Origin of the sequence: Xanthomonas sp. 4461 (genome assembly GCF_024806475.1) — a bacterium.
Taxonomy (GTDB): Bacteria; Pseudomonadota; Gammaproteobacteria; order Xanthomonadales; family Xanthomonadaceae; genus Xanthomonas; species Xanthomonas arboricola_F.
Window position 1 is genome coordinate 460,245 of sequence record NZ_JANTYV010000001.1, and the last position, 57,671, is coordinate 517,915.

General features: G+C 66.6%; 46 protein-coding genes and 1 other RNA gene (2 of these 47 cut by a window edge). 20 read left to right on the forward strand and 27 right to left on the reverse strand.

Going from position 1 to position 57,671, the window contains the following annotated elements; genetic code table 11:
- Nucleotides 1-135, reverse strand: the start of a protein-coding gene (locus tag FHY19_RS01865; protein ID WP_259151298.1) for a DUF4870 domain-containing protein. The gene continues 255 nt to the left of window position 1, outside the view; only the first 135 of its 390 coding nucleotides appear in the window; its start codon is at nucleotides 133-135; its stop codon lies off the left edge, out of view.
- A gap of 336 nt (nucleotides 136-471) precedes the next feature.
- Complete coding sequence (gene pmbA, locus FHY19_RS01870) at nucleotides 472-1,839, reverse strand: metalloprotease PmbA (RefSeq protein WP_259161093.1); 1,368 nt, start codon at nucleotides 1,837-1,839, stop codon at nucleotides 472-474.
- Between the two features lie 198 nt (nucleotides 1,840-2,037).
- On the opposite strand from pmbA, the gene yjgA reads away from it, so the two are divergent.
- Nucleotides 2,038-2,619, forward strand: coding sequence for a ribosome biogenesis factor YjgA (gene yjgA, locus FHY19_RS01875; RefSeq protein WP_259161095.1), 582 nt, complete (start codon nucleotides 2,038-2,040; stop codon nucleotides 2,617-2,619).
- A 256-nt stretch (nucleotides 2,620-2,875) separates the two neighbouring features.
- Here the strand turns inward: yjgA and tldD are convergent, their stop codons facing one another.
- Nucleotides 2,876-4,321: a metalloprotease TldD gene (tldD, locus tag FHY19_RS01880; protein ID WP_259161097.1), complete on the reverse strand. Its 1,446-nt coding sequence runs from the start codon at nucleotides 4,319-4,321 to the stop codon at nucleotides 2,876-2,878.
- A 99-nt stretch (nucleotides 4,322-4,420) separates the two neighbouring features.
- Between tldD and FHY19_RS01885 the strand changes: the two genes are divergently transcribed.
- Entirely contained in the window at nucleotides 4,421-5,176 is a 756-nt protein-coding gene (locus tag FHY19_RS01885; protein WP_259161099.1) for a DUF6065 family protein, read from the forward strand.
- Nucleotides 5,177-5,181: 5 nt separating this feature from the next.
- Here FHY19_RS01885 and FHY19_RS01890 read toward each other — a convergent pair whose 3' ends face one another.
- From FHY19_RS01890 to FHY19_RS01900, 3 genes are all read right to left on the reverse strand, one after another.
- Nucleotides 5,182-9,087 (reverse strand): YhdP family protein, encoded by a 3,906-nt coding sequence (locus tag FHY19_RS01890; protein WP_259161102.1) that lies wholly within the window; start codon nucleotides 9,085-9,087, stop codon nucleotides 5,182-5,184.
- Between the two features lie 169 nt (nucleotides 9,088-9,256).
- Nucleotides 9,257-10,756: a ribonuclease G gene (rng, locus tag FHY19_RS01895; RefSeq protein ID WP_046963876.1), complete on the reverse strand. Its 1,500-nt coding sequence runs from the start codon at nucleotides 10,754-10,756 to the stop codon at nucleotides 9,257-9,259.
- Nucleotides 10,756-11,328, reverse strand: a complete 573-nt coding sequence (locus tag FHY19_RS01900; RefSeq protein ID WP_259161103.1) for a Maf-like protein — start codon at nucleotides 11,326-11,328, stop codon at nucleotides 10,756-10,758. Before FHY19_RS01900 ends, rng begins: the two co-directional genes overlap by 1 nt.
- A 131-nt stretch (nucleotides 11,329-11,459) precedes the next feature.
- On the opposite strand from FHY19_RS01900, the gene FHY19_RS01905 reads away from it, so the two are divergent.
- The 3 genes from FHY19_RS01905 to FHY19_RS01915 all read left to right on the forward strand — a co-directional run bounded on the left by FHY19_RS01905 (nucleotide 11,460) and on the right by FHY19_RS01915 (nucleotide 16,601).
- Complete coding sequence (locus FHY19_RS01905) at nucleotides 11,460-12,197, forward strand: SIMPL domain-containing protein (protein WP_259161105.1); 738 nt, start codon at nucleotides 11,460-11,462, stop codon at nucleotides 12,195-12,197.
- 315 nt (nucleotides 12,198-12,512) lie between these two features.
- Entirely contained in the window at nucleotides 12,513-15,623 is a 3,111-nt protein-coding gene (locus tag FHY19_RS01910; protein ID WP_259161107.1) for a TonB-dependent receptor, read from the forward strand.
- 306 nt (nucleotides 15,624-15,929) lie between these two features.
- Entirely contained in the window at nucleotides 15,930-16,601 is a 672-nt protein-coding gene (locus FHY19_RS01915) for an energy transducer TonB (protein ID WP_259161109.1), read from the forward strand.
- 433 nt (nucleotides 16,602-17,034) lie between these two features.
- Here the strand turns inward: FHY19_RS01915 and rlmH are convergent, their stop codons facing one another.
- A complete protein-coding gene (rlmH, locus tag FHY19_RS01920; RefSeq protein ID WP_055849938.1) occupies nucleotides 17,035-17,505 on the reverse strand; it encodes a 23S rRNA (pseudouridine(1915)-N(3))-methyltransferase RlmH in 471 nt (156 codons plus the stop codon).
- Between the two features lie 121 nt (nucleotides 17,506-17,626).
- Here rlmH and FHY19_RS01925 point away from each other — a divergent pair, with 121 nt between their 5' ends.
- On the forward strand, nucleotides 17,627-19,162 hold the full coding sequence (locus FHY19_RS01925; protein WP_259161110.1) for an alkaline phosphatase PhoX: 1,536 nt from the start codon (nucleotides 17,627-17,629) through the stop codon (nucleotides 19,160-19,162).
- A 91-nt stretch (nucleotides 19,163-19,253) separates the two neighbouring features.
- Here the strand turns inward: FHY19_RS01925 and rsfS are convergent, their stop codons facing one another.
- From rsfS to FHY19_RS01955, 6 genes are all read right to left on the reverse strand, one after another.
- The gene (gene rsfS / locus FHY19_RS01930) at nucleotides 19,254-19,667 is read right to left on the reverse strand and encodes a ribosome silencing factor (RefSeq protein WP_259151331.1); all 414 of its coding nucleotides are present in this window, start codon (nucleotides 19,665-19,667) and stop codon (nucleotides 19,254-19,256) included.
- 56 nt (nucleotides 19,668-19,723) lie between these two features.
- Nucleotides 19,724-20,605: a nicotinate-nucleotide adenylyltransferase gene (nadD, locus tag FHY19_RS01935; protein WP_259161111.1), complete on the reverse strand. Its 882-nt coding sequence runs from the start codon at nucleotides 20,603-20,605 to the stop codon at nucleotides 19,724-19,726.
- Entirely contained in the window at nucleotides 20,602-21,630 is a 1,029-nt protein-coding gene (holA, locus tag FHY19_RS01940) for a DNA polymerase III subunit delta (protein ID WP_046963866.1), read from the reverse strand. Before holA ends, nadD begins: the two co-directional genes overlap by 4 nt.
- 185 nt (nucleotides 21,631-21,815) lie before the next feature.
- Nucleotides 21,816-22,457: an LPS assembly lipoprotein LptE gene (gene lptE / locus FHY19_RS01945; RefSeq protein ID WP_259151336.1), complete on the reverse strand. Its 642-nt coding sequence runs from the start codon at nucleotides 22,455-22,457 to the stop codon at nucleotides 21,816-21,818.
- Between the two features lie 401 nt (nucleotides 22,458-22,858).
- Nucleotides 22,859-25,501, reverse strand: a complete 2,643-nt coding sequence (leuS, locus tag FHY19_RS01950) for a leucine--tRNA ligase (protein ID WP_259161113.1) — start codon at nucleotides 25,499-25,501, stop codon at nucleotides 22,859-22,861.
- A gap of 72 nt (nucleotides 25,502-25,573) precedes the next feature.
- On the reverse strand, nucleotides 25,574-26,185 hold the full coding sequence (locus FHY19_RS01955; protein WP_259151341.1) for a DUF998 domain-containing protein: 612 nt from the start codon (nucleotides 26,183-26,185) through the stop codon (nucleotides 25,574-25,576).
- Between the two features lie 159 nt (nucleotides 26,186-26,344).
- On the opposite strand from FHY19_RS01955, the gene trxA reads away from it, so the two are divergent.
- The 3 genes from trxA (at nucleotide 26,345) to FHY19_RS01970 (ending at nucleotide 29,330) form a co-directional block, all read left to right on the forward strand.
- Nucleotides 26,345-27,205 (forward strand): thioredoxin, encoded by an 861-nt coding sequence (gene trxA / locus FHY19_RS01960; protein ID WP_259161117.1) that lies wholly within the window; start codon nucleotides 26,345-26,347, stop codon nucleotides 27,203-27,205.
- 532 nt (nucleotides 27,206-27,737) lie between these two features.
- Nucleotides 27,738-28,187, forward strand: a complete 450-nt coding sequence (locus FHY19_RS01965; RefSeq protein WP_259161118.1) for a DUF4442 domain-containing protein — start codon at nucleotides 27,738-27,740, stop codon at nucleotides 28,185-28,187.
- 171 nt (nucleotides 28,188-28,358) lie between these two features.
- Nucleotides 28,359-29,330, forward strand: a complete 972-nt coding sequence (locus FHY19_RS01970; protein WP_259152486.1) for a peptidylprolyl isomerase — start codon at nucleotides 28,359-28,361, stop codon at nucleotides 29,328-29,330.
- A 203-nt stretch (nucleotides 29,331-29,533) separates the two neighbouring features.
- On the opposite strand, the gene FHY19_RS01975 is transcribed toward FHY19_RS01970, so the two are convergent.
- Entirely contained in the window at nucleotides 29,534-30,421 is an 888-nt protein-coding gene (locus FHY19_RS01975) for a DMT family transporter (protein WP_259161120.1), read from the reverse strand.
- Nucleotides 30,422-30,591: 170 nt separating this feature from the next.
- On the opposite strand from FHY19_RS01975, the gene FHY19_RS01980 reads away from it, so the two are divergent.
- The 4 genes from FHY19_RS01980 (at nucleotide 30,592) to FHY19_RS01995 (ending at nucleotide 34,034) form a co-directional block, all read left to right on the forward strand.
- Complete coding sequence (locus FHY19_RS01980) at nucleotides 30,592-31,527, forward strand: LysR substrate-binding domain-containing protein (RefSeq protein ID WP_259151351.1); 936 nt, start codon at nucleotides 30,592-30,594, stop codon at nucleotides 31,525-31,527.
- A gap of 353 nt (nucleotides 31,528-31,880) precedes the next feature.
- A complete protein-coding gene (locus tag FHY19_RS01985; protein WP_024939743.1) occupies nucleotides 31,881-32,195 on the forward strand; it encodes a metalloregulator ArsR/SmtB family transcription factor in 315 nt (104 codons plus the stop codon).
- 30 nt (nucleotides 32,196-32,225) lie between these two features.
- Nucleotides 32,226-33,659, forward strand: coding sequence for a DUF2867 domain-containing protein (locus FHY19_RS01990; RefSeq protein WP_259161122.1), 1,434 nt, complete (start codon nucleotides 32,226-32,228; stop codon nucleotides 33,657-33,659).
- A gap of 81 nt (nucleotides 33,660-33,740) precedes the next feature.
- Nucleotides 33,741-34,034 (forward strand): hypothetical protein, encoded by a 294-nt coding sequence (locus FHY19_RS01995; RefSeq protein ID WP_005994696.1) that lies wholly within the window; start codon nucleotides 33,741-33,743, stop codon nucleotides 34,032-34,034.
- A gap of 190 nt (nucleotides 34,035-34,224) precedes the next feature.
- Here the strand turns inward: FHY19_RS01995 and FHY19_RS02000 are convergent, their stop codons facing one another.
- Together FHY19_RS02000 and FHY19_RS02005 are read right to left on the reverse strand one after the other, a co-directional pair.
- The gene (locus FHY19_RS02000) at nucleotides 34,225-35,031 is read right to left on the reverse strand and encodes a DUF4349 domain-containing protein (protein ID WP_259161123.1); all 807 of its coding nucleotides are present in this window, start codon (nucleotides 35,029-35,031) and stop codon (nucleotides 34,225-34,227) included.
- On the reverse strand, nucleotides 35,028-35,384 hold the full coding sequence (locus tag FHY19_RS02005; protein WP_259151381.1) for a GFA family protein: 357 nt from the start codon (nucleotides 35,382-35,384) through the stop codon (nucleotides 35,028-35,030). Before FHY19_RS02005 ends, FHY19_RS02000 begins: the two co-directional genes overlap by 4 nt.
- Nucleotides 35,385-35,619: 235 nt before the next feature.
- On the opposite strand from FHY19_RS02005, the gene FHY19_RS02010 reads away from it, so the two are divergent.
- Nucleotides 35,620-37,428 carry a DUF885 domain-containing protein gene (locus FHY19_RS02010; RefSeq protein WP_259161124.1) on the forward strand — a complete coding sequence of 603 codons (1,809 nt, stop codon included), beginning with the start codon at nucleotides 35,620-35,622 and terminating at the stop codon, nucleotides 37,426-37,428.
- 236 nt (nucleotides 37,429-37,664) lie between these two features.
- Here FHY19_RS02010 and FHY19_RS02015 read toward each other — a convergent pair whose 3' ends face one another.
- From FHY19_RS02015 to FHY19_RS02040, 6 genes are all read right to left on the reverse strand, one after another.
- Nucleotides 37,665-39,497, reverse strand: coding sequence for an ABC transporter ATP-binding protein (locus tag FHY19_RS02015; RefSeq protein WP_259163841.1), 1,833 nt, complete (start codon nucleotides 39,495-39,497; stop codon nucleotides 37,665-37,667).
- A gap of 191 nt (nucleotides 39,498-39,688) precedes the next feature.
- Complete coding sequence (locus tag FHY19_RS02020) at nucleotides 39,689-40,285, reverse strand: plasmid pRiA4b ORF-3 family protein (protein WP_259161125.1); 597 nt, start codon at nucleotides 40,283-40,285, stop codon at nucleotides 39,689-39,691.
- Between the two features lie 218 nt (nucleotides 40,286-40,503).
- Nucleotides 40,504-43,575: an efflux RND transporter permease subunit gene (locus tag FHY19_RS02025; RefSeq protein WP_259161126.1), complete on the reverse strand. Its 3,072-nt coding sequence runs from the start codon at nucleotides 43,573-43,575 to the stop codon at nucleotides 40,504-40,506.
- A complete protein-coding gene (locus FHY19_RS02030; RefSeq protein WP_259161127.1) occupies nucleotides 43,572-44,675 on the reverse strand; it encodes an efflux RND transporter periplasmic adaptor subunit in 1,104 nt (367 codons plus the stop codon). Before FHY19_RS02030 ends, FHY19_RS02025 begins: the two co-directional genes overlap by 4 nt.
- Nucleotides 44,676-44,700: 25 nt before the next feature.
- The gene (locus FHY19_RS02035; protein ID WP_326521101.1) at nucleotides 44,701-45,537 is read right to left on the reverse strand and encodes a MipA/OmpV family protein; all 837 of its coding nucleotides are present in this window, start codon (nucleotides 45,535-45,537) and stop codon (nucleotides 44,701-44,703) included.
- An 11-nt stretch (nucleotides 45,538-45,548) separates the two neighbouring features.
- Complete coding sequence (locus FHY19_RS02040; protein ID WP_259161129.1) at nucleotides 45,549-47,009, reverse strand: efflux transporter outer membrane subunit; 1,461 nt, start codon at nucleotides 47,007-47,009, stop codon at nucleotides 45,549-45,551.
- A 105-nt stretch (nucleotides 47,010-47,114) separates the two neighbouring features.
- Between FHY19_RS02040 and FHY19_RS02045 the strand changes: the two genes are divergently transcribed.
- Together FHY19_RS02045 and FHY19_RS02050 are read left to right on the forward strand one after the other, a co-directional pair.
- On the forward strand, nucleotides 47,115-47,804 hold the full coding sequence (locus FHY19_RS02045) for a response regulator (protein ID WP_259151393.1): 690 nt from the start codon (nucleotides 47,115-47,117) through the stop codon (nucleotides 47,802-47,804).
- On the forward strand, nucleotides 47,801-48,994 hold the full coding sequence (locus tag FHY19_RS02050) for an ATP-binding protein (RefSeq protein WP_259161131.1): 1,194 nt from the start codon (nucleotides 47,801-47,803) through the stop codon (nucleotides 48,992-48,994). The genes FHY19_RS02045 and FHY19_RS02050 overlap by 4 nt, the downstream gene beginning before the upstream one ends.
- A gap of 61 nt (nucleotides 48,995-49,055) precedes the next feature.
- On the opposite strand, the gene FHY19_RS02055 is transcribed toward FHY19_RS02050, so the two are convergent.
- Both FHY19_RS02055 and FHY19_RS02060 read right to left on the reverse strand, forming a co-directional pair.
- On the reverse strand, nucleotides 49,056-50,321 hold the full coding sequence (locus FHY19_RS02055) for a cation:proton antiporter (RefSeq protein WP_259161133.1): 1,266 nt from the start codon (nucleotides 50,319-50,321) through the stop codon (nucleotides 49,056-49,058).
- Nucleotides 50,322-50,552: 231 nt separating this feature from the next.
- Nucleotides 50,553-51,014: an Lrp/AsnC family transcriptional regulator gene (locus FHY19_RS02060; protein WP_259151399.1), complete on the reverse strand. Its 462-nt coding sequence runs from the start codon at nucleotides 51,012-51,014 to the stop codon at nucleotides 50,553-50,555.
- A 240-nt stretch (nucleotides 51,015-51,254) separates the two neighbouring features.
- On the opposite strand from FHY19_RS02060, the gene panB reads away from it, so the two are divergent.
- The gene (gene panB / locus FHY19_RS02065) at nucleotides 51,255-52,112 is read left to right on the forward strand and encodes a 3-methyl-2-oxobutanoate hydroxymethyltransferase (RefSeq protein WP_259151400.1); all 858 of its coding nucleotides are present in this window, start codon (nucleotides 51,255-51,257) and stop codon (nucleotides 52,110-52,112) included.
- Between the two features lie 104 nt (nucleotides 52,113-52,216).
- On the opposite strand, the gene FHY19_RS02070 is transcribed toward panB, so the two are convergent.
- Together FHY19_RS02070 and rraA are read right to left on the reverse strand one after the other, a co-directional pair.
- On the reverse strand, nucleotides 52,217-53,791 hold the full coding sequence (locus tag FHY19_RS02070; RefSeq protein ID WP_259161136.1) for a serine hydrolase: 1,575 nt from the start codon (nucleotides 53,789-53,791) through the stop codon (nucleotides 52,217-52,219).
- A 22-nt stretch (nucleotides 53,792-53,813) separates the two neighbouring features.
- The gene (rraA, locus tag FHY19_RS02075; RefSeq protein ID WP_259163850.1) at nucleotides 53,814-54,308 is read right to left on the reverse strand and encodes a ribonuclease E activity regulator RraA; all 495 of its coding nucleotides are present in this window, start codon (nucleotides 54,306-54,308) and stop codon (nucleotides 53,814-53,816) included.
- Nucleotides 54,309-54,497: 189 nt separating this feature from the next.
- Between rraA and FHY19_RS02080 the strand changes: the two genes are divergently transcribed.
- From FHY19_RS02080 to FHY19_RS02090, 3 genes are all read left to right on the forward strand, one after another.
- The gene (locus FHY19_RS02080; RefSeq protein ID WP_259161138.1) at nucleotides 54,498-55,331 is read left to right on the forward strand and encodes a DUF72 domain-containing protein; all 834 of its coding nucleotides are present in this window, start codon (nucleotides 54,498-54,500) and stop codon (nucleotides 55,329-55,331) included.
- A gap of 115 nt (nucleotides 55,332-55,446) precedes the next feature.
- A non-coding RNA gene (locus FHY19_RS02085) (sX9 sRNA) lies at nucleotides 55,447-55,523 on the forward strand.
- Nucleotides 55,524-55,569: 46 nt separating this feature from the next.
- A complete protein-coding gene (locus FHY19_RS02090; protein WP_259161140.1) occupies nucleotides 55,570-56,517 on the forward strand; it encodes a DMT family transporter in 948 nt (315 codons plus the stop codon).
- 402 nt (nucleotides 56,518-56,919) lie between these two features.
- Here FHY19_RS02090 and FHY19_RS02095 read toward each other — a convergent pair whose 3' ends face one another.
- Nucleotides 56,920-57,671, reverse strand: the 3' portion of a protein-coding gene (locus FHY19_RS02095) for a sensor domain-containing diguanylate cyclase (RefSeq protein WP_259161141.1). The gene runs 319 nt beyond the window's last position; the window shows 752 of its 1,071 coding nt (coding positions 320-1,071); its start codon lies off the right edge, out of view; the stop codon is at nucleotides 56,920-56,922.

The following is a 57,671-nucleotide window of genomic DNA, read 5'->3' on the forward strand; positions in this document are numbered from 1 at the left end:
GATCACCAGCGCGCCGACGAAGTAGGTCAGGATGCCCAGCAGATGTGCGGCCAGCGCCAGGGTGCGCTCCTCCGACGGCGTGCTGGTGCCGACCGGCGGCGGTGGCGGCGCGGCATGTGTCTCGAATTCGCTCATCTGTCTCCCCAAACATGATTGTGGTGCGGCGGACTATAACAACGATTCAGCCAGCCACCAGTGCGGGAAGACATGGTCTGGTTTTGCTCACCTGGCAGGAGCGATATCACGCACGCTGCGTGGATGCGATGCCGCCAGCGATAGCGCTGCCGCATGGCGCAAGCGGCGCCGGGCCAAGCTCCTTGTTGCTGCGCGCCGGGAAGGTCCACCCCGTGCGCCTTTGGCGGGGAATCGAGACAGCACACACGCAGGCCACCCGCAGGGCCAGCGCTGCGACAGGCCCCGGCCCGGCCCACCGACCATGCCCGTCAAACATGGCCGGCCTCAGCCGTCCCCTCAACTATCGCCGGCCACGGTCATCCGATTGACCAGCACCGAGCCGATCTTGACGTGCGAGCGTGGGTCGACATCGCTGCCCACCGCTTCGATGCCGGCAAACATGTCGCGCAGGTTGCCGGCGATGGTCAGGCCGTCGACCGGATAGGCGATGACGCCGTTCTCGATCCAGAAGCCGCCGGCGCCGCGCGAATAATCGCCGGTCACCGGGTTGACGCCGTTGCCCATCAGCTCGGTGACCAACAGGCCGCGCGACATGCCGGCGATCAGCGACGCCAGGTCGCCGGCATTGGCGATGACCTGCAGGTTGTGCACACCGCCGGCATTGGCGGTGGTCTGCAGGCCCAGCTTGCGTGCCGAGTAGCTGCCCAGCACATAGCGCTGCAGCACGCCGTCGGTGATCAGGGCCGAGCGCCGTGTCGCCACGCCTTCGCCGTCGAAGGCGGCCGAGCGCAACCCGCGGCGCAGATGCGGCAGTTCTTCGATGTTGAACCAGTCCGGGAACAGCCTGGTGCCGACGCTGTCGAGCAGGAAGCTGGCGCGGCGATACAGCGCGCCACCGGAAACCGCACCGAGCAGATGGCCGACCAGCGAGCGCGCCACTTCCGGCGCGAACAGCACCGGCAGCTGGCCGGTGGGCAGCGAGCGAGGCGCCAGGCGCGCCAGGGTGCGCTCGGCGGCATGCCGACCGATCGCATCCGGCGCTTCCAGGTCTTCGCGCGCCAGTGCGCTGCTGTACCAGCCATCGCGCTGCATGCCATCGCCCTGCCCGGCGATCAGCGCGCAGCTGATCGAGTGGTGGGTGCCGCGCTCGCGTCCGATGAACCCGTGCGAATTGGCGTACACCGACAGGCTGAGCCCGGTGCTGGCCGAGGCGCCATCGGAATTGCTGATGCGTGCATCGGCATCCCTGCCGGCGGCCTCGCAGGCCAGCGCCAGGTCCACCGCGGTGTCGGCGTCCAGCGCCCACGGGTGCCAGCTGTCCAGATCGGGGAAGTCATGCGCCATCAACTCCCGGTCGGCCAGGCCGGAGGCCGCATCGTCTTCGGTATAGCGCGCAATCGCGCAGGCCTGGGCCACGGTGGACTCCAGGCTGGCGTCCTGCAGGTCGGCGGTGCTGGCACTACCCTTGCGCTTGCCGAAGTACACCGTCACCGCGATGCCGCGGTCGCGGGTGGACTCGACCGTTTCCACATCGCCCAGGCGCACGTTGACGTCCAGGCCGCGCTCTTCGCTGCAACTCACTTCGGCCTGGGTGGCGCCGGCCGCGCGGGCGCGCTCGAGCAGGCGTTGCGAGATATCGGTCAGCGCATCCAGACGCTGCAGGCTGTCGTCGGTGACACGGGTTTCGGAGGAGAGTGCGTTCAATGCTTTATCCTTTGGATGCGGATCCGTCCGCGAAAGCCCGGCCATCGTGGCCGGACTGTCTGAATTTGGATGCGGATCCTCCGCAGAAAGCTCGGCCATCCCTGGCCGCAGTGTCTGAATTTGGTGCGGAGTCTTCCGCCGGAGTCCGGCCGTTCACGGCCGGAAATTTAACTAACCAAGTTTCGGGATGTAGTGGCAATGCGCGGACGCGATGAAGAGACCGGTGAATTTCGTGGCGCCAGCCGCAGCCAGCAACGGCGCGAGGCGCTGGAAATTTTCGACCTGGGCGAAAAGCTGGTGGCGCTCACCCCGGCGCAGCTGGCCAAGCTGCCGGTGCCCGAGTCGTTGATCCCGCATATCGAAGAGAGCAAGCGCATCACCTCGCACATCGCGCACAAGCGGCAGCTGGCGTTTCTGGCCAAGCACATGCGCCGCGAGGACGATGAAACGCTGGCTGCCATCCGCGACGCGCTGGATGCCAACAGCGACACCGCGCGCCGTGAAGTGGCGGCGATCCATCGCGTCGAGCGCTGGCGCGAGCGCCTGCTCGCCGAAGGCGACGTGGCGCTGGCCGAGTTGCTGGAAGCCTACCCGGCCGCCGATCGCCAGCAACTGCGCCAGCTGGTGCGCAACGCGATCCACGAACGCGCCAAGAACAAACCGCCGCGCGCCTACCGCGAGCTGTTCCAGGTGCTGCGCGAGCTGTCTCAGGAGCAGGGATTGGGGAGTGGGGATTCGGGATTGGAAGAAGACGACCGGAATCTGGAAGACGACGAATAGGGCCTGGCGGCCGCGATCGCGGAGCCGCTCAACGAGCGCCTCCGCCGCAGCCAAACTGGGCAGCATGCGTCCAACATCTGCAACCTGGGCAGGCGACACCTGAGCGCCGAGAACGCTGCGCGCCTCTCCTGCTGCGCTTCCCGATGCCCTGATCCCGATTCCCGGTATCAAGACCGACGCGGCGCAAGCCTCTGACACGCGATAGCCCGCTCCTGCCGTTGCGACTCCCCAATCCCGATTCCCGAATCCCCGCATCTCAGGCCTGCGTTCCGCCAACCGTGATGCCGTCGATCAGCAACGATGGCTGGCCCACGCCGACCGGCACGCTCTGCCCGTCCTTGCCGCACACGCCCACGCCTTCGTCCAGCGCCAGGTCGTTGCCGATCATGCGCACCTTCTGCATGGTTTCCGGGCCGTTGCCGATCAGCGTGGCGCCCTTGACCGGCGCGGTGACCTTGCCGTCCTCGATCAGGTAGGCCTCGGTGGCCGAGAACACGTACTTGCCGCTGGTGATGTCGACCTGGCCGCCGCCGAAGTTCACTGCGTAAATGCCCTTCTTGACCGAGCGGATCATCTCTTCCGGGTCGTGCTGGCCGGCGCGCATGTAGGTGTTGGTCATGCGCGGCATGGTCAGGTGCGCAAACGACTCGCGCCGGCCGTTGCCGGTAGGCGCCACGCCCATCAGGCGCGCGTTGTGGCTGTCCTGCATGTAGCCCACCAGCACGCCGTCTTCGATCAGCGTGGTGCACTGCGTCGGCGTGCCTTCGTCGTCGATATTGAGCGAGCCGCGACGTCCGTCCAGGGTGCCGTCGTCGACGATGGTCACGCCCGGCGAAGCGACGCGTTCGCCCATGCGCCCGGCGTAGACGCTGGTGCCCTTGCGATTGAAGTCGCCTTCCAGCCCGTGGCCGACCGCTTCGTGCAGCAATACGCCGGGCCAGCCCGGCCCGAGCACCACCGGCATCACGCCGGCCGGCGCGGGAATCGCCTCCAGGTTGACCAGCGCCTGACGCAGCGCTTCGCGGGCGAAGCCTTCCGGGCGGCCGTCGGCGAACAGTTCGGCATAGCCGTAACGGCCGCCGCCGCCGGAATAGCCGGATTCGCGCCGCCCACCCTGCTCGACGATCACCTGCACGTTCAGGCGCACCAGCGGGCGCACGTCGGCGGCCAGCACGCCGTCGCTGCGCGCGATCAGCACCGTATCCACCCCGCCGGACAGGCTCACCATCACCTGCTTGACGCGCGGGTCGGCGGCGCGCACGTACTGGTCGATACGGCGCAGCAACTCGACCTTGGTGGCGCTGTCCATGTCGTCGATCGGGTCGGTGGCCGGATACAGCGCGCGGCCGTTGCCGCGCACCAGCGCGCGGCTGGATTGCGCGCCGCCGTCGCGCGAGATCGCACGCGCCGACTGCGCCGCTTCCAGCAAGGTATCGCGCTGGATATCGTCGGAATACGCAAAACCGGTCTTCTCGCCGGCGATCGCACGCACGCCCACGCCTTGTTCGATGGAATGCGCACCGTCCTTGACGATGCCGTCTTCCACGCTCCAGCTCTCGCGTCGCGAATGCTGGAAATACAGATCGCCGAAGTCGATGCCGGGGCCCAGCAGGGCGCCGAAGGTGCGGTCCAGATGGCCGGCATCCAGGCCGGAGGGGAGCAGCAGCCGGGTTTCGGCCAGAGTGAGAGCGTTATCGGTCATGCGGTCAGGATGGGGCCCGCGCGCCGGGGAGACAAGTCGTCCGGCTGAACATGGGCGCGGCTATCATCGCCGGCTCGCTCTTCCAATCACTGCCTGCGCATGAAGCTCATCGCCCACGTTCTGGATGGCCACACGCTGGACATCCGCCCTGCCCCGCATGCGCGCGACTGGATGGACGCCACCGATCAACGCTATGCATACCGCTGCCTGCCACTGGCGATCGCGAACGCGCATGGCTGGGAGCTGCTGTGCCAGTCCGGTTTCGAGGCCAGTTGGGATGGGCGCGATGGGCTGGATGCACTCCGGATCGTTGCCGATGAAGGCAGCGTGGCGCCGGCGATCAGCCACTTCGGCTACGGCGTGCTGACCTTTCATGTGCCCTGCCTGTTTCGCACCGACGCAGGCGTCGACCTGTTCGTCACCGGCCCGTTGAACCGGCCCAAGGACGGCATCGGCGCGTTGAGCGGCCTGGTGGAAACCGACTGGAGCCCATACACCTTCACCATGAACTGGCGCTTCACCCGACCTGGCCAGGTGCGCTTCGACGCGGGCGAGCCGTTCTGCCATCTGTTCCCGCTGCAGCGGCAGCTGATCGAACAGGTGCAGCCGCGGTGGATGCCGCTCTCCGAGGCGCCGGAACTGGCGCAGCAGCACGCCGACTGGACCCGCAGCCGCACGCGCTTTCTGGATGAGCTGCCGGATACGCAATCGGCCGCGGCGCGCGAGAAATGGCAGCGGGGGTATTTCCGCGGCGTGGCCGGACCGGAGCAGACGGTGGTACCGGGCCATCGCGCGCGGCTACGGCTGCCGATGTTCAGGCGTGCCGGCAGCGACGACGACGCTGCAGCCGACTGAGTCCCTCAGCGCGGCGGCGCGGCGGGCTTGCCAGCTGGCACAGGTTTGCTCGGCGCACGCTCGCGCGCTTCGCGCTCGACCACGTCCACCTGCGGGTCCTTCCATGGCCCGGTGACGTGGTAGGTCTTGGCGCCGATCGCGCCCAGCGGCTTGCCGAGCACGGCGTTGGCGGCCGCGCCCACCGCCGCACCCACCGGCCCGCCGGCCACTGCACCGACCACGGTCAGCAGGTTGCCGGCCTTGGGGTTCACATCCACGGTCTGGTCGAAGGTCTGCGCGCGCAGATCGGTCTGGCCGCGGATGGCGATCTCGGCCGCGGGGCCTGCGATGCGGATGGCGTCGGTGCGCGCAAAACCGTCGCCGAAGCGCACCTCCCCGTCCAGCGTGTTGAAGGCCAGGCCCTTGGAGAAGAAATCGCGGAAGTCGAACATCAGCCGGCGCGGCAACTGCGCCACGCTGAGCAGGCCCAGCACGCGGCCGGCACCCGGATCCACTTCCAGCAGCTGGCCGTTGCGGACATCCACCTTCAGGTTGCCGTCCAGCGAGCCGAGCGCAAAGCCGGTCGGCGACCCCTGCCAGCCGGCGTTGAGTTCCAGTTGGCCTTCGCCGCCACGCAACTGGCCGCCCAGGGTGAGGTTCTGCAGCAGGTTGCCGAGGTTGCGGCTATCCACACGTGCCGACAGCCGCGTGCTGGCAGCATCGCCCTTGCCGCGCCAGGCGCCAGTCAGGCCGATGCTCTGGTCGTCCGAGCGCAGCTGCAGCTGATCCACCTGCATGCCGTCGGTGAGCCGGCTACTGCGCAGGATCGCCGCACCCAGGGTCATCTTGCCCACGCGCAGGTCGTCGATATCCAGCGCCAGCGGCGGGATCGAGACCGGGTCGAACTCGGCGACCGCGCGGCGTGCCGGTTCCGGCAGGGCACCGGCCAGCGGGTCGCCGGGCTCGGGGGCCGCAGGCTCGGGCGCATCGGCCACCGGCTGCCAGCGCACGGTGCTGAGCTTGCCCTGCACGATGCCGCCGTCGGCGTTGGGCACGGTGAGTTGGCCGGCCAGCGAGGGACCATCCAACGTGACCGCCACCGCATCGCGGGTCGGGCGCAGCCGCAGCCGGGTCTGCGGAAACACGCCGCCGATCATCAGCAGCCTATCCGCCTGCACGTCCACCTGTTGCAGCGGTACAGCATCCTTCCTGGGCGTGGCCGGCTGGCCCGGCAGCGGTGGCATGTCCGCATCGCTGCTGCCGCGCGCCAGGCTGATCCAGTCGATCGCGTCCAGCGAGGCGGTACGGCCGGTCACCACCAGTCCGTTGGCCGGCGGACGCTCGGTCACCGTGTCGGTGCCCATCACCACGCGCACGCCGGTCTGGTCGCCCTGGCTGCTGGCCTTGAGCGCCACCAGCTTGCCGAAGGCCACATCGATATCGCCATCGCCGACCGGCAGGGCCAGCTTGACCTGCGTGTCCAGCGGTTGGGAGGCGGCCTTGTCCAGCGGCGCGGGCAGGTCCAGCGTGGTGCCCACCAGCTCCGAGCGCAGCGTCAGCAGCGCCTGCGCATCGGCCTGCCCCGGCGTCGGCAGCGGCACATCCACGCCCACCTGCCATGGCGCGCTGCCATGCACGTAGGGGCGCAGCCACTCCATCTGCGGGGCGCGGTCGAACAATTCCTTGACATCCACGGTGGCGCCAAAGCGCGCCTCGAAGGCCTGCTTGGGGTCCTGCACAAAGCCACCGGCACGCAGCGCCAACTCGCCGGTGCGGCCCTGGTGCTGCACGCTCAGATGCTCGGCCGCAAATCCGCTGTCGCGATACTCGGCCTGCCCGCTGACCTGGTCGAAGGCCAGATTCCAGCGCGCGTCGGCCAACTTGGCGCCCTGCAACGCCACCGTGCCCTGCAGATGGCCACCCACGCCGTTGGTGCGCAACGGGCGCAGCAAATCGAAGCGCACCGTCGCCGGGCCGGACACGCTGAGGTTGCGCAAGGTATCGCCATAACGTTGCTCCAGCGGGCTCTTGCGCAACATGCCCAGCAGTTGCGCCGCATCGGCCTGGGTGGAAGCGCGCACATACAGCTCGGAGGTCTTGAAGCTGGGAATGCCGGCGTCCAGCTGCGCGATCGGGGTGCCGGCCAGATCGCCGCTGCCCTGCAACGAAAATCCATTGCCGACGAAGCGCAGATCGGCCTGCACCTGGTCCATCGCCGGCCAGTCCGGACTGAAGCGAATCGTGCCCTCGCGGATCTGCCCGAACGCCTCGAAGCGCCCGTCGTTGTCGTCGAACGGCCACTGGTCCAGATCGCCGCTGACCAGGCCGGTGCCACCGGTGATCACGCCGCCGGCCACGGCCATGTCCAGCCAGTCGATGGCCGCCTTGCTCATCTTGGAGCGGATCCAGAACTTGCGCGCCACCGGCAACGCCACATCGTCCAGTTGCGCGGCCAGTTGCATGCGCGGACGGCTGCCATCGTTCTGGAACCACAGCCCGCCGCGCACGTTGGCGCCATAGTCCCTGGCCTGCACGCGCAGGGCCGGGGTGGCGACCTGCCAGCCCGCACCTTCGCGCCAGCCGACGATCCTGCCGGCCAGTTGAATCTCATGCACCACGCCAAAGCCGGTGGGCCAGTCGAAGCGCACCATGGCGTCCGGCGCGGTTTCCAGCTCGCCGCCCTGTGCGTCGCCGTCGATGCGGCCGCGCAAACCGCTGATTCCGGGCGAATTGCCCACCGGCAGGAAACCGAGTTCTTCGATCTGCCCCTGCGCACGCACGGCGCCACCCTGCTCGCCGGCGATCTGAAGATCGGCCACACGCAGCTGCGGTTTGGACAGGGTCAACCAGCGGCGCAGCGCAGGCGACAGTTGATCGCTCAATGCGGCAGCGGCAATCAAGCCGGAGACTTCGCCCTGCCTGGCAACCACCGCATAGTGCCGCCCGCCGGCGATGCTCAGCCCGTCCAGATGCTGCAGCGCGGCCGCCTGGCCCAGCCGCAGCACCGGTGCATCCAGCCGCCAGCCGCCGTCGATGGTGTGCCAGCGCGCACGTGCCTGCAGGCGCTCCCAGCGCAGCGTGCGGCGCGCGGTTTCGTCCGGCAACGGCGCGCCGGACAGCGCAATCTGGGTGAGATCGGCATCGACGGTGACCCCAGTGATACGGCGGGCACGCAGCTGCGCCCAGGCCTGCAGGCGCCCACCGCCACCGTCCACGCGCATGCCGCCCACCTGCAGCAGCGACGCCCATGCGACCAGATCGGCCGGATCGGCCTGCGCATAGGCACTGCCGTCGCCGCTGTCGCGGTCGAATTCCAGGACTGCGGTCAGCGGGGCACGCTTGAGATCGATCCAGCTACGGCTGCCCACCTTGACCGTCGAGCCGCTCACGCGCAGACGCAGGTCGATCCGCGGCAAGGCGGTGTCCAGGCCGATCGATGGCGCGTTCACCTTCAGCCGCGCCTCGGCCAGCTGGATCTCGCCAAGCCGACGCAATGCCTCCAGCGGGTCGGAACGCTTCCCGCTCGGCAGGCCCTGCACAGACCACACGCCGTCGTCGCTGCGTTGCAGGGTCAGCGCCAACCCGCGCAGGCGCACCTCGGTCAACGAATGCCCGGGCAACAAGCCGGCGTACATCGCCAGCAGTACCTCCGCCTGGCCCACACGCACCTCGCCATGCGGGCCGATCCGCAAACCGTCCAGCCGCAGCAGCGGGCCACGCCGGGTCCACTCGGTGTCCAGACGATCGAAGGCGATCGGCTGCCCGGCGCGCTGACTCAACCAGTCGGCGATCTGCTGCGGGTGCTCCTCGGCCAACGGCAATGCCTGGCTCGCCGCGCCCACCAGCAACGCGACCGCCACCACCGCGAGCGCGCAGGCAGTGATCGCATAGCGGCGGAACAGGCGCAGACGGCGGCGCAGCGGGGTGGGCATTAACGGCGGGGAATGGTGAATAGGGAATAGGGAATCGCAGGAGCACAAACCGCGCCGCGCACACGATCATCCATCCGCGCGCGCCGCCATTCTAAATATGTCACCGGCACCTCGCAGAGCGCCTTTCGCTCCACCCCCATTCCCGATTCCCGACTCTCCATTCCCGGCCTCACAGCAGCACCACGTCGAACTGCTCCTGCAGATACTGATCGTCGGACTGGAAACGGATGCTCTTGCCCAGGAATTCTTCCAGCTCGGCCACCGCTGCGGATTCTTCGTCGGTGATGCGTGCGACCACCTTGGATGAGGCGATCACCAGCAGCCTTGCGGCATCGAACTGGCGCACTGCACGGGTGATCTCGCGGAAGATTTCGTAGGTCACCGTTTCTGCGGTCTTGATGGTGCCGCGCCCGCCGCACTGGCCGCAGGTTTCCGACAGCTGCCGCTCCAGGCTCTCGACGGTGCGCTTGCGGGTCATTTCCACCAGGCCCAGCGGCGAGAACTCGTACACCGTGGTCTTGGCGTGGTCGCGTGCCAGCGCCTTTTCCAGGGTGCGCAGCACCTGGCGACGGTGCTCGGGATCGTCCATGTCGATGAAGTCGATGATGATGATCCCGCCCAGGTTGCGCAGCCGCAGCTGCCGCGCCACCGCCTGCGCCGCCTCCAGGTTGGTGCGGAACACGGTTTCTTCGAGATTGCGCTGGCCGACGAACGAACCGGTGTTGACGTCGATGGTGGTCATCGCTTCGGTCTGGTCGATCACCAGATAGCCGCCGGACTTGAGCGGTACCTGCTTGTTCAAGGCGCGGCCGATCTCGTCCTCGACCCCGTACAGGTCGAAGATCGGCCGGTCGCCGGTGTACAGCTCCAGCCGCTCGGCCAGCACCGGCATGTACTTGGCCACGAAGGCCTGCAGTTGCACGAAGGTTTCGTTGGAGTCGACCTTGACCTTTTCCACGTCCTTGCGGATCAGGTCGCGCACCGCCCGCAATGGCAGGCTCAGGTCCTCATAGATGATGCTGCACGGCGGCGCTTCGCGCCCGCGCCGCTCGACCACCGTCCACACCCGCGACAGATATGCGATGTCCTCGGCCAGCGCCTCGGCTGGCTGGCCCTCGGCATTGGTGCGGATGATGTAGCCGAAGCCGCCGTGCTGGGCCGACACCTCGCTGACGATGGTCTTCAGGCGCAGCCGCTCGGCCTCGTCCTCGATCCGTGCCGACACCCCGACGATCTTGGACTGCGGCAGCAGCACCAGGTAGCGCGAGGGAATGCTGATCTGGGTCGTGAGCCGTGCGCCCTTGGTGCCGATCGGGTCCTTGACCACCTGCACCACGATGTCCTGCCCGTCGCGCAGCAGCTCCACGATCGGCACCGCTGCGGCCGGCGGCGGCGGGATCGGGGTTTCTTCGGTATCGACCACGCTGGCCGGTGCCGGTGCCGGGCGCACCACGTCGTTGGCGTGCAGGAATGCCGCACGCTCCAGCCCGACCTCGACGAATGCCGCCTGCATGCCGGGCATCACCCGCTGCACCTTGCCCTTGTAGATGTTGCCGACTACGCCCCGGCGCCAACCGCGCTCGATATGCAGCTCCTGCAGCATGCCGTTCTCGATCACCGCCACGCGGGTTTCGCGCGGGGTGACGTTGACCAAGATCTCTTCCGACATCAATGCGCTCCGAAGGCTGTGAGCAACTGCGAGGTGTGGTGCAGCGGCAATCCCATCACGCCGGAATAGCTGCCTGACAAATGGCTGATAAAACGTTCTGCGCGCCCCTGGATCGCATAGGCGCCGGCCTTGCCCATGGGCTCGCCACAGGCCGCATACGCGGCGATCTGCACCTCATCGAGCGTGTCGAAGGTCACCTCCGACACCACCACTACCTGCGCAGGGGCGCGCTGTGCGCAGACTAGAACCACCGCCGTGAGTACCTGGTGGGTGCGCCCGGACAACACGCGCAGCATCGCGATCGCGTCGTCGACATCGACCGGCTTGCCGAACACGCGCTCACCCAGCACCACTTCGGTATCGGAGCCCAGCACGATCGCATCGGGGTCGCGCGCCTGCACCTGCGCAAGGCCGGCATGCGCCTTGTCCAGCGCAACGCGCCGCACGTATTGTTCGGGCGATTCAGCGGGCGCGCGCAGCTCGGGCACATCCAGTTCCAGGATCTGGAATGGCACATCCAGGCGTTGCAGCAGTTCTTGTCGGCGTGGCGAACGGGAGGCGAGATAGAGCATCCGCCCAGCATACCTGTTGGCCGTGCTCGCCCGCTGACTTCGCACCCCGCGCGGCGGTTGCGCGGCAGCGTTCGACTCACAACATATTCATCCACCTCCCAACACGCTCGCAGCACAGACAAGGAGATCCCATGCGTACCACCTTCAAGCCGTTGTTGCTGGCCCTGTCCATCGCTGCCGGAACCGCCATGACCGCACACGCCCAATCCGCGTCCAACTACACCATCCCCAACGATGGCACCCTGCTCAACATCTCGGCCGAAGCCGAAGCCAAGCGCGTGCCGGATATCGCCACGTTGTCCGCAGGCGTGGTCACCCAGGCTGCCGACAGCAACTCCGCGATGCGCCAGAACGCCGAACAGATGAGCAAGGTCATGACGGCGGTAAAGGCCGCCGGCATCGCCGACAAGGACGTGCAGACCAGCGGCATCAATCTGAGCCCGCAGTACACCTATAAAGAAAACGAGGCGCCCAGGATCAACGGCTACCAGGCCAGCAACACGGTCAGCCTGAAGGTGCGCGACATCTCCAAGCTCGGCAAGGTGCTCGACACCCTGGTCGCGCAAGGCGCCAACGACATCAACGGCCCCAGCTTCTCGGTCGACCAGCCCGAGCCGGCCTACGACGAGGCCCGCGTGGCCGCACTGAAGAAAGCCCAGACCCGCGCCGACACCTATGCCAAGTCGCTGGGCCTGAAGGTGCGCCGCATCGTCAGCATCTCCGAAGGCCGCAGCGGCGGCGGCGTGATACGCCCGATGATGATGGCCGCCTCGATGCGCTCGGCCAAAGCCGAGATGGACACCCAGGTGGCGCCCGGCGAGAGCACGCTGTCGATCACGCTGGATGTGACCTTCGAACTGGGTCGCTGAAGAAGCAATCCCATTCCGCAGCTTGTCGCTCACTGCCCTCCCCGGAGGGCAGTGTCGTTTTCGCAGTCCCTTCGAAAGACGTGCTGCTTTGTCGTCTTCATGCGAACCATTAAGTTTCTTTTAAACCCTTAAAGACCGCCGGCTGGCAAGTGTCCAAAGTCACAGTGCTTGGACATGAATACGCGGATATGTGCATTTGTGCTTAAAAAAACATGAAATTTAGAGAAAACGTTCTTTAAGCAGCCTCTACAGCTCTCTAGCATCGGTTGTCAGCGCACCGTCATATTCGTGATGGCGCTCCTCTGGAGAGAGATGATGTCCGGCAACGTTGCTTCAAAGCGCACCTTCCATCCAGCGTCGCGGGCACGCTATGCCCGCATCAGCGTGCTTGCGCTCGCGCTGAGCGGCGCCGTCGGCGTGCTGGCCTCCGGCACTGCCGCCGCACAAAGCACGACTGCGGGGATTTACGGCAGTGCGCCCGCTGCCGCCGGTGCAACGGTCACGGCACAAAGCGATACCGGCTTTGCCCGGACCGCGATCGTCGATGCCAACGGGCGCTACGCGATCGGCAATCTTCCCGTCGGCACGTACACGGTCACCTTGCAACGCGACGGACAATCCGTAGAGACACGCAAGAACATCGCCCTGCGCGTCGGCGCAGGCACCGATGTGTCGTTCGGCGGCGCGGCCGCTGGCGACACCGCCACCCTGGGCACGATCACCGTGACCGGCCAGAACATTTCGCCGGTGGATGTGTCCGCCACCGCCTCGCGCACCGTGATTACCGCCGAGCAGTTGCAGCGTTTGCCGCTGGCGCGTTCGGGCGAGGCCATTGCGCTGTTGTCGCCCGGCGCTGTGCAAGGCAGCGGCTACTTTGCAAACGGAAATACCATCTCGTTCGGCGGTGCCGGCGTCACCGAAAACGCCTATTACCTCAACGGCTATCTCAGCTCCAATCCGCTTTCCAACATCGGTGGCGTCACCTTGCCGTTCGGCGCGATCGACCAGCAGGAAACCTATACCGGCGGCTACAGCGCCCGTTACGGGCGTTCGGCCGGCGGCGTACTCAGCCAGGTCGGCAAACGCGGCACCAACGAATGGCATTTCGGCGCGCAGACCCTGTGGCGCCCGAAGTCGCTCTCCAGCACGGACAAGAACGTGCTGTATCCCGACACTGCGCCGCCGGACGGGTACGAATATAGCGACCCCACCCTGCCCGGCACCCTGTACCGCAGCCGCAAGGACGACCGGTTCTGGAACACGGTCTACAGCGCCTATGCCGGCGGCCCGCTGATCGAGGACCGCCTGTTCGTGTTTGTGGCTGCAGAACAGGAACGCAGCGAAGGCGTTTCCACGGCGCGTCGGGACGACCCGGTCATCGGCCGCAACAACTACCGCATCGATGAACCCAAGGTCTACGCCAAGATCGACTGGAACATAAACGACAGCAACATCCTCGAACTGACGGGCGTCAAGAACAACTACCGCGAGGCCGGCAATTACACCGACTTCACCGGCTACTCCGGCGTCGACGGCGACGCCAACGGCGCATTCGCCGATACGGTCAAGGTCAACGACCGCTATTACATCGGCAAGTACACCAGCTACATCACCGACGATCTCACCTTGAGCGCCACCTACGGCAAGAGCCGTCAGACCGATTTCCGCAACAACCCCAGCACCGCACCGCTGCTGACCAACACCAATCTGCAGGACCCGGCCATCACCGGTGGCAGCGAGATCCGCAACAACCAGACCTCCAGCCAGGCGCGCGATGGCGAAAACAAGACGCGCGGTCTGCGCATCGACCTGGAATATGTGTTGGGCAGCCACACCCTCACTGCAGGTGTGGACAACATGTATTTCAATGCCAACAACGAAGGCGTCATCACCACCGGCCCGGGCTTCCGCTGGATCTATGGGCGCTCGTCGCGCCCCACCTCGCCAATCAGCGCTGCGCTGGGCGTGGGGCCGGCCGGTGGCAATGGCTACTACGCTTATCGAACGGTGTTCAATACCGCAACCAGCATGTCGGTCGAGCAAAAGGCCTACTTCCTCGAAGACAAATGGCAGGTCAACGACAAGCTGCTGCTGACGCTGGGTATCCGCAACGACAAGTTCACCAACTTCAACGACGCGGGTGCGCCTTACGTGACCAGTGGCGATCAGTGGGCACCGCGCCTGGGGCTGAGCTGGGACGTGTTCGGCGACTCCTCGCTCAAGGTCTACGGCAATGCCGGTCGCTACTACCTGGCGTTGCCTAACAGCGTGGCCATCCGTGGCGCATCGCCGTCCACGTTTACGCGCGAATACTTCACCTACACCGGCATCGATGCGCAGGGCAGCCCGACCGGGCTGACGCCGGTCGCGGTCGATCCATCCGCCGGATTCTCCTGCTCGGGCAACATCGTCTCCTCCAATCTGGAATGCGGTCAGGCACCGGATGCCGCCGGCATCGCCGCCACCGACCTGAAGTCGATGTACCAGGACGAGTTCATGCTCGGCTTCGACAAGACCCTGGGCGAGAGTTGGGTCACCGGTGCCAAGGCGACCTACCGCACGCTCGGCGCCACCATCGACGACGTCTGCGATGCCGACCGGATGCGCACCAAACTGACTGCATCGGGTATCGACCCGAGCACCGTCAACGTGCCCGGCTGCATCATCTTCAACCCCGGCGAAACCAACTCCTTCAGTCTGGCCAACCTCAATGGCTCCGGCCGCACCTCGGTGTCGATGTCGCCCTCGGACTGGGGCTTCGACAAGGAGGCCAAGCGCACCTATCTGGCAGTGGACCTGTTCCTGCAGCATCCATTCGATGGCAAATGGGAAGGCCGCATCGATTACACCTGGTCGCGCAACTTCGGCAATACCGAGGGCCAGGTTAAATCCGATATCGGCCAGACCGATGTCTCCAAGACCCAGGACTGGGATGCCGCTGCGCTGATGTGGTACGCAGGTGGCTACCTGGCCAACGATCGTCGCCATCAGATCAAGATCTACGGCTCTTACCAGATCGCACCGGAATGGCTGATTGCAGGCAATATCCGCGTGCTGTCCGGCACACCGAAGTCCTGCCTGGGCTATGTCAGCATCAACGGCATCAGCGAAGATTCCGATGCCGGCGACCCGGTGGGCTATGGCTCCTCCTACCACACCTGCAACGGCCAGCCATCGCGTCCCGGCGATGCCGGCCGGTTGCCGTGGACCAAGATCGTCGACCTGGGCCTGACCTATCGCCCGGCGTTCGCTGGCAACAAGCTCGCCATGACCCTGCAGGCCTTCAACATCTTCAACGAGCGCAAGCCGCTGCAGGTGGATTCGACCTGGGAAGACGACACCTTCACCCTGTCGAACACCTACAACATGGGCAGGTTCTTCACTCAGCCGCGCTATGCCATGTTCTCGGTGTCGTACGACTACTGACGCACTCTCCCGTCAGCGTCGTTTCCCCAGCCCCGCAAAACGGGCTGGGCTTTTCTACTGCAAACGCCCAGCTCCGGCTGGGCGTTTGCTTACGAGTATTCCTGTCTGTTTGCGCCTTGAAGCCGGCCAGCGATCGATATCGACATGATCGCGGAATCACTCCGGCATCCTTCGCGATGCGCAACGCCCTTCGCAGACACGCGCCGCGCTTGTGCAGCCGCGCGCGCTGAGGTAAACCTACGCTACCGGATGGTGTAGTGCGTCCGGGCCGCGCTGGTCCTTTCCGCAGTTCCGTTCTGGAGGTGGATGATGGTTCGCACGCAATCGCAGGTTTCTTCCCGTCCCTTTGGCATCGATACCTCACGCGTGCTGGCGATCAGCACGGCCGTGGCGCTGCATTTGCTGGCCGGCGGCTTGTTGCTGATCCCGCTATCGCACCGGGCGATTCCGCAACCGCCACCCGAGCCGCGCTGGGTCATGCCGATCACCATACCGACCGCACCGCCGCCGCCCTTGGTCCCGGTCGATGTGAAGTTCAAGCCGCAGACGCATACACCACCGAAGACCGTACCGGTCGCGGTCCCGGTGCCGACCCCTCTCATCGACCATACCCCGGTGCTGGATAGCGCAACGGTTGCCCTACCGGCAGCCAACACCGCGATGGACAGCGCGCCCACCATCGCTGCGCCCAGTGGGCCGATCGAGGCAGGCCAGCTGCAGTATCTGAGCTCGCCCGCACCGAGTTACCCGGCGGCGGCATTGCGTGCGGGGCAACAAGGCACGGTGCTGCTGCGCGTGCTGGTCGGTACCGATGGACGCCCGGCCGAAGTCAGCGTGCAGACCAGCAGCGGGCATCGCGCGCTCGATCTGGCCGCACGCAGCCAGGTGCTGCGCAGCTGGCGCTTTCAGCCGGCGATGCAGAACGGCCAGGCGGTACAGGCCTACGGCCTGGTGCCGGTGAGCTTTTCGTTGAATTGAATGGCGACCCGATGCGGCGGCCTGCAACTGCCGCCGCCGCATCGATACGACCGCCCACACGCGAACGAAAACTGCCGGCCATGCCGCTACGCACGAGCGCGTTCGGGTTGGCAGGCAGATCCAACATCGCCGCGGCGTCCGTCGATAGACGCATCCGCCATCGATCGCCGGTAACGGCACATCGCGTCAGCAGGCGCTGGACATACCGCACGCGCTTGCAACCTGGAACGCTCATGACGCGCCGGCCCCGTCATCAGGGAGGCGCAGCCGGTGTTCGGAATCGGCATGCGCCATTCGCACCGTGGTCGGTCCGCGCCATCCAGACACACCTGGCGACTGCTCGCCAGGTCGTGTTGGCTACCCGGTTGCGTCCCTGGTGACGTACGGCGACCACCGCAGCTTGCTGCGGGATCAGCACGACCTGCGCGCCTTGCTATGCGCGGTGATACGGATGATTGGCCAGCATCGCCGCAGCGCGGTACAGCTGCTCGGCCACGATCAGCCGCACCAGCATGTGCGGCAAGGTGAGCGGGCCGATCGACCAACTTTCATTGGCGTTTTTCAGTACCTCGGCGGCATGGCCTTCCGGGCCGCCGATCAGGAAGGCCAGATCGCGCCCCTGCCCGCGCCAGTGCTCCATGCGCTGGGCAAGCTGCTCCGAACTCAGCGGCCGGCCTGGCACATCCAGTGCCACTACATGCGCGTTCTTGGGGAGCGCGGCGATGACGCGGCGGCCTTCGTCGTCGATGGCGCGTTGCCCATCGCGGCCCTTGCCGCGCAGCCCGGGTTCGATTTCGACCAGCTCCAGCGGCATCCAGTGCGACAGACGTTTTTGATATTCGGCAAAACCTTGCGCCACCCAGGCCGGTGCGCGCTCGCCGGTGGCGATGAGTCGGCATTTCATCGGCACATGATATCCGCGTCACAGCCTGCGCAGTCCGTGACGATTTGTCGTTGCGTGTCATGGCGTGGTTACAGCCGGCAATTAGTGTCGCCCGACCACCCAGCCAAGCAGGAGTCGTTCGATGCCGATTTTCGATCCCGCCCGCCGCCAGGTCCTCAAGGGCAGCGCCGCCGTCATGGCCGCCGGCGCCCTTGGCAGCTTGGGCGCCTTGCAGTCGCGCCAGGCCCAGGCCGCCACGTCTGCGTCGGTGCGCCTTGCACCGGTCCCCAGCCGCTACGGCCCGCTTGCACCGGTCGCCGACCAGAGCACCGGCTTGCCCTTGCTGCAGCTGCCGCGCGGCTTCAGCTACCGCTCGTTCGGCTGGAGCGGCGATCGCATGGACGATGGCCAGCCCTGCCCCGACCGTCACGACGGCATGGCCGTGGTCGGTCTGCGCCGTCCCGACTGGCGGCCGGGCAGCGACCCGCTGCGCGGCCTGGAGTACGTGTTGATCCGCAATCACGAGCGCGGCGCAGGCAGCCCGTTCCGCGCACCGGCGATGTACGACACCGGCATCGTCAGCGGCACCCAGTCCGCCGGCGGCGGCACCACCACGCTGAGTTACGGCCGCCGTGGCTGGGGCAGCCTGGAACCCAGCCTGGGCGGCACCCTGGTCAACTGCGCTGGCGGGCCGACTCCGTGGGGCAGCTGGCTGAGCTGCGAAGAGATCAAGACCAACGCGGTGTCCAGCACCGGCCGCAAGCACGGCTATGTGTTCGAAGTGGACCCGGACAGCCACCGCACCACCGGTCGTCCGCTGGTGGGTCTGGGCCGCTTCAGTCATGAGGCGGTGGCGATCGACCCGCGCACCGGCATCGTCTATCTCACCGAGGACGACCGCAACAAGGCCGGCCTGTATCGCTTCATTCCCAACGACCGCCGCGGCCGCAACGGCTCGCTGGAAAACGGCGGCCGCCTGCAGGCCGCGCGCGTGCGCGGACGTCGCAATGCCGACCTCACCGTGGCCAGCATCGGCCAGCAGTTCCAGCTGGAATGGGTGGATATCGAAGAGCCGGATCTGGACAGCATCGCCGCACCGGCCGGCTTTGCCGACATCGGCGCCAACGACACCTTGAGCGGACCGTTTGCACAGGCCTGGGCCGATGGCGCGCTGCGCATGAGCCGTGGCGAAGGCATCTGGTACAGCTACGGCAAACTCTTCATCGTCGATACCAGCACCGGCGTGGATGCGCAGGGCCGGCGCGGTTACGGCAATGGCGCAGTGTGGGTGCTGGACCTGTTCACCCAGCGCCTGAGTGCGCTGTTCGTCAGCGGCAATCAGCTGGCCGCGCACAATCCGGACAACGTCACCGTCAGCGCGCGCGGCGGCGTGGTGCTGTGCGAAGACGGCGGCGAAAGTCCGGACGAATACGGCCCCGGCGCGCGATTGCTCGGGCTGACCCGCGGGGGCGAATCGTTCTACCTGGCCAAGAACAACGTGCAGCTCACCTCGCAGCAGATCGCCGCTGCCGGCAAGACCATTGCCGAGGGCGACTATCGCGATACCGAGTTCTGCGGCGCCTGCTGGGACCCGCTGGCGCGTACCTTGTTCGTCAACATCCAGACCCCGGGGATCACCCTGGCCATCACCGGCCCGTGGGAGCGCGGGCCGCTTTAAGCCGCGCAGCGGTGAGCGACGGCAGACGCAAAAACGGCGCCCCAAGGGCGCCGTTCGTGTGTTGCGCAGTGCACACCGTGCAGTGCGTGACTCAGGGCTGCTCGTCGGCGTCGTCTTGGTCGGAGGGACGCTGGTCGCCCACCGTCCACAGGCGCTCCAGCGCGTAGAACTCGCGGACGCGCGGCAGCATCACGTGCACCACCACGTCGCCCAGGTCGACCAGCACCCATTCGGCTTCTCGCTCGCCTTCCACGCCCAGCGGCATCACGTCCAGGCGCTTGGCGAACTTGACCACTTCGTCGGCGATCGATTTGACGTGGCGGGTCGAGGTGCCAGAGACCACCACCATGTAATCGCAAACGCTGGACTTGCCGCGTACATCGATCTCGACCACGTCCTTGGCTTTCAGCTCTTCGACAGCCTCGCGCACGGTGGCCAACAGGGCCGGCACGGACGGCGGCGGATTCGGAATGGAGGTCTTGATGACTTGGGCTTGGCTGGTCAAAGCGGCAACTCGATGGAATTGGCGTGAATTATAGGCCGGTCCGGGCGGACGCGTGTTCAGCTAGCCGGGCGGGCGCAGCCGTACAGGCCTTCCCGGGCAATGAAGCTGGCCACTGCTGCCGGGACCAGCGCCTGCCAGGCGCCGCCGGCAGCGATCTGCGCGCGCACGGCGCTGGCCGATTCGCCGCGCATCGGGTGGTGCAATTGCCACAGCCGGCCGGCCGGCGCGGCGACCAACTCGTCGGCATTGGCAGACCAGCGGCCCTGCACAGCAGCGGCCAGTTGCGGCGCGTCGCGCAGGTCCAGGGACGTGCCGGGCCGCGCGGCGATGACGAAGTGCGCCAACTCGAACAGCGCCTCCCACTGGTGCCAGCGATGCAATTCGACGAAGGCGTCGGCACCCAGTAACCAGGCGATCGGCGTGGCGGGGCCAAGTGCCTGGCGCAGCTCGCGCAAGGTCTCCACGGTGTAGGACGGGGCCAGCTGTTGGCGGGCGCGCTGCAGCTCGCGGCGGTCTAACTGCAGCCCGGGTTGGCCGGCGAGCGCCAGCTCCAGCATCTGAGCACGCTGCGCGGCAGTGGCGCGGGGTGCGGCGCGATGCGGCGGATCGGCAGCCGGCACCAGGTGCACAAGCGCTGCGAGTTCGTCGCGCGCTGCGCAGGCGATGGCCAGGTGACCCAAGTGGATCGGATCGAAGGTGCCGCCGTAGTAGAGGTGGAGCCGGGAATCGATGTGGGATCGGGATTGGGGATGGGGGAGTGGGGAGTCGGAAAGAAGCGGGTCTGAAGCGGCGGCCTGAGCATCGGTGGCTGGTGACGTTGCAGCCACACCGGTGGGAGCTGCCGACTTTGCGCCTTGCCCTGCGGTGTCACTGGTTGCAGGCTCCCGCTCCCCGGCGCCGGTGCCTGGCTCAGCGGTTCCGGCCTGCTCCGCGCTCACGCCAGCAATCTCACCGCGCGTGCTTCGGCCACTGCGACCAGCAGGCGTTCCAGGCCGACCCAGGCATCGCCGTCGGCGCGGCCCTTGGCCATGCGGTCCACCAGGCCGGCTTCGGCGACGAAGCGTTCCCAGCGGCGCGGCTCGGGATGGCGCTGCAGCGCGCGCTTGAACGGGGCCTGGCGGGATTCCCAGATGCCCTGCGATTTCATTTCCGCAGCCAGGTTGCCCCCATTGGCCTGCACCTTGGCCAGGGCAGCAGTGCGCAGCAGTTCCTTGATCAGGATCGGCATCAACGCCGCCACCGCTTCGCCTTCGGCACGCAGTCCGGCCAGCATGCGGATCACCGCAGCGGCCTGACCGGAGAAGGTGGTTTCGGCCAGCCGGAACACGTCGTAGCGCGCGGCATCGGCCACCAGCGATTCCATCGCCTCCAGATCCAGCGTCTTGCCATCGGCCAGCAAGGCCAGCTTGTCGATCTCCTGCGCGGCGGCCAGCAGATTGCCTTCCACCCGCTCGGCCAGGCGCTGCACCGCGGCCGCATCGGCGCGCAGCCCCTGCGCGCGCAGGCGGCGCTCGATCCAGTCGGACAATTCGTGCGGCTTGATCGCCCAGGCCACGGCAATGGTGCCGATACGACCGATCGCCTCGGCCCACTTGCCCTGGTGCGCCTTGCTCCAGTCGTTGGCAGTGATCAGCAGCACCACGTCCGGCGGCGGGTTGGCGCAGAAGCGGGTGATGACCTCGGCGCCGTCCTTGCCCGGCTTGCCGCTGGGCAGGCGCACTTCCACCAGCCGGCGCGGGCTGAACAGGCTGGGCGCGTTGAAGCTGGCGTCGAGCTGGTTCCAGTCGAACTCGCGACCATCGGCATCGAATACCTCGCGCTCGCCGATGCCTTCGGCGCGCGCACGTGCACGCACCGCATCGGCCGCTTCGAGCACCCGCAAGGTTTCCGGGCCGGCGATCAGATAGGCCGGCTGCAACGGCTGGCTGGACTGGCCGGCCAGCTGTTCGGGGCGAAGTTCCATGACTACGGAAGTTCCATCACTACAAGGGCACGCGCGACTGAAGCGTCACGGACAAGACAGCGTCTGCAGCACTCGCCGGGGCATGGCGACCGCGCAGCAAGCGCACCATGCGCCTGGCGCAATCCAGTTCCGGACTCCGGGCGCGCTTGCCCGGCAGCTGCGCGGACGGGCTGATCACGACCCGCTCAGTTGTTCGACGAAGAGGCGGGCGGCAGCGACGCCGGCACGCTCGATTCCGGCGTCGACGGCTGCACGGGCGGCGTGGCGGCCGGCGGCAGCGGCGCGGTTGGCGTGCTTTCCAGGCTCTCGCCGCGCTGTACGCGCGCGCGCACCACGCTATCGATACGCCGCAGGATCGAGGCCGACATGTCCTTGCGCAACTCGTCGGCCAGGATCTCGCGCTCGGTCGCGGTACCGGTGGCATCCACCGGCGGCGACACGTAGTCGCGCGACAGCTCGATCACCTGCTGCGGCACCAGCACCGCCCCGTTGGCGGTGGTGACGGTAAAGATGGCGGCGTAGCGCAGGCTGTATTCCTGCGCACGTCCCTGGCTGTCGATGGCGATCGGCAGATCGCCCCAGCGCTCGGACAACACCTGCACCTGCGCAAAGCCGGTCTTGGCGTCTTCGTCGGCCAGCGTGGCACCGGCCGCCCTGAGGCCACGTCGCAGCAATTTGGCCAGTTCGCTGTACTGCACTGCGGACTGCACCTTCACCGCCGGGGTATCGGGTGGCAACGCAAGCGAATTGCGCAGGTGGAAGCCGCAGGCGGTGAGGCTGGAGACCAGCACGAGGGACGCAGCGAAAGCAGTAGGAAATCGAATCATGGGCACAGTCTGGATGAGCGCCCCGGCGGCGGCAACAGGCGGCTAGCCTGACGCAGCCCGCGTGAACGGGGCTTGATAGGCGCCGCGAAACCACCCGGCGCCCAGGAATGACAAACGCGTCGCCACGCGCCGGTGAAACGAATGACCACAACCCTCCCCCGACAATCTCACCTGCACGTCGCCAAGCGCGACTGAAATGCAGTACCGGGAACCATCACGTTGACTTTGGCCATGCGTCGCGACGCACCGGCGCCGTTGATCGCAGCGAACCGCTGCAGCGACCGGACCTGCGCAGCACCACGCGCCAGTGCGGCAGATTGCCAATACCGCCGCAGCAAGCTCGCACCGCGCCGCCACGCCGATCCGGGAACTGCCCGGATCGGCAATGGCAACCCGAGCGATCACCCCGCCACGATGTTCACGATCTTGCCCGGCACGATGATGATCTTGCGGATCGTCAGCCCATCCAGGAATTTCGCGGCATTGGGCTCGGCCTGGGCCAGCGCTTCGATCTGCTCGCGTGCCGCGTCCGCGGCCACCTCGATGGTGCCGCGCAGCTTGCCGTTGATCTGCACCGCCAGCGTCAGTGCATCGCGCACCAATGCGCTGGCGTCGACCTGCGGAAACGCAACGTCTTCCAGCAGCGTTTCGCCACGGCCCAGCACCTGCCACAAGGCGTGGCTGGCGTGCGGGGTGATCGGGTTGAGCAGCAGCACCATCGCTTCCAGCGCTTCCTGCCGCACCGCCCTGCCCTGGTCGCTGGCGTCGTCGAACTTGGCCAGCGCGTTGGACAACTCCATCACCGCGGCGATGGCGGTGTTGAAGCTGTGGCGGCGGCCATAGTCGTCGCTGACCTTGCCAATGGTTTCGTGGGTCTTGCGGCGGATCGCCTTCTGCTCGGCGCTCAGGCTGGCGGCGTCCAGCGCCGCTGCGCTGCCCTCGCCCACATGCTTGTGCACCTGCACCCACAGCCGGCGCATGAAGCGCGCCATGCCGTCCACGCCGGCTTCGTTCCACTCCAGCGATTGCTCGGGCGGCGCGGCGAACATCGAGAACAGCCGCACCGTGTCGGCGCCGTACTTGGCCACCATCGACTGCGGGTCCACGCCGTTGTTCTTGGACTTGGACATCTTCTCGGTGCCGCCGATGTGCACCGGCTGGCCGTCGGCAATCAGCACCGCACCGGTGACGCGGCCGCGCTCATCGCGCTGGATCTCGACGTCGGCCGGGTTGATCCAGTCCTTGCCGCCGTTGTCGGCGTCGCGGTAGAAGGTGTCGGCGATGACCATGCCCTGGGTGAGCAGGTTGGTCACCGGCTCGTCGCTGTCCACCAGCCGCGCGTCGCGCATGAGCTTGTGATAGAAGCGGAAGTACATCAGGTGCAGGATCGCGTGCTCGATGCCGCCCACGTACAGGTCGGCCGGCATCCAGTAATTGGCGCGGCGATCGACCATGTCGCGTGCGTTGGGGCTGGTGTAGCGCGCCACGTACCAGCTCGACTCCATGAAGGTGTCGAAGGTGTCGGTCTCGCGCTCGGCCGGGCCGCCGCAGTCCGGGCAGGTGGTCTGGCGCCAGGTGGGGTCGGTCTTAATCGGCGAACCGGTGCCGGCAAATTCCACGTTTTCCGGCAGCACCACCGGCAGCTGGTCTTCCGGCACCGGCACCGCGCCGCACTTGGCGCAATAGATCACCGGAATCGGGCAGCCCCAGTAGCGCTGGCGGCTCACGCCCCAGTCGCGCAGGCGGTAATTGATGCGGCGCTGGCCCTGGCCCTTGCGCTCGAAGCGCTCGGCCAGTGCCTCGAAGGCGCCGCCGAAATCCAGCCCGTCGAACTCGGCCGAATTGATCAGCTCCAGCGGGCGGCTCTTGTCGGTGTACCAGTCGCGCCACTGGGTGGCGTCCCAGGTCTGTTCGTCGTCGTTGCGCGGCTCGCGCAGCTTGACCACCTGCACGATCGGCAGGGCGTACTTGTTGGCGAACTCGAAATCGCGCTGGTCGTGGCCGGGCACCGCCATCACCGCGCCGGTGCCGTAGCCCATCAGCACGAAATTGGCGACCCACACCGGCACCTGTTCGCCGCTGATCGGATGCACCGCGGTCAGGCCGGTGGCCATGCCGCGTTTTTCCTGGGTTTCCAGCTCGGCTTCGGAGACGCCGCCGTGCTTGAGCGTTTCCAGCAGGGTGGCCAGCTCGGGATTGGATTTGGCCGCATGCAATGCCAGCGGATGCTCGGCGGCGATCGACACGAAGGTCACGCCCATCAGCGTGTCCGGGCGGGTGGTGAACACGCGCAACGGATCCAGCGCGGTGCCGTCGGTGTCGCGCACGTCGAACTGGATCTCCAGCCCTTCCGAGCGGCCGATCCAGTTGCGCTGCATGGTCTTGACCGAGTCCGGCCAGCCGTCCAGCTGGTCCAGGCCGTCGAGCAGTTCCTGCGCGTAATCGGTGATGCGCAGGAACCACTGCGGGATCTCGCGCTTTTCCACCAATGCGCCGGAGCGCCAGCCGCGGCCATCGATGACCTGCTCGTTGGCCAGCACGGTCTGATCGATCGGGTCCCAGTTCACCACCGCATTGCGGCGATAGGCCAGGCCCTTGCGCATCAACCGGGTGAACATGCGCTGCTCGTGCACGTAATAGTCCGGCGTGCAGGTGGCGAACTCGCGCGACCAGTCGATGGCGTAGCCCAGCGATTTCAGCTGGCCGCGCATGTGCTCGATGTTGGCGTAGGTCCACTTGGCCGGCGCGGTCTTGTTCTTGATCGCGGCGTTTTCGGCCGGCAATCCGAACGCGTCCCAGCCCATCGGCTGCATCACGTTGTGGCCGGTCATGCGCTTGTAGCGGCTGACCACATCGGAGATGGTGTAGTTGCGCACATGGCCCATGTGCAGCGCACCGGACGGGTACGGCAGCATCGACAGGCAATAGAACTTGGGTTTCTCCGAGTTCTCGTCGACCTGGAAGGCGCGGGTGGCATCCCAGAACTGCTGGGCGGAGGATTCGACCTGCTGCGGGTCGTAGGCGTTCGGTTCGACGGTGGACATTGGGAGCGGATGCTCGGGCGGTGCAAAGCGGTACAGGGTACCGCAGTGCAGCAGGTGCACCAAACCGCTCGCTCAGATCGCCGGCTTTGCCGGCCAGATCCAGGCGGCGACCGCCAGCCAGCCGACCCAGGCCAGAAACGCCAGGCGCTGGGCGATGGCCTGCCGCAGCAGGCCGGGCGGGCCGAACGCCAGCACCGCCACCATCAGCCCGGCCGCCAGACTGAGCCAGGCCAGCGCGCGGGTCTCGGCGGCATTGAGCAGCGCAGCGGCAATCAACAGCATGCCGGGCACAAAGGCCACCGCCCACAGCAACCAGGCCGTGGCATGGGCCTGACTGGCGCGGCCGTCCAGATCGGTGGGATCCAGCGGCAGCATGCCCATGCCGACGAAGGCCAGCCCGGCCAGCACGATCAGCTGCCCGCCCACGCGCAGGCCCCAGCCGGCCCTGGGCGGCATGCGCGCCAGCAGGCTGACGCCGGTGACCATGCCCAGCGCGCCGACCAGCACGAACGCCAGCAGGTTGAAGCCCAGCGCATGCGGCACGCCTTGCGCGCCCAGCAGCGCGACCGGGTGGCTGGCCTGCAGATAACCCGGCAACGTGGCGCCGAACCCGGCCAGCGCCAGCACGAACACGCTTGCCGCGATCAGCCCCAGGTAGCGCTGCGCGCCGTCAGTCCTTCCCATTATCGTGCTCCGCTGCGGGGCGCGCACGCCACCAGGACGCGGCATTGTCGTGCCGGGCGGGCGCGCCGTGAACCCCCTCCGGCGTCCCGGACCGGCCTTGTGTCAGCCGGGTTTGCCACCATTACCTCCCACTGTTGCCGTCACCCCATCAGGAAGCCCATGTCCGACAAGCCGCATGTATTCGATGCCACCACCGACACCTTCGAGACCGAGGTCCTGCAGAAATCGTTGACGACACCGGTACTGGTGGACTTCTGGGCCACCTGGTGCGGGCCGTGCAAATCGCTGACGCCGATCCTGGAAAAGCTGGCAGGCGAGTACAACGGCGCATTCGAGCTGGGCAAGGTCGATGTGGACAAGGAACAGCAGATCGCCGCAGCGTTCCAGATCCGCTCGGTACCGACGGTGTTCCTGGTCAAGGGCGGCGAGATCGTCGACGGCTTCCCCGGCGCGATGCCCGAGGGCCAGGTGCGCGAATTCCTGACCCAGCACGGCGTGCTGCCGGCCGAGCCACAGGCGCCCGAAGCGCTGCAGCCCGAGGCGCCGCTGGACCCGCAGGCACAGGCCGCCGCATTGCGCGAGGCGATCGCCGCCGACCCGGACAAGGACGAGCTCAAGCTGGACCTGTCGCTGGCGCTGCTCAAGACCGGCGACACCGCCGAGGCCGAACAGCTGATCGACGCCCTGCCCGCCAACCTGGCCACCGATGACCGCGCGGTGCGTGCCAAGGCCCGCCTGAGTTTTGCCAATGTGCTCAAGGACGCCCCGGACGCGGGCGCACTGCAGGCCAGCGTGGACGCCAACGGCGCCGACCTGCGCGCACGTCACCTGCTGGGCGTGCGCCATCTGCTCGACGGCAACGACGAAGCGGCGCTGGAGCAGTTCCTGGAAATGCTGCGCCAGGACCGCGCCTTTGAGGAGAACCTGCCGCGCCGCAGCCTGATCGATGCCTTCCGTGTGATCGAAGACGAAGACCTGGTTGGCCGCTACCGCCGCAAGATGTCGGCGCTGGTGTTCTGATAGCCGGTGGCGCTGCGGCGCCACATGGACACGTAGCAGCGGACCTGGATGCGACGAGGCACTGTTTCCGCGTAGGAGCGGACCCGGCCGCGACGAGGCATCCCCTGGTCGCGACAAGGCCCCCCGAGTATCGGTAACGCACCGTCGCGGCCAGGTCCGCTCCTACGAGGGTCGATGCCCTGCTGCCTACCGCGCACAAGCCGCACCCGGCACAGCGCTGACCTTCAAGCCCCCTCCTAACGCGTAGGAGCGGACCCGGCCGCGACGAGGCATCCCACGGTCGCGACAACGCCCCCAGGTATCAGTGACGCACCGTCGCGGCCAAGTCCGCTCCTACGAGGGCTGCCCCGCCGCGGCGGGCCCTCGCGCGCGTGCACCAAGCGGCGAGACACACTGCGCGAGCGGCGATGACGCGCCGCCTGGCCCGACTCTCAGCGCGGACACGACCGCCCCGATGTCGACCTGCGGCACCGCCACCATACGCATGCGAATGTTATGCTGTGGGCTTGACCCGCCATGGAACCAGGCCCGCATGCGCGCTTCACTGTTCAAGCTCGGCATCAACCTGTGGCCGCCCTATCTGTTCTCGGGGATCCACGTCACCGTGTTGTCGGCCGACTATCGCTTCGCGCGGGTGGAACTGCGGCAGCGCCCGTGGAATCGCAACTACGTCGGCACCCATTTCGGCGGCAGCCTGTTTGCGATGACCGATCCGTTCTGGATGCTGTTGGTCATGCAGAACCTGGGGCGCGACTACTACGTCTGGGACAAGGCCGGCAGCATCGAGTTCGTCAAACCCGGGCGTGGCACGGTGAGCGCGGACTTTGTGATCGACAACGCCATGCTCGCCGACCTGCGCCAAGCCACCGCCGGCGGAGAGAAGCATCTGCGCTGGTTCGAAAATACGGTGCACAACCCCGATGGCGAGGTCGTTGCGCGCGTGCGCAAGCAGCTCTACGTCAAGCGCAAACCGGCGCGGTAATCGCAACCCTGTCGACCGGCCTGCAAGACAGACGCTCGCCACATCCATGTGCCGGTCGCTCGTCACGCGTCCGCTCGATGTCGGTGTCATGGCTGCACTGCGGGCGGCGCAACCGCATGCAGTCACCGCCGACATGACGCCCGCGTAGTACGGCGACGTCGCGATGTGCGAATCGCCGCTTTGCGTCCTTGCGCGCCTTGGTCAAGAATCAGGCACCTCTCCTCGCTGGTTGCCTTCATGCTGCTGCGCACTGTTGTTTCTGCCTGCCTGCTCGCTCTGGTCTTGCCCGCTACCGCCCACGCGGCCTATCGCAGTCCGCAACAGATCCTGGACAGCTCGCCGGCCGACGCGTGGCGCGTGCTAGACCCCGATCGCACGCTGTACCTGGAGCTGGATGGCGGGCGGGTCATCATCGAGCTGGCGCCGCAGTTTGCGCCCGAGCACGTGGGCAACATCCGCACGCTGGCCCACGAGCGCTTCTGGGACGGGCTGAGCATCTACCGCTCGCAGGACAATTTCGTGGTGCAGTTCGGCGACCCCGACGGCGAGACGCCCGGCAAGGCCAGATCCCTGGGCTCGGCCAAGACGCATCTTCCGGCCGAATTCGAACGCCCGGCGCAGGGCCTGGATTTCCAGCGCCTGCCCGATAGCGATGGCTGGGCGCCGCAGGTCGGTTTTGTCGAGGGCTTCCCGGCAGGCCGCGACAGCGCCAGCGGCAAAGCCTGGCTGGCGCATTGCTACGGCACGCTGGGCGCAGGCCGCAACAACGACGAAGACAGCAGCATCGGCGCCGAGCTGTATGTGGTCACCGGGCAGTCGCCGCGGCAGCTGGATCGCAACATCACCGTGGTCGGACGCGTGGTCAAGGGCATGGAATTGCTCAGCGTGATCCCGCGCGGCCCCGACCCGATGGGCTTCTACGAAGACCCCGCGCAGCGCTCGCCGATCCGTGCGATCCGCCTGGCCAGCGAGGTGCCGGTGCCCGAGCGCACGCCACTGCAACTGCTGCGCACCGACAGCCAGACCTTCCGCGACGTGGCCGAAGCACGCCGCAATCGCAGGGACGATTTCTACAAGCGCCCGGCCGGGCATATCGATCTGTGCAATGTGCCGTTGCCGGTGCGGGCGCCGCCTGCTGGTTGAATCGAGATCGGGGATTGGGGATTCGGAATTGGGGATTCGTAAAGGCGGGCTGCGCGTGGTTTAGCCCGGCCAACAGGACGTAGCCAGCGGCCATCAAGCGGTCGGCGGACGCGGAACCGGAGTGTTCAGTGGTCCACGCCCACCGAATACCGAGTACAGGCCGCGCGTCCTGTCGGCGAGCACAGTGGTCTTGCTAGCTGCTCTCAGCGCGCGCGCTGGCTGAAGGCGACGCTGCCCAGGATCAGCACCGCGGCCAGCAACATGGTCCAGGTCAGCGGTTCGCCCAGCAGCGACCACGCCAGCAGCGCACCGAACACCGGCACCAGGTAGGTCACGGTGGATGCACGCGCCGGGCCGATGCGTTGGATCAAGCGGTAATACATCAGGAACGCCAACCCGGTGCAGACCACGCCCAACGCGGTCGCGCAGACCCAGGCCACTGCCGGCACCGGCGTGGTCGGCCACTGCAGCCAGGCCAACGGCGCCAGCAGCAACGCACTGCAGCCCAGCGTGGAGGCCGCCGATGCGGCCGGTGGCAGGTCGCCCATGTGGCGCTTCACCAGGTTGTAGCCGATGCCGTACAGCAGCGAGGCGGTCGCCCCTGCCAATGCCGCCGGTCCCACGCTCAACCCGGCCGATTTGCCGGTCGCCAGCACCAGCACGCCGATGAATCCGACCAGCAAGGCCAGCGCGCGCCGCGTGCCGATGCGTTCGCCAAAGAACAGGAACGCGATCAAGGCGGTGAACAACACCGTCATCGCATTGCAGATCGCACCGACGGCGGCCGGCGCGTGCTGCGCGCCCCACGCGAACAGCAAGAACGGCAGGGCGGAGTTCAACACGCCGATCGCGGCCAGCATCGGCCAACGGTGCAAGGGGAAGCGGTCGCGCGCCAGCCACAAAAACGGCAGCAGCACCGCCGCACCCAGTGCCAGGCGGATTTCCACCAGGGCCACCGTGCCGAACTTGGGCGCCGCCACGCGCATGAACAGGAACGAGCAGCCCCATACGATGCCAAGAAAACCCAGCTCCAGCGGGGTCCGCCATTCGCGCGTCGCACCGACCGGCTGCGTCGACGAGTGCGCACTCATGGGCGTGCTCCGGCACCATGCCGTGCGGTACTGAAACGGCAGCAGACAAGCGCGGGCAGACAGCTGGGCATGGCACGATCATCGCAACGGGATGGCGCAGCATCGGCTGCCACTGCGGGCGCGACAAGCGCGTAGTATCGCGGTCAGCCACAAATCTGACTCATGTCTCGATGAATCTGCGCCCGACCCTGTTGCCCGCGCTGGGCGTGTTCGCCGCCGCCGCGCGCCACCAAAATTTTGCGCATGCGGCCGAAGAACTGCATCTCACCGCCAGCGCGGTCAGTCACCACGTGCGCAAGCTCGAAGCGTTGCTGGGCGTCACCTTGTTTCAGCGGCTGCCGCGCGGGGTCAAACTCACCGCCGAAGGCCGCCAGCTGGCCGACGCCGCCACCGCCGCCCTGGCCGAGATCGCCGCGGTGGCCGGCAACCTGCACCCGCGCGAAGACGCCATCCCGCTACGCGTGACCACGCTGCGCTCGCTGTCATACTGCTGGCTGTTGCCGCGGCTGCCGCGCTTTTGCCGCGCCCATCCGCACATCCGCCTGGACCTGCAATCGGACCCGGCGTTTTCGCGTTTCGAAGAAGGCGGCCCCGAACTGGGCATTCGGTATGGGCAAGGCGCATGGCCCGGACTGACCTCGCAGCATTTGATGGACGATGAGTTGTTCCCGGTGGCCTCGCCTTCGTTGCCGGAAGTGGCGGCACTGCGCACACCGGCGCAGATCGCCCAGCTGCCGCTGCTGAGTGACATGTCGCCGCAGGGCTGGCGCGACTGGTTTCGCGCCGCCCAGGTGCGCGGCACCACGCTGCCACCGATGCATACCTTCAACGACAGCACCGATGCGATGCGCGCGGCGGTCTACGGCCTGGGCGCGGTGCTGGCACGCAAGCACATCGCCCAGCCCTACCTGCAACGCTACGAACTGGTGCGGCTGCCAGGCCCCACGCTCAAGGCCCGCTACGCGTATTACATCGTGCACCCCAGCCACCGCGAGCCCAGCCCGGCGGCAGCGTTGTTCATCGACTGGCTCAAACGCGAAGCCCTGGACGAACGTACCCCGATGCCCGCATTGCCGGCAGAACTGATGGCAATGCCTGGTGCCTGAGGCGGCTGGCTTGACCACTGCGATGTTGCTGGCCGGGCTTCGCTGGCCTGCATGACGTAAGCGCGGTGCGCGACCTGCGCGCAGGTGCTGGCGGACCGATGCGGCATGCCAGTGCGACAGGCGCACGACAACACACTCCAGCGTCGGCAACCGGCAGCGGCCTGCATCGCAACGCTGGCAGATCCCTTGCGCGCTCGACGTCGACAGCGCCCCCATCGCCAATCACGGCAAGGCTCGCGACGGTCGCCAGCTGCATCCGGCCGTGGACGGGCGGCGCAGCCCCGGAAAAAACACTTGACATCGGCCGCCACAAAATAAATTAATTAGCTAATTCGTTAATTACTTAATCCCTTATGTCCATCGACCGCATCTTCGAAGCCCTCGCCTCCCAGCCCCGCCGCAAGATGCTGGCGTGCCTGGCAGACCAGGAACTCACCGCCGGCCAGATCGGGCAGTTGTTCGAAATGAGCGCGCCGGCCATCTCACGGCATCTGTCGGTACTGGAAAGCGCCGGGCTGGTGTCCAGCGAGCGGCGCGGCCAGTTCGTGGTCTATCGGCTCACCCCGGACAACATGGTCAACACGCTCAGCAGCTTTGCCTTCGAAGTCTGCCCGGCCTCGGCGCCGCTCAAGCGCAAGGCGCGCGCCCTGACCAAGAAGACCTCCTGACCCTCCTCCGGCCGCAAAGGACTCATGCCGATGTTCAGCACGCCCCAGCAACGCCCTGCCGATGCACACGCAGGTTTTCCGTCAGTCCGTCTGGAGTCCTACAGCGGCGGTCTGCCGGTGGAGGTCACGCTGATCGCACAGCTGGGCGTGGGCGCAGGCAACCCGTTGATCGAACAGGCCTGTCGCCGCCAGCGCGCGCATCCCAGTTTTCACGATGCGCTGGACGAGCCATCGGCACGCCTGGCCGGCACCGACTTTGCGCACGGCGAATCGACCGCGCTGTTCTCGTTTGCGGTGGGCGCCAACGGCCACCCGTTCCATCGCCACGCCGGCCATCGCATGTTCACCGCCATCACCGGCAGCAGTGGCGCGCAACTGCGCTTCTGCACCGCCTCGATGAAACAGATCGAACAGGACCCGCAGCACTTCCTGGCGGCGTTGCGGCATATCGATCTGCCGGCCGACTGCCTGTTCACCGTGCGCTTTGGCGGCGGCACCTGGCATCAGTTCGCACCGCTCAAAGCGCAAGCCGCACACCCGGCATTTTTCGCACTGTCCTGCCACAGCGATGAGGCCGGCGGCGACTTGAGCGATGCGGTGCGCGCACGCGTGCTGTCCGGCACTGCCGATATCGCCACGCTCACCGAAACGCTGCCCGAGGCGGTGCTCGGGCTACTGGCCTCGGCGCAGGCGCGTGCGCTGCAGATCCCCACCGTGCGTCTGTCGCTGGCCGCATCGCCAGGCAGCAGCAGGTTTGCCTGGTGCGGCCGGCTGCGCTCGCTCAGCGGCAGGCTGCGCCAAGCAGTGAGCCGGCTGCGTCGGCCGGTGGGGTTTGTTGCGCTGGCACCGCAGCTGGCGCAGGTCAGCGTGCATGCCCAACCCAAGCCCGGCTCGCTGCTGACCCGGCACCTGCAAGGCTTCGATCATCAGGACAGCGTGCGTCTGCGCCTGCAGCCGCATCAGTTGCGTCAACGCGGTGCGCACACCTTGATGGCCTTGCTGCTGGAGGCGTTCACCGAGCGCGCGCCACGCGGCGTCACCTGGTTGATGCGGCTGCGCAATGCGCTGGTGGCGCCGCTGCAGTTGCGGACATCTCCGCTGGGCTGCCCGGTGTCTTCGTTGCTGTCGGCGCAGCGCGACTGCCTGTTCGCAGGGCGATTCCCGGTACTTGCGCAAGACACTGCGCCACTGGATCGACGCGTTCAGGTGTTGCTGGGCGCCGACGACCGACACCTGGTCTTTCGCAGCAGCGTGGGCGTGGAAGTACTGGAGGATGGCAGTGTGGAGCTCAGCCTGGAGACGCGCGTGGCCTGCCGCAACCGCTTTGGCCGCATCTACATGGCCTTGGTGGACGGCGTGCACCATCGCTACATCGCACCGGCGCTGCTGCGCACTGCCGCCCAGGCCCTGCTGGTGCCGGTATTGGATACCACTGCGACACAGGCAACCGCGCGGCGCCCGTGAGCGGCCGGCGCACGCAGCCATCACCCGATCTTGCCTGACGGCTGCCTAGGCTTTGGGTCCCCAATCCAAGGAAGCTCTCCCATGCCGACTCTTCGCATGCGTATCACCGGCACCGACGACGACGCGCGTGCCATCGCCAACCTGCTGCAGAGCATCGAAGGCATCGAGCACGTCGAAGAAGTGGACGATCTGATGCCGCATCTTGACGACGACGATTCCAGCTCGGCCGGCCTGTCCGACGACGAAGGTCCGGGCAGCCACGAGTTCGAAGTGGAAGCCGGCAACGACGCCACCGCGCAAAAGGTGCGCGACGCCGTGCAGGAACTGGCATTGCAGCTGGACGTTTTTGTCGAGTACGAGTTCGACGAAGGCTGAGCTTGCGTTGGGCGCGACTGTAGTATCGATCGACACCTGCAGTCGGCCTGCCCTCTTGCCAGATCGCATGGCTTGCTGCGCCCTGCACTATGCAGGCACCGCCGCATTCCAGGCAGCGGTGCGTTCGAGGGCGCACGCTGCTGGCCACAACATGCGGCCAACGCGGCTGGGCCGCCCAGCCGTGCGCAGGTCAGGACGTCCTGCGCTGCCGCGCGCGCCAGCGCCACGCCTGCAACAGCAGCCAGCCGGCGATCGCCGCCAGCAGCGCCACTGGCAGCAACGCCGCGACCGCACGGATCACGAATGCCACGCTGGAGGAGAACACCTGCCCGAACTCGGCAGTGGCCTGCGCGATCTCGCTTCTGCCCTGTTCCCCACCCGTACTGCGGAAGTTGAGCGTCAGTAACTGCGTGCGGATACGGCGTTGCTGCTGCGCTGACTCCTGCTGGGTCTGCTGCGCCTGGGCTTCGATCTCGGCCAGGCGCTTGGACAACGCAAGCAGATCGCTTACCGCCAGATCGCGGCGCTGCTGCAACTCCAGCAGGCGCGCGTGCTCCTTTTGAAGACGTGCCTGCGCCAGGCCGGTATCGGCAATCTGCTGGGCCAGATCCTCGGCGCGCGTGCTGCGTGCCGCGACCTCTCCGTGCTGGCCGGCCAGTTGCACCAATGGCTCGACGCCATCGGGCACCGTGCGCACGCGAACGCTGCCGCTGGGCTCGCGTCCGCCATCCTGTTCCACCGCCAACAGTGCGCAGGTGCCGAACTGCGCGCTCTGGCACGCAGTGCGCACGGCCGCGATGCGCTGGCCGATCTGATCGGCGGGCAACTCGATCCGCACATCGTGTTCGTACGCAAGCGCATCGCCTTGTGCGGCTGGCGGCGCTGGCGGCGCCGGGGCACCGCCATCTGCGGCCATCTCCCCCTGAGGCCGCGCACACCCGCACAGCGCCCAGCCGACCAGCAGCGCGATGCCGGGCCAGCGCATGCCGCGCCTCATCGGCTGGCTCCGTCGACCGTTTGCACGTTCAAGGTGGCCAGATCCAGCGCGGGCAGGCAACGTACGTTGACCGCCACGCTGGCTTCGCCGGTCTTGGGGTTGGCCCCCTCGCTGAAGGGCGCAATGCCGCACTGCGGGCAATGATGATGATCGATATGGTGGCGATTGAAGCGGTAGGTGCCGACCGCGTCCGGGTCCGCCTGCAGGCGCAGCTGGGTACGCGTGCCGAACCAGAGCAGGCCACCCCGACGGCGGCACAGCGAGCAATTGCAGTCGTAGACCTCGGTGATCGGGGCATCGGTCTCCAGCTCGAAGGCGATGCGTCCGCAATGACAGCTACCGGCATACAACATGGTGTTCCTCCTTGGAATGCGCCACCTCGCTGTGGCGTGCAACAGGCATACGGTGGCGACATGAAGGCGGGCCAGGCGCCAGCCAGGGCCTGTGCCGCAGACCGGCCGATTCAGCATGCCGGCCGCACCCGCTTGGCGCGCGACGCACCGCGTCGACCGCCACTCTAAACCAATGGCGGATGCGGACAACCGCGCAGTTGCCTATGCTGGCAGATTGACTCCACCAGGACCCACCATGCGTCAACGCCTGCTTGTCCTCGCCCTGATCGCCGGCCTGAGTGCCTGCCAGCAGCAGCCCGAATCGCCGCGCGCCGATACCGCGCCGCCCGCCGGTGCGCACGATGCGCAGACCCCGGATGCGCGTTTTGCCGCGCTGTCCAAACAAGCCCTGGACACCTGGATGCAGCTGTCGCCGGTCACCGCCACCCAGACCGGCGATCACCGCTTCGATACGCAGATCGACGATCTCAGCACCGCCGGGCGCCAGCGCAGCCTGGAGGCAGGCAAGAAGCTGCTGAGCGAGCTGGATGCGATCGACGTCGCCAAGCTGTCGCGCGAGAACCAGGTCGATGCGGCGATCCTGCGTAACCAGCTGCAGTCGGAACTCTGGAACACCGAGGTCCTGCAGAGCTGGGCCTGGGACCCGCAGGTCTACAACGGCCTGGCCGGCAGCGCGTTGTACGGCCTGATGGCGCGCGAGTTCGCGCCGCTGCCCGAGCGGCTGGCGTCGGCCACCCAGCGCATGGAAAAGATCCCCAGCATCTTCGCCCAGGCGCGCGCCAACCTGGACCCGGCGCGCGTGCCCAGGATCCACGCCGAGACGGTGGCCAAGCAGAACAAGGGCATCCTGAGCATCGTCGATACCTTCATCGCGCCCAACATCAGCCAGCTCGGCCCGATCGAAGCGGCGCGCGCGCAGGCGGCCATCGACAACCTGCGCAAGGCCGTGACCGAGCAACAGACCTGGCTGGACACCGTGCTGGTGCCCAATGCCAAGGGCGACTTCCGCGTCGGTGCGGACAAGTACGATCAGAAGCTGAAATTCGCGCTGCTGTCGTCGCTGTCGCGCGCCGACATCAAACAGCGTGCGGAGTCCGAACTCAAACGCGTGCGCAGCCAGATGTACGACATCGCGCGTACCGTGCTCAAGGACAAGCCGGGCGCACCGAAGCTGCCCGCCTCGCCCAGCGACGACCAGCAGCAGGCTGCGATCGAAGCCGCGCTGGAACTGGCCTATGCCGACAAACCCGCGCGCGACAAGGTGGTGGACGACGCCAAGGCGGCGCTGGCGCAATCCACCGAATTCGTGCGCCAGAAGGATTTGATGACGCTGCCGGATTCGCCGGTGGACATCATCCTGATGCCGGAATTCCAGCGTGGCGTGGCGGTGGCGTATTGCGATTCGCCCGGCCCGCTCGACAAGAATCTCAAGACCTTCTACGCGGTCTCGCCGATTCCCGAGGACTGGAACGACCAGCAGGTTGATTCGTTCCTGCGCGAGTACAACACCCGCATGATCCATCTGCTCAGCATCCACGAGGGCACGCCGGGCCATTACCTGGAAGGCTGGCACTCGGCCAAGTTCCCCTCCACGCTGCGTGCGGTGCTGCGCTCGGGCATGTTCGCAGAAGGCTGGGCGGTGTACACCGAACGCATGATGCAGGAGCAGGGCTATCTGGAGAACGACCCGCTGTTCCACCTGGTGCAGCTCAAGTTCTACCTGCGCACCATCGCCAACGCCATCCTCGACCAGGGCGTGCATGTGGACGGCTGGGATCGCGACAAGGCGATGCATCTGATGACCCACGACACCTTCCAGCAGGAAAGCGAAGCCTCGGGCAAGTGGGTGCGTGCGCAGCTGTCGTCGGCGCAGCTGCCGACCTACTTCGTCGGCGTGCAGGAACACCTGGATACACGCAAGGCGGTGCAGGACAAATTGGGCAAGGACTTCAACCTGAAGGCCTACCACGACAAGATGCTGTCCTACGGTGCGCCGCCGGTGCGCTTTGCGCGCGAGTTGATGCTGGACCAGCCGATCGAGTGATCGATCCTTCTCCCGCGCGCGGGAGAGCGGCTACTGCCTGGTTTGATGCATGTTCCTTCTCCCGCGCGCGGGAGAAGGTGCCCCGAAAGGGCGGATGAAGGTGCGGGCGAAGCCTCTTGTGGCTGAACCAGCGAGCGGCTTCGCCCCGTACCCTCACCCCAACCCCTCTCCCACAGGAGAGCGGGCTTGCCAACGCCGTTGCTGCCGTTCTTAAACAATCCCCCCAAGCAAGCTCATCATCCACCCGCCGCCACAAACCCGCCGGTCTGCCGCGCCCACAGGCGTGCATACAGGCCGCCCTGCGCGATCAGTTGCGCATGCGTGCCGGTCTCGACGATGCGTCCGGCATCCATCACCACCAGCCGGTCCATGCGCGCGATGGTGGACAGCCGGTGCGCAATCGCAATCACCGTCTTGTTGCCCATCAACGCGTCCAGGCTGTCCTGGATCGCCGCTTCCACTTCCGAATCCAGCGCCGAGGTGGCCTCGTCCAGGATCAGGATCGGTGCGTCCTTCAACAACACGCGCGCAATGGCGATGCGCTGCCGTTGACCGCCCGACAGCTTGACCCCGCGTTCGCCCACATAGGCATCGAAGCCGCGCCGGCCTTCGCCATCGACCAGCGTGTCGATGAAGCCTTCCGCGCGCGCCTTGCGCACCGCTTCCAGCATCTGCGCATCGCTGGCCTGCGGCCGGCCATACAGCAGGTTGTCGCGGATCGAGCGATGCAGCAGCGAGGTGTCCTGGGTCACCAGGCCGATCTGCCCGCGCAGGCTTTCCTGGGTGACCTGGGCGATGTCCTGCCCGTCGATGAGGATGCGTCCCTGCTCCAGGTCGTACAGGCGCAGCAGTACGTTGACCAGGGTCGACTTGCCCGCACCCGATGGCCCGACCAGGCCGATTTTCTCGCCGGCGCGCACCTGCAGATCCAGCCCTGCGATCACCCCGCCGCGCTTGCCGTAATGGAAATGGATGTGCTCGAACTGCACTTGTCCTTGCGTCACCTGCAGCGGCACCGCATCGGGCGCGTCCTGCACCAGCACCGGCTGCGAAATGGTCTGCATGCCGTCCTGCACGCTGCCGATGTCTTCGAAGATGCCGTTGACCGTCCACATGATCCAGCCGGACATGTTGTGGATGCGGATCACCAGGCCCGTGGCCAGGGTGATCGCGCCGACGCTGATCTGCCCGCGGCTCCACAGCCACAGCGCCAGTGCGCAGGTGCCGACGATCAGGAAGCCGTTGGCAACGGCAATGGCGGTGTCCATCGCCGTGGTCACGCGCGTCTGCCTGCGATGCTTGACCGCCAGTTCGTCGATCGCGTCGCGCACATAGGCTTGTTCGCGGCCGGCATGGGCGAACAGCTTGAGCGTGGAAATGTTGGTGTAACCATCGACGATGCGTCCGGTCGCCTTGGAGCGCGCATCCGATGCCACCCAGGCGCGCGCCTTCATGCGCGGCACGAAGAACGCCATCAACCCGACATACACCACCAGCCAGATCAGCAGCGGCGCCATCAGCCAGGGGTCGGCCTGCGCGAACAACCACAGCGCGCTGCCGGTATAGACCACGATGTACCAGAGCGCATCGACCATCTGCACCGCCGACTCGCGCAACGAGGTACCGGTCTGCATCACCCGGTTGGCGATGCGCCCGGCGAAATCGTTGTTGAAAAAGCCCAGGCTCTGCCGCACCACGTAGTTGTGCATCAACCAACGCGAGCGGTTGCTCAGGCCCGGCACGATCGCCTGGTTGACCAGCAGATTGTGCAGCCCGGTGAACAGCGGCCGCGCCACCAGCGTGATCGCCGCCATCCAGAGCAGTTCGCCGGCATGACGGCGGAAGAAGTCCGCCCCGGGCCGCTCGGCCAGCATGTCCACGATGCGCCCGAGGAAGTCGAACATCGCCACTTCCACCAAGGCCAGCAACAGTCCGGCGATCAGCGTGGCCAGCAGGATCGGCCATAACGGCCGCAGATAATGCAGATAGAAACGCCACACACTGCGGGGCGGCATCTCCCGCTCGATGGGCGGGAAGATATCGATCAGGGACTCGAACCAGCGGAACATTGCAGACACTTTCGGGAAACACCGGGCGATCAGGCTAGCTGATCGCGCGTCAAGCTGCAGTGGCGCTGGCGTTGGACGTGTGCATCATCGCGTGCACGGCAGGCTGCCATGCACGCGACGGGCAAGCGGGTCCGTCGCATCGGACTGCCAAGGCCATGCATGGCCTGGATAACACGGCAGGTCAGGAGGCGTCAGTCGCGAACACGCGCAAGCAAACGATTGATCTCGTCCAGCTCGAAACGGCCTGGATCCAGGCGCCCCCCCAGGGTGGCCAGCTCCTGCACGTGTTGCGCATGATCCGGGTCGGCGATGATCTGCAGCAACGCCTGGTAACTGTCGATTCCTTCGCTGCTGTCCGGAGGGCAGGCATTGGCACCATCCACGCAACGCGCTGCGCGCAAGCCCGCATCAGGCGGCAGGATCGCCTCGACCTGGACGCGGTGCTGCCAGCCCTCGCCGCGACCGTAGAAATAGTCGAACCGCTCCAGCTCGCCCACTGCGCTTTCCAGCGTGGCACGGGCCGCATGCTTGAGCCGCGGTCGGTCCGGAACATCCAGCCCGGACTCGCCGTAGCGGCCGCCGCCCAGGTCGAATTCGTAAGGATGCGCAGCGTTCCAGCCCATCACCGGTTGCAGCACGCGATGCAGCGTGGCCAGGCGCAGCGCCCCCGGCACCAGCACGCGCCGCCAGATCAACGGTGCGCTATCCACCAGCGAAACATGCAGCTGATACACCGGCGCGGGCGCGGGCGCCACCTGCTGCGCAGCTTTCTTCTTGGCCTTGGTCATCGGGTCTTGGTCGCCTGTTTCGACGCCAAGTATGGCGCGCGCAGGCCGCGCCTGCATCGCAGTGGCACGGTCAGGCGCCAACGGCGCAGCAACCTGCCCGCACAACCGCTGCATGCAGCACGCTGCGACATGCTGCCCGACCGATGATGGACGATGCCGCAGACCGCGGTGCCAGCACCGTCCAGCGTACGCCACCGAACACCTTTGCCGACCCTGATTTACGCCGCATCCGCTCCACGCCCCGGCAGGTGCAGGCCGAACAGCACGTCGTACAGGATCGGAATCAAGCCCAGCGTTACCAAGGTGCCCAGCGCCAGGCCTCCGATCATGGTGATGGCCATGCCGGTCCACAGCGGGCCTGCGAACAGCATCAGCGGGATCAGGCCGACGATGCAGGTGAGCTTGGTCATCACGATCGGACGCAGGCGCTTGACCGCTGCAGTGACCACCGCTTCGCGGCGCGGCAGGCCATCGGCCAGTTCGGCCTCGATGCGCTCCAGCAGCAGTACCGCGTTGTTGACGATGATCCCGGCCAGCGCCAGCAAGCCGAAGGTGGCCATGAAGCCGAACGGATACCCGGTGATCACCAGCGCCAATGCCGCACCGATCAGCACGAACGGCACCGCCGACATCACGATGAACAGCTTGCGGAACGAGTTGAACTGCCACACGAACAGCAGCAGGATGGCGCCCAGTGCGTGCGGCATGTACTGCAGCAGGGCCTGATTGGCCTCCGCAGAATCCTCCAGCTCGCCACCGATCTCCAGCCGATAGCCGGGCGGCAGCTTGAGCGCGGCCATCGGCGCCGACAGCCGCTCGACGATGTCGGTCGCAGTCAACCCTGGATTGCGTGCGGTGACCGTGATCGCTCGACTCAGGTTGCGCCGCTGGATCGCCGAAGGCTCGCTGTCGCGCAGCACCGTGGCCACTGCCGCCAGCGGCACCGGCGCACCACCGGCTTGCGGGTACACCAGGGTGTCGCCGGGCGTGCCATCGGCCGCGCGCTCCTGCGCACTGCCACGCAATACGATCGCTGCCGAGCTGCCGTCGTCGCGCAGCAACGAGGCGTCCACGCCGCTGTAGCGCGCCTGCAGCGCTTGGGCGACATCTTCGCTGCTCACGCCGGCACGCCGCGCCCTGAGCTGGTCCACCTGCACCACGTAGCGTGGAATACGCGCCTGCCAGTCGTCCTGTACATCCACGGTGCCCGGCACTGCGCGCAGCGCCTTTGCAATGGCCACCGCACTGCTGCGCAGTACCGCTTCGTCGGGGCCGACCACCCGATACACCGCCATCCCGGCTTCGGTCGCGCCCAGCGAAAACCGCTTCGGTTCGGCGCGTACCGCGGGGAAGGCGCTGCGGACATGCGCGCGTACCCGTGCAATGACTGCATCGATGTCGGTGCCGGGCCGCACGCTCACGGTGAAATACGCCATATTGGCCGCCGGCAATGGTGGATTCAGGCCCAAGACGATGCGCGGGCCGCCGTCGGCGACATAGCCGATGCTGTCGGCAACCTCCGGGTTGGCGCGGCGATCGGCCAACCAACGGCTCAACTCGCTCACCGTGCGCAGGGTTTCACGCGAATCTGTGCCCGCCTGCAAGGTCACCGGCATCTGGAACTGCAGACGATCGGACTTGGGCAGGAAATCGTAAGGAATCGACACCAGCACCGTGACCGCCACCGCCAGCATCGCCACCATGCCGGCGATGAACAGCGTCTTGTGCATCAGCACGCGCTCGATGAGGCGGCGGTAGCCGCGATAGAACCGCGACGGCGCCTGCTCGCTGCTGTGCGCGACGTGCACCTTGGCGAAATACATGCACAACAGCGGCGTCACCGTGATGCTGAGCAGCCACGACCCCAGCAAGGTCACGCCGAGCACGGTCGCCAGCGAGCGCAGGTATTCGTTGGTGCTGGTCTGGCCGAAGAAGAACGGCGAGAACGCCAGCACGATCACCAACGAGGAGGTCAGCAACGGGGTGGCCAGGGTGCGGCCGGCAGCGATGCAGGCCTGACGTCGCTCTTCCCCGGCGACCAGGCGGCGCTCGATGTCTTCGGCAATGACGATGCCGTTGTCCACCAGCAGGCCCAGCGCCAGGATGATCGCCGCGATCGATACCGTCTGCAGTTCCACGCTCAGCACACGCATCACGATCAGCGAGGCGAAGATGGTCAGCGGCACGATCGCGCCGACGATCAAGCCGGTGCGCCAGCCCAGGAACAGCATCACCACCGCCATGACGATGACAATGGTTTCGCCCATGACGTGGTGCATCTTGTCCATCTCGCGCTCGACCACGTCGGCCTGGAAGGTGACCACGTGTTGCGCGAACCCTGCGGGTAGCTGGTGCGCGGTCTCGTCCAGCTTGGCGCGCAGCGTTTTACCGAACTCGGCGATATTGCTGCCAGGCTTCATCGCCACCGACACCACCACCGCTGGCTGGCCCTGGTAGACGGCCGCGCTTTCCGGCAGGTCGGCCGGCATCACCTGCACCTGCGCCAGCTCGCCCAAGGTCACCTCGCGCGCGCCGGTGGCGTCAGCTGTCGGCAAGGTCAGCAACAGGTTCTGCAACTGCGCAGGCGTGCGTATCTCACCGGAAGTCGCAACCGTCATCGCCAGCCCCGACACCGTCGTCTGCCCGCCGGAGGCCACCACATTCTGCGAGCGCAACTGCGCCATCACGCCGGCCGGGCTCAGGCCGGTGGCCAGCAGCCGCGCGCGATCGAACGCCACGTAGACACGCTCGTCCTGCAGCCCGTACAACCTCACCTGCTCCACGCCCGGCAAGGTGTACAGCTGCTCACGCATGCGCCGCAGCGGCGCACGCATCTCGCTCATCGAAAAGCCCGGCGCCGTCACCGCAATCGAGGCCACCGACACCCGGCCGAAGTCGTCGTCGATCAATGGCCCGAGCGTTCCCGCAGGCAGCTGCGCACCGGCCTCGGTCGCCTTGGCGCGCACGCGCTGCCACAACGCCGGCAGATCCTGCACGTCGTCGTAGGCGGTCAGCTGCACGATCGCGTTGCCGGGCCGCACCGTGGTCACGATGCGCTTGATGCCGGCCAGTTCGCGCAAGCGCTCTTCGATCGGGCGCGCCAACAGGGTTTCCACCTGCTCGCTGGGCATGCCCGGAAACGAGGCCGACACGACAGTGTCGCGGACGGTGACCGACGGTTCTTCCTGCGAGGGAAAGCCGAGAAACGCCACGATGCCGCCAACCAGGATCATCACTGCCGCAAACAACGTCAGCCGGCTCGACGTCATCGCCATCCGGGTCAGCATCATGGCGCCGGCACTCCGCCCAGCTGCGTCTGCGCCTGAAACGGCATCACCGGCTGGCCATCGATCAAGAAGCCCACGCCCGTGCTGACCACCTGTTCGCCTGCCTGCAATCCGCGCTGGACCTGGATCCGGCCGCCGACGATCGACCCGAGCTCGACCGCACGCTCGACCACGATCCGTTGTGCCGGCCGATACACGAACACGCTGGCCTGTTGACGATTGAGCCTGGGCAATACCGCCGACAGCGGCACGCTGGGCGCGCCTGCGGCATGTGCAGGCAATTGCAGCAGGACACTGCCGCCGCTGCGCAACGCGTGTGGCGCGCGCACCACCTCAAGAATCGCCAACGCAGTGGCGCCGTTATCCAGGCGGCTGGACAGGCTGCGCAGTCGCAACGTCAGCGGCACCGCAGGCTCGTCGGCCAGTGTGGCCTGCACGGTTTGCCCTGGCGTCAGCCCGGCGGCAGCAACGGGCGGCAGATTGGCCAGCAATTGCAGATGCGCCTGCCCTTCCACCTGCAGCACCGCCTGCCCCGCCGCCACATCGGCCTGCGGTTGCTGCAGGCGTGCGATCACACTGCCATCGAACGGTGCGCGCAACTCGCCCAGACGCGATGCGCGGCGCGCAAGCGCCAGGTCGGCCTTTGCCACCTGCAGCTGCGCGCTTGCCGCATCCGCCGCCGCACGTGCCGCGGTCAGCGTGGCCGCAGAGCTGGCGCCATCGTCGAACATGGCCTGCTGCTGGCGCAGTTGCAGCTGCCGCTCGCCAGACTGTGCCATCGCTGCACGCAGGTTCGCGTCGGCCTGCTGCTGGCGCAGCTGCAGCGGCTCGGCATCCAGACGTGCCAGTACCTGCCCTTTCTGCACACGATCGCCCACATCCACCAGCACGGCGGCGATGCGTCCGCCGCTTTCGAATGCCAACTCGGCGCGCTGTTGCTGACGCACCATCGCCGGCACCTGCAGCCAGCCGTCGTGGCCGGCACCGAAGCGCTCCAGCTTGACCGCCCGCGGTGTCTCGGCAGCCGGTGCATCCGCTTGGCTGCAACCGGCCAGCACGAGCGACAGAACGCACCACGCCATGCTGCGAAAAAAATCCTTCATCACGCTCTCCCCTGCCATGCGCCGCTCAGCGGCTATAGGTCACTGCAACCGTGCCGCTGACGAAACTGCGGCGTACAACCAGTGGGCTGTCCTCAGCGTTGTCGGCATAACGTGTTCCGGTCACGCCCACCGTGGTCGCCCAGTGATCGCCCAGCGAGTGCGTCCAGCTGCTCCCCACCGCAGCGGCATAGACACCGGACCCTGCATTGAAGCCCTGCAAGCCCGAGCGTGCCGCCTGCGCATCGGTGACACCGAAGTACGCCTGATTGAAACGACGGTCACCGGCATGCACGTCCAGATCCAGCGTCACCGTGTCGCTGGCGCTGTGCAGCAGGGTGAACTCCATCCCGGCGCGATAGCGATTGCGCCGCGCATCGTCCTTGAGCGCGAATTCGGCTTCCGCATTGACGTTGAGGTACGGGGTGATCTGCTGCATCACCAGCGTGCGCGCCGTGACCGATCCCGGCACGTCGCCCATGCCGGCCAACAGCCGCGAACCCGCACGCCAGTCGTTGTCGCGTTGCAGCCGGCCCAGGTCGTAATACATCGATTGCGACGCATAGAAGCCGGAGTCGCTCTGGAATTGCAGCCCCGCGCCACGCGCGGTATCGAAGAACAGCATCCCGCGCTGGACCACCAGCACCGGGTTGGCCTGCACGCGGGCGCGCTCGGCGCCGGCATAGCGCGGCGCCGCAACCGCTGCCGCGCCCACGGTGATCTCGGTATGGTCGCCCAGCAGCCGCGAGCTGCCGGTCAGATCGGTCTGCGCGTGCGCAAGGCACGGTGGCAACAGGCCGGAAGCCAACAGCGACACGTGCAGGGCAGCGCGACGATACAGCTGCGTGGAAAACACAATGGCCATGAAAATCTCCGTCAGCAATCAACAAAAGGGGGCAGGCAAACGCCGTAGAACGCCTGGAACAGCGCGATCCGGCTCAGCACGCGCTGGCGTGCGGTGGTCAGGTAATCCAGTTGTGCCTGCGTCGTGCGCAGGCGCTCGGTCAACAGCGTGGTGCGGTCTTCCAGGCCTGCATCCACGCGCCTGGCCATCCGCGTCACGCGTAACTGCTCACGCTCGGCCTGCGCACGCACGCGTGGCTCGGACTCGGCCAAGGTGGCGTGTGCGTCGAGCGCATCGGCAACCTCGCGGAAGGCGGATTGAATCGCCTGTTCGTAGGCAGCGACATCGGCGCGCTGGCGTACCTGCGCCAACGCAAGATTGGCGCGATTGCGGCCGCCATCGAACAACGGCAGATTCAATTGCGGGCTGAAGCTCCACATGCCGTGGCCGGCGGAAAACAGCCCATTCAAGCCGTCGCTGGCGGTGCCCACGCTGCTGCTCAGGGTGATCGATGGAAAGAACGCAGCGCGTGCGGCGCCGATATCGGCGTTTGCCGCGCGCAGTTCCAGTTCCGCCTGCTGGATGTCCGGGCGTTGCAGCAACAGCGAGGAATCCAGCGCACGCCATGCCGTGCTGGACGTGTCTGCGGCAACCAGGCGCTGCAGGTCTCCGGGCACCGGCGCGCTGTCGTAACCGGCCAGCAACTGCAGCGCACGCAACGCCGCAGCGTGGTCGTCGGCCCCCTGCAGTGCCGCGACGTGCGCCTGGTCGGCCTGATGTTGCTGGCCATCGCGCTGCTCGCGTGCCATCAGCCCGATCCGGTACTGCTGCTGTGCGATCGCCAGCAGCGCAGCGCTGTCGGCATCGGCAGCTTGCAACTGCTGCAGCGCCTGGGCGCTTGCCCGTTCGGCGGTGTAGGCGCGCAGCACCTCGGCAATCAGCGCGCCACGCGCCGCATCGCGTCCATAGGTGCTGGCCAGATAGCGCTGCCGCGCCGCCTCGGACATCGCCTGCAGCTTGCCGAAGAAATCCAGCTCGACATTGCCGATACCCGCGTTGGCGACCACCAGATCCTGCTGATAGCGTGCGTCCAGGGCCGGATCGTCGAAACGCTGCCGCAGCTGTTGTGCGCCCACGCCGATGGTGGGTACACGCGCCGCCCGCTCGATGCGGTAGTGCGCCCGTGCCTGCTCCACCTGCAAGGCGGCGCGACGGAAGTCGCTATTGTGCGCAAGCGCGCGTTGCAGCAGCGGCCGCAGATCGCGATCCGGCGCGAACGCCTGCACAAATGCGCGTTCCTGCAGAGTCAGCTCGATACCCACCGGCGCGCTCGGTGCCGCGGCGGCCACCGCCTGCCCGCTGCCGAAGGTGCCCGGCACGGTCACCGCCGGTCGCTGGTAAGCAGGCGTCAATGAACAGCCGCCCAGCAGCACGGCAACTGCCGCAAGATGCAGGGCGCGGGAACAACGATGCGCAGTCATTTGTGGAATCATGGTGTCGGAGTAAACGAGCCAATCTCGACCGACATCCTCGACCTGCAGCGTCCAGGTTGTTTTCGGGATTTATCCAGATTTGATCCAGACGACAGGCACCACGCCATGACGGGCAAAAAGGTTCTGCTGGTGGAAGACGACGCCGATAGCGCCAGCATCCTGGATGCCTATCTGCGTCGCGACGGCTTCGACGTTGCCATCGCTGGAGACGGCGAGCGGGCGATACACCTGCATCGCCAGTGGGCGCCGGATCTGGTGCTGCTGGACGTGATGCTGCCCAAGCTCAGCGGGATCGAGGTGCTGTCGGCGATCCGTCGCGCCGGCGATACGCCGGTCATCATGGTGACCGCCATCGGCGACGAGCCGGAGAAGCTCGGAGCACTGCGTTACGGCGCCGACGATTACGTGGTCAAGCCGTACAGTCCCAAGGAAGTGGTCGCGCGCGTGCATGCGGTGCTGCGCCGAAGCGTGGCAGTGCGTGCGCCGGGCGAGCCGTTGCGGCACGGCCGCCTGAGTGTGGACCCGGCCGCAGTCGTGGCAACCGTGCAACGCGAAACCGGCGACAGCGTTGCACTCGACCTGACGCCGACCGAATTCAATCTGCTCGCGTCGTTGCTCAAGACCCCGTTCAAGGCATTTACCCGCAGCGAATTGCTCGATGCCTGCCTGCCCGACAGCGATGCATTGGAACGGGTGGTGGATTCGCACATCCACAACCTGCGCCGCAAGCTGGAAGTGCACGGCATCACCGGCGTGCTGGTCACCGTGCGTGCAGTGGGATACCGCTTCCAATGAACGCCCTGCGGCGCTTCATTGCCCGGCGTCGGCAAGCGCCGCTGTGGATGTGGGTCGGCTTGCGGATGAGCGCGCTGGCGGTAGTGACCGTGGTGGTGATCGCCTTCGGCATGTGGTGCTATTTCAATCTGCGCGACAACCTGATCCTGCGAAAATTGCCAGCGGCTGCACGTACCGAACTCGAACAACTGCGCGAACAACCCACTGCGAACGAGGCGCGTCTGTGGCAGTTGTTCCAGCAATACTACGATGTGGAAAATTTCCTGCCCGGACTGGCCAACCCGGATTGGTGGATGCTGTGGGCCATGGTGACGCTGTCCATCCCGGTGATAGTGGTCTGCGGCCTGCTCGCATCGCGTCCGCTCTCGCGGCAATTTTCACAGGTCGCCAGCGCCGCGCACCGGGTCAGCGATGGCGACTTCAGCGCACGCGCGCAGCTGGTGGCCGGCGCACCGGACGAGCTCACCGCGCTGGCGAACGACTTCAACGCCATGAGCGGCAAGCTTCAGCAGTACGAACGCGAATTGCGCGACTCCAGCGCAATGCTGGCGCATGAATTGCGCACACCGCTCAATGCCGCCATGGGCCGTGTGCAAGGCATGCTGGACGAAGTCTTCCCACGCGACCCCGAACAACTTCGCCTGGTGCATCGTCAGCTGGAACAGATCAACCGACTGATCGGCGATCTGCACCTGGTGTCGCTGGCGCGCGCCGGTCAACTGGTGCTGGAGCCCGAAGACTTCGATCTCCACGAGCTGATGGCCGAGCAGGTGGAATGGGCTGGCCCGACAATCCATGCGTTGCAGATGACGATCACCGCTCCTGCGCCTTCCGGACTACGCGTCTACGCCGACCGTCATCGCCTGGGCCAGGTGTTTTCCATCCTGATCGACAATGCGCTGCGTTATGCCGCCGCGGGCAAAGCGCTGGACATCCAGATGGGTCGCGATGGCGGGCATGTGATCGTCACGTTCGGCGACCGCGGCCCCGGCGTGGAGCCTGCGCATCTGCCGCACCTGCTGGACCGCTTCTGGCGCGCGGACAGTTCACGCGCGCGGCACTCCGGCGGCAGCGGCCTGGGCCTGGCCATCGCCTCGGCCATCTGCCAGGCGCACGATGGCTGCCTGACCCTCAGCAATCGCTCCGGCGGCGGGCTGTTGGCGAGCGTGCGATTGCCACTTTCGCGCTGAGGCGTTCTCGCTTGCGTTGTACCGCTCGCAGCGGCCTGGCACCCCAGGCGGCTGCGCGCATTCACCGCTGTTGCAGACTCGGCACCGCGTCGGTCACGTTGGCGTGGCGGCGCATGATCCAGTTGAACAGCGGCGTGGCCATCAAGGTGGACAGGATCGCCATCAGCACCAGCACCGAGAACAACCCCTGCTCGATCACTCCGGCCTGCAAGCCGATATTGATGATGATCAGCTCCATCAAACCGCGTGCGTTCATCAACGAGCCGATCGCCATCGCATCGCGGTTGTTTTCGCCGGTGGCGCGCGCGGCGGCCCAGCAGGCCACGCCCTTGCCGATGAACGATGCCGCCAGGATGGCCACGCCGGCCAGCATGATCTGCGGCTGCAGCAAGACGCTGAGCTGGGTTTTCAGGCCCGAATAGGTGAAGAACAACGGCAGCAGCAACACCACCACGAACGGCTGCATCATCTCGCGCAGCTTCTCGGTCAGTGCGCCCTTGGGCAGGCACACGCCCAGCAGGAAGCCACCGAACACGGCATGGATACCGATCGCATCCATCGCCCAGGCGCTGACGCAGAACAGCATCAGCACGATCGCCAGCACGCTGTTGCTGAGCGGCTGATCCGGCACCACGTGATCGGCCAGGCGACGCAGCAGGTGCCGGCCGACAAACAGCATGAACAACGCATACGCGACGCCGCCGCCGATGGCCAGATACGCGCTGCCCCAGCTGCCGCCGAAGCTGGCCAGCACCACCGCCAGAATGCACCACGCCGCCGCATCGTCGAATGCGCCGGCGGTCAGTGCCAGCGTGCCCAATGGGCTATTGGTCAGGCCGCGCTCGTGGATGATGCGCGCCAGCATCGGGAAGGCGGTGATCGCAATGGCCGCGCCCAGGAACAGCGAGGCTTCCATCAGCTTGGCCTTCTCCGAGAACAGGCCTTGCACATTGAGCAACCACGGGCACATCGCAAAGGCCAGCGCAAACGGCACCGCGATGCCGGCCAGCGACACGCTCATCGCGCTGCGATAGCGCGCACGGAAGTGATCGCCGCGGAAGTCGGTACCGACCAGAAACATGTACAGGCCCACGCCGAACTGCGCGAACACGTACAACACATCCATGGTCTGCTTGGGGAACAGCGACGCTTGCAGCTGCGGCAACACCAGGCCGAACAATGAGGGGCCGAGCATCACCCCGGCAATCATCTCGCCCACCACCTGCGGCTGCCCGATACGCTTGGCCAGCATGCCCACCAGACGGCACACCAGCAAAATCGCTGCGGCCTGCAAAAAGAAGTACACCGACATCTGCGCAGTGGTCATGGGCCCGATGAGGTCCGAGTGAAGAAGCAGCGGATCATAGCGGTCTGCTCAAGCGGCCGATAGCCAAACGTGCCGTACCGGCCACCGAATCGGCGCAGCGCAGGGTGCCCACCGGCGCAGGCATCGCGGAACCGCAACGGGCCGCAACGTCGCTTTGCTCGAACGCAGATCACACAACCAAGGCAGCGGCGCTACGTACCAACTACTGACCCGGTTCGATTCGCATCGGCGCTAGCGTGGTGCAAGCGGCAGCGGACGGTCCTGCACCACATGCTTCATCACCAAGGTAGAGGTGAGGCGTTGAACGCTGGGCAGTGCCGACAGGCGCGTGTCGTAGAGCTGCTGAAACGCCGCCAGATCGCGCACCAACACATGCAACAGGTAGTCGGGATCGCCGAACAACCGCTGCGCCTGCACGACCTCAGGCACCTGCGCAACCGCAGCTTCGAACGCTTCGACACCGTGGCGGTCGCCCTCACGCAGGATCACGAAGACGATGGCGGAAAAATTCAACCCCACTGCGCTCGGGTCCAGCTGCGCACGATAACTCTTGATCACGCCGGACTGCTCCAGCGCACGCACGCGCCGGTGGCACGGAGACACGCTCAGACCGATGCGCTCAGCCAACTCGGTCACGCTGAGCCGGCCATCGGATTGCAGTTCGGCAAGAATGTGTCGATCGATCTCATCCATGCGCAATATCCTGCCTCAATCACAGGATTCTTCGCAAATAATTGGAAGCACTTTGCCGGTCATCAACGATATCATTTCGCACTCTAGCGTTTAACGATCCGTTTCTGCCGTTGAAGGTCGCGGTCCGACACGCTGGTCGGGCAGCCCATGCAAGCGCCGCCGCACGACAGGAAAGACCGCGCGCGTGTCGACGTTTGCCGACCGGTCGGCCCTCCCAACCCAACGTCATAAGGTCTCCCGATGCAACCGACTACGCGCGAACATCCCGCCCCTTACGGCACCGCACCCACTGCCGGCGTGCCGCTGCCGCGCGTACGCATCCCGCACTTGCTGCAGATGAAGAGGCGCGGCCAGAAGTGGGCAATGCTGACCGCCTACGATATGTACACCGCAGCGATCTTCGAAGACGCCGGGATCCCGGTGCTGTTGGTCGGCGACTCCGCGTCCAACAATGTCTATGGACACGACACCGCGTTACCGGTGACCGTGGACGAGCTGCTCCCGCTCGTTCGTGCGGTGACGCGCTCCACCCGCAGGCCTTTGGTGATCGCCGACCTGCCGTTCGGCTCCTACCAGGCCTCTGCCGAGCAGTGCTTCCATACCGCGGTGCGCTTCATGAAGGAGGGCGGCGCCCACGCAGTGAAGCTGGAAGGCGGCATCGACATGCTGCCGCAGGTGCGCAAACTCGCCAGCAGCGGCATTCCGGTCATGGCCCACATCGGCTTCACCCCGCAAGCCGAACACCAGCTTGGCGGCTATCGCGTGCAGGGCCGTGGCGAGGATGCACAGCGTTTGATCGATACCGCGCTTGCGTTCGAATCTGCCGGGGCATTCGGCCTGCTGATCGAAATGATTCCCGGCGATCTTGCCGCGCAGATCACCGCCGCGGTGTCCATCCCGACCGTCGGCATCGGTGCCGGCAACCGCTGCGATGCGCAAGTGCTGGTGTGGCAGGACATGGCCGGCTTGCGCAGCGGTCGCCTGCCACGCTTCGTCAAGCAATACGCAGATCTGCACGGCGTGCTGGGCAAGGCCGCACGCAGCTATGCCGCCGATGTGGAAGCCGGCAGCTTTCCTGCAGCCGAGCACACGTTTTAGAACATGCCCGCGCGCACCACCATCGGGTCGCAGGCATGGCGCACTGAAGCCCTGTGCGATCTGGACGATGGTTCGCTTGCACAGGTCGCGACCGACGCGGCGCCCTACTTCACCGGCGTCAGCAGCAGATCCTGAAAATCGAAGCTGAAATCGGTCAACGGCGAGATTGCCTGCATGCGCATCTCGCGCACCGCGCCGTCGGCAGTGAGCGCGAAATTGACGAAGGCATCGGCATTCAAGCCGCGGTCGTCCCAGCGCACGATAAAGCTGTCGTGCTGCCAATGTTCCAGCGTGCCAACCAGTTGCGCAGTGCTGGAAAACTGCATTCGCAGGCGCTTGCCGTCCTGACGGATCACCACATCGCCGTACCATGGGTCGCGATAGGTCGCTGCATAACTGCGCAACGGCAACGAGGGCGTGGAGCGTGACGCGCGCGCGTCCAGATGCTTCTTCCAGCTGGCATCCGCATCGCCGTCGGCTTTTTCCAAGGCCTTGGCATAGGCAGCAGTCCAGTCGGTTGCCGGCACCTGCAAGAACGCATCCAGCACCTGCAAGGTCACCGCATTGAATGCCGCACCCACTTCCTGATTGGTCAGCACCACCACGCCCAGCTTCTGGTCGGGTACCAGGGTCAACCGCGACACCATGCCCGGCCAGCCGCCGGTGTGCCACACCAACCGATGGCCACGATAATCGCTCAGAGTCCATCCCTCGCCATAGCCCGCAAAATTGGGGCGCGCGCCAGCCAGTTCGGGCACCGGCGGCTCGGTGATGGCGATCGGCGTGATCATCGACCACATCTCCTGCTGCCGCTTGGCGCTGAACAGCGGCGTGCCATCGGCCAACATGCCACCGGCCAGCTGCACCTTCATCCACAACGCCATGTCGTGCGCACTTGCGTAAATACCGCCGGCACCGGAATTGTTGGACCAGGTCAGCGGCGCAACGGTGCGCAGCTCGGTGAAGTCGTACTTGGCATGGCCCACAGCGGCGTTGTCGCCGGGCTGCAGATGGTCGGCGTTGAAGCGCGTGCCACGCATGCCCACCGGGGCGAAGATGCGCTGCTGCAAAAACGCGGCGTAGGACTGCCCGGAGACCTGCTCGATCACCTTCTGCGCGACGGCGTACAGGATATTGTCGTACGCATAGCGGTCGCGAAACCCGCCGTTCAACGGCACCTTGGCCAGGCGCTGCACGACCTCTTCGGTGCTGTAGCTGGTGGTCGGCCAGAACAACAGGTCGCCGGCGCCCAGGCTCAGCCCGCTACGGTGCGCGAGCAGATCGCGCACGCGCATCTCGCCACTGACATAGGGGTCGGACATCCGAAACCACGGCAGATGGTCGATGACCCTGTCGTCGAGCGACAGCTTGCCTTCGTCGGCCAGAATCGAGAGCGACGCTGCGGTGAACGCCTTGGTGTTGGAGGCGATCGCAAACAGCGTATCTGCCTGCACCGGCTCGGGCTTGCCGATCTCGCGCACGCCGTAGCCGCGTTCCAGCACCACCTGGCCATCCTTGACGATGGCTACCGCAATGCCCGGCACATCGAATTGCTTGCGTACCCGTTCCATCTGCGCATCGAATTGCTGCATGCCGGCCGGCAGGTCGGCCGCGTGCGTCGTTGTCACCAGGGTCGCCAGCATCAGCACGCCTCCCGTCAGCCATCGGTTCAAGATCACCGCCACACCTCTTCGTTGTCGATCAGATTGCGCCGCCGGCACTGTCCAGCGGCAGCGGCGCGACCAGCACGCCGTTGGTATCGGCGTACAACCAATGACCCGGCACGAACGGGACGCCGGCAAAATTCACCGGCACCTCCACCTCGCCCAGATCGCGCCGCTCGGTGCGCCGCGGGCAGGCGGCCAGTGCCAGCACGCCCAGCGGCAGCGTGGCCAGGATCTCGACGTCGCGCACGCAGCCGTGGATGAGCACTCCGGCCCAACCATGGGTAACCGCGTGCGCCGCGATCTGGTCGCCCAGCAGCGCATGTTTCAACGAGCCCTGGCCATCCACCACCAGCACCCGCCCCTCGCCCGGCGTAGAGGCCAGTTCGCGCACGCGCGAGTTGTCTTCAAAGCAGCGCACGGTCGCGATCGGCCCGCAGAACACGCTGCGCCCACCGAAGTGGCGGAACAACGGCTCGGCAACGGTCACCTCGGGAAAACGGTCACACAGATCGGGCGTGGTCCAGGTCATCGGTGCGGTCTCGATCGGCTGAGCAGGCATGGTAGCCGGCTGCGGTGGCGTCTGGGTGTCGCCAGGCGACATCGCCCGCTGGCAGCGTCGCTGTCACGCCCCATCCAACCCCGCTACGCCAGGCTATGGCTGTGGCCGCCGCCAGCCACATGCAATCGTGCATACCTCATGCCAGCGAGTATCCCTGCGATGACCGATCTGTTCGCTTCCGCGCCGCCCGCCCTGGACGGCATCCATGTCGGTATCGGCGGTTGGGTGTATGCGCCCTGGCGTGCAGGCATGTTCTATCCCGACGGCCTGGTGCAGCGGCGCGAGCTGGAATACGCCAGCCGCCACGTCACCGCCATCGAAATCAACGGCACCTATTACGGTGCGCAAAAACCGGCGACCTACGCGAAATGGCGCGATGAGGTGCCGCCCGGATTCGTGTTCTCTGCCAAGGCGCCGCGACGCATTACCCAGTCACGCACGCTGGCGGGCACCAAGGCGCAGGTGGAGGACTTCGTCGGCGGCATTGTCGAGCTCGGCGATACCCTGGGGCCGCTGGTGTGGCAATTCGAGCAGGGTCATCGGCTGCAGGCCGATGACCTGGATGCCTTTTTGACGCTGCTGCCCAGACGCGCAGGCCAACGCAGCCTGCGGCATGTGCTGGAGATTCGCGACCATGCAGCGGTGGATGCGTCGCTGCTCGCATTGGTGCGCCGCCACGGCGTGGCCACCGTGTTCACCGATTCGGACGAACATCCCTCCTTTGCCGATCTTTCCACCGACTTCGTCTACGCGCGCCTGATGCGTAGCCAGGCGCGCCTGCATGCCGGCTATCCGGCGCCGGCATTGAAACGATGGGCCGAGCGGATCCATGCCTGGCGACGCGGCGAAAACCCGGCCGATCTTCCGCATGTGGATCCCACGTCACCGGCGGCAGGCACGCCGCGCGAGGTGTTCGTGTTTTTCATCAGTGCGGCGAAGGAGCGCAATCCGGCGGCGGCGATGGCCTTGCTGAAAGAGCTGTCCGCTGGATAACGCGTTACCGGCATCGCTGCCTGCCCGGCGGATGCGTTGACCGAACGCGTTCGGGAGCAGCCGGCAACACGGCTGCGGTCAGCGCCAGGCAGGCCGGACCAGTGCCCGGCGCGGCATGTCCCACCCGTACATTTCGGTTCTGAGTGCGCAGTCCCTACCCAGCTGGCGGCTGCTCGCCAGGTTTTGTCGGCCGCTCCAGGCACGGCGCCGACCTTCGGCTTTTCGGCGACAATGGCGCATGCCCACGACCGACCTGCGCAAGGCGCAACTGCAAATTCATTTCTGCGTGCTGCTTTGGGGCATCACCGCGATCCTGGGCAAGTTGATCACGCTGCAGGCATTGCCGCTGGTGTGGTGGCGCATGTTGATCGTGGTGGCGGCCCTGGCGCTGTGGCCGCGGGTGTGGCGAGGCTTGCGCGGCCTGTCCACGCGCGTGGTGCTGGGCTATTGCGGCATCGGCGCCTTGGTGGCACTGCACTGGTTGACCTTCTATGGCGCGATCAAGCTGGCCAACGCATCGGTGGCGGCGACCTGCATTGCCCTGGCGCCGGTGTTCACTGCCGTGATCGAGCCATGGGTGACGCAGCGGCCGTTCCGTCCGCGCGAGTTGCTGTTCGGCCTGGCTGTCTTGCCGGGGGTGGCGCTGGTGGTCGGCGGCGTACCCGATGGCATGCGTGCCGGGGTGGTGGTCGGCGCGATTTCGGCCGTATTCGTCGGGCTGTTCGGCTCTCTCAACAAACGCATGGTGACCCATGCCGACCCGCTCACCGTCACCGCCCTGGAGCTGGGTGCCGGCACGCTGACCTTGACCGTGCTGGCACCGGCCATGCCGCTGCTGCTGCCATCCCTGCATGGCGATCTGTTGATGCTTCCCAGCCTGCACGATGGCGTGTTGCTGCTCGTACTGTCGCTGGCCTGCACCCTGCTGCCGTTTGCGCTGGCGCTGGTCGCGCTGCGCCATCTGAGCGCGTATTCGGTGCAGCTGGTGACCAATCTGGAGCCGGTCTACGCCATCGTGCTGGCCATCGCGCTGCTGGGCGAACAGCGCGAGCTCACGCTGCAGTTCTATCTCGGCGTGGCGATCATTCTTGGTGCGGTGTTCCTGCATCCGGTGCTGGAACGCCGGCGCAAGGTGGTGCACCCGGAAGTGCTGGGCACGGCCGAAGCCAAGAACATCGTCGACTGAGAGCGGCCAACACCACCATTGCGCTCACCGCCACGCTGGCGCAGCCGGTGCCCGGACTCGGCATGGGTCACCGGTATGCTCCGGTTCCGGGCGCGCCGTCGCCAATCCAGCCGACGGCGGTTCGCTATGGTTTATCTGCTACTGCAAGTAACGTGGCATCGCGCGACCGCGCCTCTACCGGCAGCGGTTGCAGTGCCGCGTAACACCTGAGCCAGGGCTCCGCAGCGAATGGGGGCGTCTTGATGCCTGAGCGTCAACCGACCTGCAGTCTCCAGTCCGCTGTCAGGGGCACGCTCGAAACCTCGAACGATGCAATGGTGCTTACCGACCATCGTCAAGCCCGCGCCAAAGCGTACCGCCCGGGCAGCGGCCCGCACCTGACGTGCAGGACAACGCCCACCCCTACTCCAGCGCAACTACCTGATCGCGGCCGCCGCGCTTGGCGGCATACAGGGCCTGGTCGGCACGCTTGATCACCGCTTCCACGCTTTCGTGCGGATACAACATGGCCACGCCGATGCTGACCGTCACCGGCAGCGCAATCGTCATTGTCGCCACGCTCTGGCGCAGATATTCGCACTGCACCCGTGCCTGCTGCAGGTCCACATTGGGCAGCAGCAACACGAACTCTTCGCCGCCGTAACGCGCGATGGTGCCGGCACCGGCCACATGCGCACGCAATAGCGCCGATAGCTCGCGCAGCACCAAATCGCCCTGGTCGTGCCCGTGCACGTCGTTGACCACCTTGAAGTGGTCCACGTCCAGCAGCGCCACCGACAGCGGCTGGTTGGCGATGCGCGTCTGCTGCGTCGCTGCCGCCAGTGCCGCGGTGAAGGCGCGGCGATTGGGCAGGCCGGTCAGCGGGTCGGTACGCGTCTGCTCGACCAGATCGGCGTTGACCGCTTCCATCGCGGCGTAATACTGCGCCATCTGCTGCTCGTACCATTCGCGCTCGCGCAACTGCCGACGCAGCTGCTTGCCGGCCAGACGCAGCTCCAGCAGATGCGAGGCCTGCCGCGACAACGCCTGCAGCGCGGCACGTTGGTCCTCGCGCAGCTGCGCCGGCGCCTGGTCGAACACGCACAACGAACCCAGCGGCATGCCTTCGCTGGTGACCAACGGCGCGCCAGCATAAAAGCGTACGGCGCCTTCGC

What these genes read in the sequence shown, in the direction of transcription:
- yjgA (WP_259161095.1), top strand. Translation starts at nt 2,038, where the DNA reads ATGCGCGGACGCGATGAAGAGACCGGTGAATTTCGTGGCGCCAGCCGC.
- tldD (WP_259161097.1), bottom strand. Translation starts at nt 4,321, where the DNA reads ATGACCGATAACGCTCTCACTCTGGCCGAAACCCGGCTGCTGCTCCCC.
- FHY19_RS01885 (WP_259161099.1), top strand. Translation starts at nt 4,421, where the DNA reads ATGAAGCTCATCGCCCACGTTCTGGATGGCCACACGCTGGACATCCGC.
- FHY19_RS01890 (WP_259161102.1), bottom strand. Translation starts at nt 9,087, where the DNA reads ATGCCCACCCCGCTGCGCCGCCGTCTGCGCCTGTTCCGCCGCTATGCG.
- rng (WP_046963876.1), bottom strand. Translation starts at nt 10,756, where the DNA reads ATGTCGGAAGAGATCTTGGTCAACGTCACCCCGCGCGAAACCCGCGTG.
- FHY19_RS01900 (WP_259161103.1), bottom strand. Translation starts at nt 11,328, where the DNA reads ATGCTCTATCTCGCCTCCCGTTCGCCACGCCGACAAGAACTGCTGCAA.
- FHY19_RS01905 (WP_259161105.1), top strand. Translation starts at nt 11,460, where the DNA reads ATGCGTACCACCTTCAAGCCGTTGTTGCTGGCCCTGTCCATCGCTGCC.
- FHY19_RS01910 (WP_259161107.1), top strand. Translation starts at nt 12,513, where the DNA reads ATGTCCGGCAACGTTGCTTCAAAGCGCACCTTCCATCCAGCGTCGCGG.
- FHY19_RS01915 (WP_259161109.1), top strand. Translation starts at nt 15,930, where the DNA reads ATGATGGTTCGCACGCAATCGCAGGTTTCTTCCCGTCCCTTTGGCATC.
- rlmH (WP_055849938.1), bottom strand. Translation starts at nt 17,505, where the DNA reads ATGAAATGCCGACTCATCGCCACCGGCGAGCGCGCACCGGCCTGGGTG.
- FHY19_RS01925 (WP_259161110.1), top strand. Translation starts at nt 17,627, where the DNA reads ATGCCGATTTTCGATCCCGCCCGCCGCCAGGTCCTCAAGGGCAGCGCC.
- holA (WP_046963866.1), bottom strand. Translation starts at nt 21,630, where the DNA reads ATGGAACTTCGCCCCGAACAGCTGGCCGGCCAGTCCAGCCAGCCGTTG.
- lptE (WP_259151336.1), bottom strand. Translation starts at nt 22,457, where the DNA reads ATGATTCGATTTCCTACTGCTTTCGCTGCGTCCCTCGTGCTGGTCTCC.
- leuS (WP_259161113.1), bottom strand. Translation starts at nt 25,501, where the DNA reads ATGTCCACCGTCGAACCGAACGCCTACGACCCGCAGCAGGTCGAATCC.
- FHY19_RS01955 (WP_259151341.1), bottom strand. Translation starts at nt 26,185, where the DNA reads ATGGGAAGGACTGACGGCGCGCAGCGCTACCTGGGGCTGATCGCGGCA.
- trxA (WP_259161117.1), top strand. Translation starts at nt 26,345, where the DNA reads ATGTCCGACAAGCCGCATGTATTCGATGCCACCACCGACACCTTCGAG.
- FHY19_RS01965 (WP_259161118.1), top strand. Translation starts at nt 27,738, where the DNA reads ATGCGCGCTTCACTGTTCAAGCTCGGCATCAACCTGTGGCCGCCCTAT.
- FHY19_RS01975 (WP_259161120.1), bottom strand. Translation starts at nt 30,421, where the DNA reads ATGAGTGCGCACTCGTCGACGCAGCCGGTCGGTGCGACGCGCGAATGG.
- FHY19_RS01980 (WP_259151351.1), top strand. Translation starts at nt 30,592, where the DNA reads ATGAATCTGCGCCCGACCCTGTTGCCCGCGCTGGGCGTGTTCGCCGCC.
- FHY19_RS01985 (WP_024939743.1), top strand. Translation starts at nt 31,881, where the DNA reads ATGTCCATCGACCGCATCTTCGAAGCCCTCGCCTCCCAGCCCCGCCGC.
- FHY19_RS01990 (WP_259161122.1), top strand. Translation starts at nt 32,226, where the DNA reads ATGTTCAGCACGCCCCAGCAACGCCCTGCCGATGCACACGCAGGTTTT.
- FHY19_RS01995 (WP_005994696.1), top strand. Translation starts at nt 33,741, where the DNA reads ATGCCGACTCTTCGCATGCGTATCACCGGCACCGACGACGACGCGCGT.
- FHY19_RS02000 (WP_259161123.1), bottom strand. Translation starts at nt 35,031, where the DNA reads ATGAGGCGCGGCATGCGCTGGCCCGGCATCGCGCTGCTGGTCGGCTGG.
- FHY19_RS02005 (WP_259151381.1), bottom strand. Translation starts at nt 35,384, where the DNA reads ATGTTGTATGCCGGTAGCTGTCATTGCGGACGCATCGCCTTCGAGCTG.
- FHY19_RS02010 (WP_259161124.1), top strand. Translation starts at nt 35,620, where the DNA reads ATGCGTCAACGCCTGCTTGTCCTCGCCCTGATCGCCGGCCTGAGTGCC.
- FHY19_RS02015 (WP_259163841.1), bottom strand. Translation starts at nt 39,497, where the DNA reads ATGTTCCGCTGGTTCGAGTCCCTGATCGATATCTTCCCGCCCATCGAG.
- FHY19_RS02020 (WP_259161125.1), bottom strand. Translation starts at nt 40,285, where the DNA reads ATGACCAAGGCCAAGAAGAAAGCTGCGCAGCAGGTGGCGCCCGCGCCC.
- FHY19_RS02025 (WP_259161126.1), bottom strand. Translation starts at nt 43,575, where the DNA reads ATGATGCTGACCCGGATGGCGATGACGTCGAGCCGGCTGACGTTGTTT.
- FHY19_RS02030 (WP_259161127.1), bottom strand. Translation starts at nt 44,675, where the DNA reads ATGAAGGATTTTTTTCGCAGCATGGCGTGGTGCGTTCTGTCGCTCGTG.
- FHY19_RS02035 (WP_326521101.1), bottom strand. Translation starts at nt 45,537, where the DNA reads ATGGCCATTGTGTTTTCCACGCAGCTGTATCGTCGCGCTGCCCTGCAC.
- FHY19_RS02040 (WP_259161129.1), bottom strand. Translation starts at nt 47,009, where the DNA reads ATGATTCCACAAATGACTGCGCATCGTTGTTCCCGCGCCCTGCATCTT.
- FHY19_RS02045 (WP_259151393.1), top strand. Translation starts at nt 47,115, where the DNA reads ATGACGGGCAAAAAGGTTCTGCTGGTGGAAGACGACGCCGATAGCGCC.
- FHY19_RS02050 (WP_259161131.1), top strand. Translation starts at nt 47,801, where the DNA reads ATGAACGCCCTGCGGCGCTTCATTGCCCGGCGTCGGCAAGCGCCGCTG.
- FHY19_RS02055 (WP_259161133.1), bottom strand. Translation starts at nt 50,321, where the DNA reads ATGACCACTGCGCAGATGTCGGTGTACTTCTTTTTGCAGGCCGCAGCG.
- FHY19_RS02060 (WP_259151399.1), bottom strand. Translation starts at nt 51,014, where the DNA reads ATGGATGAGATCGATCGACACATTCTTGCCGAACTGCAATCCGATGGC.
- panB (WP_259151400.1), top strand. Translation starts at nt 51,255, where the DNA reads ATGCAACCGACTACGCGCGAACATCCCGCCCCTTACGGCACCGCACCC.
- rraA (WP_259163850.1), bottom strand. Translation starts at nt 54,308, where the DNA reads ATGACCTGGACCACGCCCGATCTGTGTGACCGTTTTCCCGAGGTGACC.
- FHY19_RS02080 (WP_259161138.1), top strand. Translation starts at nt 54,498, where the DNA reads ATGACCGATCTGTTCGCTTCCGCGCCGCCCGCCCTGGACGGCATCCAT.
- FHY19_RS02090 (WP_259161140.1), top strand. Translation starts at nt 55,570, where the DNA reads ATGCCCACGACCGACCTGCGCAAGGCGCAACTGCAAATTCATTTCTGC.